Genomic DNA, 57,671 nt, shown 5'->3' on the forward strand with positions numbered 1-57,671 from the left:
ATGGATACACTGTCGTGAGTTCACAATCATCATTATTAAAAATTTGGTCTAGATGTCAGTCATTGCCAAAAGGTAACTGGCTGTTTAGTAAGGCTGTGTGTTTTAAAGCTCCTTATTTTGGCTCAATAAAGCCATTAATCACAGATTTAACAGCAGGGTATTGCAGTGCAACCGTCAAAAATCGCCGGGCAATCCATAATCACATAGGAACTATCCATGCAATCGCACAGTGTAATGTGGCTGAGCTATGCGCTGGCTTGATGGTTGATGCAACCGTACCTGCAAAAACGCATCGCTGGATACCAAAAGGGATGACGGTTAATTATTTAGCAAAAATTGACACCGATATGCGTGCTATCGCAAAGATAGATGTGCCAAGAGAATGGCTAGAAAAGCAAGATTTGATTGTACCGGTGAAGGTCTACAATAACCACGATGAATTAGTATTCACCGCGGATATCACAATGTATGTAACAGCTAAGAAGGGCTAGGATTTATCGGCGGCCTGTTTATTCACAAATGAGAGATCATTGTCATCATCTGCAAGGATTGAAGAGGGAGAGCCCTCTTCGCTTTCTGGCTTGATAGGCGCAATGTTATCTTCTTCGTGACGGTGCTTAAGGCTACCTTCAATAATTGCACCTGCTTCGATGCTCAATGTGTCGTGAAACACATCACCATGGACCTCAGCAGTACTTTCTATAACGACCTTATTTGCGATTAATGAGCCGATAATTTTACCTTTAACAACGACACTATCAGCTTCAACAACACCTTCAACCATACCTGAGCTGCCTATTACAAGATGCTTAACGCGCAGATCACCATCAATGCGACCATCAAGTTGTACTTCACCTTGGCTGGTGATAGAGCCAGTTAGACGCATGTCTTCTGCGATAATTGAAGGGGTAAGGTTTGTTCTTTTTAACGATGAGTTTGTTGAGCTAGTTGTTGTTTGTTTTTTTTTACCGAACACGAGTAAGCGCCTTTGTTATTTTTACAGGGTTGACATGTTTGCCATTAACTAGAACTTCGTAATGTAGATGCGTACTTGTGCTGCGACCAGTACTTCCCATCAAACCAATCACATCATCTTTAGTAACGGCTTGGCCCTTTTTTACTTTAATTTTATTTAAATGACCAAAGCGGGTTACGAAACCATTTTTATGTTGTAATTCAATAAAGTTACCGTAACCACCATTGCGGCCTGCACGAAGTACAGTACCATCTGCAGGGGCGAAAACCTCTGTTTTATGCCAGCCTGCTAAGTCGACACCTTTATGGAATGCACGACGACCGTTCATCGGGTCTTTACGAAGCCCGAAACTACTTGAAATATAGTAATCTGCTGCCGGAAGCGTTTGTGGTAACTCACTTAACAGGTTTTCTAGGTTATTTAGAGTGAGGAGTTTATCTGCAACGGCTAAAAACTCAGCGGGAATTTTTGATTCATCAAATAAATCGAGTGGTCCACCTTGTGCTGTATCTGCTTGCTCATGTAGCGCTTCTGAAGCAAACGTTTCGTTTAAACCAGCTCCTTCTAACATGGCGATAATTGCCGCATGGCGTTGTGTTATCTGTTCATCGAGTAAGGCAAAGCTGCGGTTGTAGTTAGCATCAAGACGCGCAAAGCGCTCTGCAACAGCGTTAAAACGATTGGCTTGATTTGGCTCATCTTCCAATGGTGCATGAAATTCTTCAGTATGCTGCTTGGTTGGCAATATAGGCGATGCTGAGTCATCCGTTGTTGTATCTGTGCTCATCGATTCAGGCAAAGATTCAAGCATACTTTGCAGTAAAGCTTGTTTTTGTTCAAGTACCGCTAGCTGCTCAAGCTGCTTAGTGTATTCGTTTTGTTGTTGTTGATGCTGTTTTTGCCATGCTTGCTGTTCGCTAAGCTGGCTTTGTTTTATATCTGTAATTTTATCGGCTTGGGAGATAATTTGCAGAGTAGAAACACTTAACCACGTCACAGCTGTTAATAAAGCAAGTAATGCAGTTAGTTGAACCCAAGGTGCTAATACTAGGTGTTTTACTTCGCCATTTTGACGGATCAGCAGCTGTCTAGCTGGAAAAAACGTACGATAAAAGGACTTAATATTAACAAACATGGCGTGCAAAAATTGGATAAATACCGAGCTAAGATAACAATCTGAACTAAAAAAGCCAGAAAAAAATTGTAACTCAAGAAAAAAAGCAGCAAAAAAGGGCACAAATGGCCCTTAACTATGCTGTTATACCGTTATTTTGCAGGCAGTACTGTTCCTTCAACAGAACCAAAACCGATGCGTGCAAAGCCTTCTTTCTCACACCAGCCACGCATAATTACGTTGTCGCCGTCTTCTAAGAAAGCACGTTGCTCGCCATTAGCAAGAGTGATTTTTTCTTTGCCGCCGCGCGATAGCTCTAGTAATGAACCAGCTTCTTCATGCTCAGGGCCTGATTGCGTACCCGAACCTAACATGTCGCCTGGTTGGAAGTTACAGCCGTTTACTGTGTGGTGAGTGACCATTTGCGCCACTGTCCAGTATGAATGTTTGAAGCTTGATTTAGATACCTGTGTTGGTGCTTCGCCAGCTGCACGCATCTTTTCAGTTTCTAGTTGCACATCCATTTTGATATCGAATGCACCAAACTCACGGTTATGCGCTGACTCTAAATAGTCCATTGGTTGTGGATCATTTTCGTCACGTGTCCAGTTTGTTCTAAATGGTGCCAGCGCTTCTGTCGTAACAATCCAAGGTGATACCGTCGATGCGAAGTTTTTCGCAAGGAATGGGCCAAGGGGCTGGTATTCCCACGCTTGTAAGTCACGTGCAGACCAGTCATTAAATACACAGAAACCAAATACATGGTTTTCCGCATTTTCAATGGCAATTGCATCGCCTAGTTCATTACCTTTACCAAGGTAAATACCTAACTCAAGTTCGTAGTCTAGGCGTTTACAAGGGCCGAATGATGGTACTTCTGCATCTGGCGCTTTGGTTTGACCGTTAGGGCGGTGGAACGTTTGACCTGAAACATCAATTGATGATGAACGACCGTGATAACCAATTGGTACCCATTTGTAGTTAGGTAGAAGTGGGTTATCAGGACGGAATAAACTACCTACCGCTGTTGCGTGGTAAATAGAGGTATAGAAATCAGTGTAATCACCAATACGGCACGGCAGCGCAAATTCGATGTCTGCTTGAGCGATAAGTGCTTCGCTTAATTGTGCTTGCTCACTAGCACCTTCACGAAGTGCTTTTGATAGCGCAAGACGAAGTGCAGACCAATACTGCTGACCAAGACCCATGAATTCATTTAATGTAGCTTGGCTTGCTGCTTTAACGGCAACCTGTGCATCACCAGAGAATAAACCAAGTTCGTTTACTTTTGCTAAATCGATAACTTGGTCACCGATTGCTACAGCGCCACGGAACGCTTCGTCTGAATTTTTACGACGTACTTCTGCAAAAGGAAGGTTTTGAATTGGGAAGTCACAGTTCGCTTCGTTAGCAGATGCAACCCAGCTTTTTAGATTAATATCGTGGGTTTCGTTAATTAGGCTCATACTCTTTCCTTATTTGTTCGCGCTGATTTATTAGTTATCTATATGGAGGCAATCAACGCAATTTAAACAGTTAGTTTAAAACAGAATTTAAAACGACAAAAAGCAGCGTGTGAATATACCCAAACCACACGCTGCTTTTTAGACATCAGGGTGCTTTAGATTACACCACGACGCTCTTGATCTCGTTCAATTGATTCGAAGAGTGCTTGGAAGTTACCTTCACCGAAACCGCCGTCATCTACACGTTGAATCATCTCGATAAAGATAGGACCAAATAGGTTCTTCGAGAAGATTTGCAGTAAGTAACAGTTTTCGCTTTGGCTATCTACCAAGATTTGGTGCTTACGGATCTTCTCTTTGTCTTCTTTAACCCAAGGCACACGGTCAAAAATGGTGTCATAGTACTCAGGGATGATATCAAGCGTTGCAATCGTTGATTGGTCAAGCTTATCAAGTGAGCTTACTAAGTCGTTAGTAAGGAATGCTAAATGCTGTACACCCGGACCATTGTACTCATTTAAGTACTCATCGATTTGGTTGTTGTTGTTATCTTTACCTTCATTGATTGGAATCGAGAAAGTACCGCACGGAGATTTAAGTGCGTAAGATAATAACGCTGTTTTTTGACCTTTAATATCGAAGTAACGAACTTCTGTAAAACCAAATACGTCTTTATAGAAGTTAGCCCATGTTTCCATCGTGCCTTTATATACGTTATTGGTTAAATGGTCGATACGGATGAAGCCTTTGTCTTCAACAATGTTTTGCTCGCTTAAGTCTTCGAAATCTGACTCATAGATAGAGCCTTTATCACCAAACTGTTCGATGAAGTAGATTAAGCTATCACCGATACCGTAGATAGCAGGGTATGGTAAATTTTTATGTGTTGAGTCTGTTGCTGGTTTTGCACCGCGCTCAACAGCAACTTCGAATGCTTTTTGTGCATTCTCTACACGCCAACCCATAGAACAGATTGCTGGGCCGTGGCTTTTAGCAAATTCAGCAGAAAAACCTTCACGCTCATTGTTTAGTAAGAAATGAATGTCATGTTGGTTGTAGTAAACAATGTCTTTACCCTTGAATTTTTTTAGCTTAGAAAAGCCAAAATCAGTAAACACTTTGTCCATGTAATCTGCATCAGGTGTTGCATATTCAGTGAATTCAATGCCCATTAGGCCTAACGGATTATTTACTTCGCTCATTGTCATTACTCCCGCAATTATAAGCACTGCGCTAAAAAAGAATTATTGTTCTGTAATGAGCGGATGATTAACCAGAAAACCGATAAGGGGAAGATCTCGGCGTTATTTAGCTAACGCCCCCTTTGTAAATTAAATGGGACAATGATTTTAATTTTAGCTATTGCACTATCTGAGGCGGTGAATGGGTCACCATTTAGGCAAGTGTTTGGTATGTTGTTTTTAATTTATCTATATGTATTTAAAGGTAAAGTAATAGATTTTTCAGGCGTAAAAAAAGGCCTTGGACGGCCTTTTTTATTAAGTTGAATGTATAGATTAGTTTACAGTTTGGCGTGCTTTGTTAAAAAACTTACTGCGCTGTTGTAACCAAGGGTTATTCATAATTTGAGGTGCAGCTTGATAATGTCGCTCAACTACTTGGTTTAAGGTGCGAGTAGACTGCGTGAAGTTGAGTTGCTGCTGCGCACTACCCATGTTTGCAATTTCGGCGTCTGTCATAGCGCGACCTGCAAAGAGGAGTGCATTTAAATACCCTGGTTTAGTTTCGTAGTCATTATCGGTTAAAAGTAACGCTGCACTGTTGATTGCCCAGCGCTCATTGACTTCGCCTTCGTCTTTAATACCAATGAGCTCGCCATCAAGGTAAATTTTTAGTGCGCCATTGTTTGGGGCAGCATAAAACACAAAGGCAATACGGTGCCAGCTGTTTGCCAAAAGCTCGCCAAAATAACCGCTGTCACGCGTGGCGATACCGATGGCATTATCTCGGTTAACGTAAAGGTCTGCATCATTGCTATTAGTGAGATCTGTTTGTAGTAATGCACGCCATTCATTGGTGCTTTGCTCTGGCCAAAGCACATCCATCACCAGCGTGTAATCTGAAATAAACCCGTCAGTTTGGTAGTCACCATTTGCAGGGCTATTGGCTGTAAGTGTTAAGCCTTGGCTTGGGCTGTGGCGAGAAAACGCCAATACACCTGAGGCACCACTTGGTAAATCAGCAACTGCAAGCTCAGTAGTGGTTGCAAATTGGCTATTCTCTGGCCCCCAATTTTTTTCTTCAGGGTCATAAAAGCTAAGTGTTGCAGGGCCAAAGTCACTGCTAAAACCTTGCTCAGGATTATTAAAATTCCATACTGTCACTGCATCGTCAGTTTTGCAGGCGTTAAGTGTGTTATCAGTGTCGATGTATAAACATTGGCTAGTGCGTGCTCGTGCGTAGTTATCAAGCAGCCACCAACTTTCAGCGACTAATTGCGCGTCTAAGTTTGGCAGAGCAGGGAAGAATAATTCGCTATTGAGCGCAGGGCCTTTAAATAGAGCAACTTGGTATGTGGTTGCATCACTGATGTTATCAGGCGTTAAAGCGACCCATTCAGGCTGGCTTTCAAGCATGGTTTTTAATTGGCTGCCAGTCACCGCGACTTGATACATTGAATTAAAGCCTGGGGTATTCGATGGCTGACGTTCAACCTTAAACGCCGCATGAAAGTCTTCTTGAGTTAAGGTGCCTGGAAGCCAGCGATCTTGCACTTGGCTTGCATCTAGCAGTGCGGCATCAATAGCAGGGAATTGCTGCATCGTGGCTTTGGCTGTAATAGTAATGAGTTCTTCTGCACTTGGGTAATTTTCTGAAACGGCAATTTCGGTATTTGCATCAGGGGCGTAGCGGCCCATGATTTCATCGATGGCGGCTTTCGTGCGCTCATCTAAATTGGTAATGCTGGTTGTTGGTACGGTATTGTAATCAACATCAGCGAGCGTATTGTCTTCAAGGTTAAAGGTTAACGTGAGATCAGTTAGGCCTTGTGCAAAAAAGTTTGGCTGAATAACAATACTGCCATTATCTAAGGTTTGATAGCTTTCACCACCATGGGTGTGGCCACCCAGTACTAAATCAATTCCCGCCACGTTTTGCGCAATGCGAGTGTCTGTGCCTTCACCTAAATGACTCACCATGACCATGTAATCAACATCTTGGCGGTACTGGTTAACAATTTGCTCAGCCACTTCTTGCCATTGCCAATTCATTTTGAAATTAGCGATAAAATCAGGAATTGGCTCGTCTTCAATAGGTTCATCAAGTTCATTCCAAGGCACGGAAGTCATGCCAAAAAAACCGATGCGAAGGCAACCTACTTGCACAACTGAAAAATCGACACCGGCAAACGGCGTATCACTGTTACCCTCATAGTCAGTATTGCTTGAAAGCACGATGGCATTATCGTCATCAGCAAAATCAAGTAATTGCTCTGGTCCCCATGCATAGTCGTGGTTACCAATCACGCGTACGTCAAAGGCCATGGCTTTTATTGCCTCGACCGTGGCTAAGCCTTGTGAAGTTTGCTCGGCTACGGTGCCTTTTTCATAATCATCGCCACCATTGGTGAACAAAGTGTTTGGGTTTTCCAGTTTGGCATTATCGTAGTAACTACGAATACGGCTGAATAAGTGCTCTTTAAAGCCAAAGCGCGCGTGTAAATCAGCAACATGAATAAAGCGCACTGTTTGTGAACTTGCTGTATCAACACATTGTTCGCCAATTGTTTTACTGATTGCAGGAATGCTGCGCGACATTAATGCGTAGGTACCAAAGCTGGTAATTTCACTTTCCGCAAAGCCCTCTTCGTTGAAATTGGTTGTCAGAGGTTGCCACTGCTCATCTTGTAGCATAACAATACTAAATGCGAGGTTGGTTTGTTGCTGGGGGAGTTTTATAGAAAGGGTTAATGATTTAGAGAATACTAAATTATTCGGTCTGAAAGTATGTCTTGCAGAGACAATGTTTTGCTCAATATCTGCTGTGGTTGCTGCTGTTTCAGTATAGGTAAAAGTCGTATCGGTAGAGACGGTGTTACTATCTGCATTCAGGCGTACACTACCATTAGCAAATTGCTCGGAAAAACCTGAACTGACTGAAATAATTAAACCAGACTGGCTTGGGGTGGTGGCAACCTCTTTCGTTGTTTTATCGCCGCCACAGGCTACAAGCAGTAATGTGGTAAAAAAAATGATTAAGAGTTGATTGAAAAAGCGCACTGTATCACTTCCAAACCTATACAAACTATTATCAAATTATAGTATCAGTATTGCGGACAGCGATATAGCATTAATAAAGAAAAAACCCCACAGCGGGCGCTGTGGGGGAATATTTTTTACTGCTTTTCGGCAGTTACTTCTAGCTCTTCAGCTAGAATGTGTTCAGTTGTTTGCGGCTCATGATGGCCTTCGGCACCATGCATCCACTTAACTAGCTTGTCGCTCAGTAAGTACATAATGACAGCAGATAGGATTGCTGTAGCACCTAAGCCGATGAAAATACCCATTGCATTATCAACAGCTTCTTCGCCTTCACCTAAGAATGAACCTACGAAACCTGCAATCTTGTTAGCAACAGCTGTACATAAGAACCAAATACCCATAAGCATTGATGCTAAACGTAATGGCGCAAGTTTACTCACCATTGATAAACCAATGGGTGATAAACATAACTCACCTAAGGTATGGAAAAGGTAGAAAAGAACCAGCCACATCATGCTAATTTGCAGGTTGTCACCTTGACCTTGTGTCATTAGAGCAAAAATCATTGTGATGAAACCAAGTGCTAAGAAAATAAGTGCAATAGCGAACTTAACAGGTGAGTTAGGCTCACGCTTATCTAGCTTCAACCAAACGATAGCAACTAACGGTGCAAAAACGATGATGAAAATTGAGTTTAATGATTGGAACCATGAAGCAGGTACTTCAAAGCCTAATAGCATACGGTCAGTGTAATCGTTAGCGAACAGGTTCATTAAACCACCTGCTTGCTCAAAGCCCATCCAGAAAATGATACTGAATACACTCATGGTGAAAATAACTTTAATGCGGTCAGTTTCAACTTTAGTAAGTGGCTCTTTAGTGTTTGATTCAGACTGAGCTTGTGAAAGCTTAGCTGATGGAACAACACCAATATCGCCTAAGTATTTGTTACTTAATGCAAGTTGCATAAGTACAGAGATCACCATACCGATACCGGCTACGATGAAGCCCCATTGCCAACCCATTGCTGCGGCAGCATAGCCCGCAATAAGTGGGCCTAATGCACCACCTAGGTTGATACCCATGTAGAAGATAGTGAATGCGCCATCACGACGTTGATCACCCTCTTTATATAAGTCACCCACCATAGTAGAGATATTTGGCTTAAATAAACCATTACCTAAACAAAGTAAGGTTAAGCCAATATAAAAAACGTTCTCTTCTTGGCCTGCAAGGTAACCGTGTGGAATACCCATTGTGAAATGGCCGGCAGCCATTAGTAAACCACCAAGGATAATAGCTTTACGTTGTCCTAAAACGTTATCTGCTAACCAACCACCCAATAGTGGTGTGATATAAACAGCCATTGTAAAAGTACCGTAAAGACTCAAAGCATCAGCATTTGACCAGCCGAAACCACCTTCTTGAACAAGTGCAACTAAGTACAATACTAGAATAGCGCGCATGCCATAATAACCGAATCGTTCCCACATTTCTGTGCCGAACAACAGGAACAGCCCTTTAGGATGCCCTAAAAAGTCACCTGCTTTAGGTAATGAACTCATATTTACTTCCTAACTCTAAGTTTTTATTGAGGCCTTATTATTTTTGCTTTGGTCGTTCTAGTTTTTATTAAATGAACGGGTGGCCATGTTTTAGATGCAGCTAAGATAATGGTTTGTTGCTCAAGTTTTGAACTTGAAGGTAAGGGACACACCCTTATCCTAGCTACAAGTGCGCTACAGTATACATAGACCTTCTAGTCAGGGGAAGTGCTTGCGGTAGGTACAGGCCGGAGGTCTTGTATTTAGTAGCTTGCATAAGGTATGACAGGTTTTCCAGGGAAGATTAGCTCACTATAAACAGGCTTAAAGTAGTATCTAAAATAAAGTTGTGCATAATTTGGTTCGTAGAAATCAGCTCTATCAAGATTTAAATAGCCACCAAAAAACCAATGTGGCGTAAAACGATACTCAAAGCTGGCTCCTAGATTGTAAGAAATACCACGACTAGTGTCTTCTTCAAAATAAGGTACAAGCCCCGTTATCGCTGTTTGTGCTTCAGCTTGTGCTTGCAAAACAGGATCATTAGGGAAAAATTCAATTTCATCGGTGGTTGTAGTTGACCAAGATACGCCGCCACGTAAACGATAAACAAAATTATGGCCAATGCGTTGATCATAAATAACTGGCAGTGAAGCGCCTAAATAGCTTTGCGGGCTGTAATAGCCACCATGTCCCCAGGTTTCTTCACTTAAATTGTGTTTATATGACCAATGTAATAGGTTTAAACCCATGCTCAGCTCTTTATTTCTTTGTCGAATATACCGATAGTAACTGCCACCCATTAAACTGTAGCTTTGATTATCTTTGACGTTTTTACCGGTTAAAAGCTGGTAGTTGGTGCTTCCCCAAAAGCCCCAATCTAGTCCTAGATCATGAGATAAGCTCAGTTGCAATTGTGTTGCTCGAACGCCGCCCCACACTTGATTAGTAAAGACATCTTCAAGTCCTGCATAAGATAAAACAGAGCTAGTAATAGGGCGTTTATTGAAGGTGACTCCATAACCGAAATCGCCAAAGCTTCCTTTGTAACTCACACCCCATACGATATCTTCGACTAGAAAGCCAAGTGGAGTCGTGCCGACATCAAAGCGCCATTGCTCGTTCTGCCAAGCAAAGCCAATATCCACGCCTTGCTGTTCGGGTTCAATGCTTAACAGTGGACAGTCAAAGATACAGAGTGCCCCTTGACCATAGCGGCTACCCGCAAAGGTTTCATCAAAACGGGTTTCTTGACTCGATATTGTCATCGGGTCCAATTTTATAATTCCTGTACCGCCCCAAAGAGGAAAGCCTGCCTCGATAGGCGTTGCACCCGCGCCTAAGGTTGACTCATTTTGTGTGCTAGTTTGGCTGCTAAGGTTTATTGCCGCTGTAATATACGCTTGTTCTTGTTGTTCAATACGCTGTAATTGGCGTTTCGCATTATTGACATACCATGGAGCGTCATCATCAAGTGTATACAGGCTGTAATACTGCTCATTAGCTAAGCGACTATTGATGGTGTTTGCTGCGATTGCCGCTTGATACCAGTTTTTTGCAAGCTGTGTTTGTTGCTTAGTCTCTGCTACAGCTGCTGCCTGATAGTAAAGCTCTTGATTATTATTAGATTTTGCTAACAACTGTTTGGCTAGGTTAAGAGCCGTTGTTTGATCTTCAAATTGGCTAAGTGCCGCCATTAGCTGCTGTTGTCGATAGCTTTCTTGATACGTTACTTGGTTGATTTGCTCTGCAACAATACGATCAGCCAAGGTGTTATTTTGCATCTCACGGCTAAGTGCTGCAATCGTCAGTGCAGTATCGGTGGTGACTGTGTGTCCCATTGCGGTGTGTTGCTGGTAGCGAGAAATAGCGAAACGAGTCTCACCTTGCTCTATATAGGCATTAATCAGTGCTTCATTAAGTTGTGGGTTTTCACTGTACTGATTATCAAGCGCTGTTAATTTTGTTATTCGCGTTTGGCCTTGGTAAAAACGATTAATGTAGTTTATTTGTAGCGCAAGCCATTGCGATTGTTCTGAGTTTGTTGCATTGCTGGGCAGTTGGTAATGACTAAACCACGTATCTACACCTGCTTGATCATCGTTATTAATAAGCAGATCAGCATACGTCATATGCCAATATGGGCTGAGGCTAGAGTCGCGTTTAAGCGCTTTTTTAAGTTGCCTCATTGCATACTGTTGCTCATTAATTTGGAGCCATTGAGTGGCAAGCTCTGCTTGCATTAATGGTGTTAACGGTTGGGCTTCTAACTCTGTGAGTTTATAAATAATAGTTGCTTTATTGGTGGCAGTATTATTTTCTGCAAGCTTCTCGAGCTTGGTGTTAATACTCAGTTGCTCAGCAAGAACGTTAATTTCATCTGTGCGTGCGTTAGTTGGAATGTAATCCAGTGTCGCCAGCGCGCCTTGATAATCATTGAGCGAACGTAAAAATAACGCATGACTGTATCTGAGTTCTGCATCCAGTGGAAATTGCCACAAGGTTTTTTTATAGAGCGCTTTTGCGTGCTCAACCAACCCCTGTTGTTGGTATAAATTAGCGAGATCATAATATAACCAGCTTTGGCGAGGGCTTTGTTTTATTGCCATAAGTAGCATATCTACAGCTTCATCCAGCTTGCCTTTCGCTGTTAAATCATCGGCACTTGCCCGTAGTTGCTGGGTTTCTAAAAGCGTATAGTCAGCGGCAATCAGCGCTTGTTGCTGTTTACTTAAGCCATTATAAAATTGATGGCTACGTGCATAGTTACCATTTGCAGCGCTTAAAATAAGCATGGCTCTTAGGGTTGATTGCTGTAATGGATCACTTTTTAGCACATGTTTGTACAGCTTCATGGCCGTTTGGTAATCGTCGGTAGCTTCGGCAAGTTGCGCACGGTAAAACATGACCGTGTTCGGATCCTCATTGAGGGTATCAGCCAAATCGAGCTTTAATGTTGTACGTTTAAACTCTTTCATAGACATTGCTGATTTTGCTTCGTCTATGTATTGCCAAAAACGCGCCGTATTTGCTAGGCCTTTGAGTACTGTGATGCGATTTGTATCAATACTGTATTTTTCAGCTTTTTAAAAAAAATGATAGGCTTGAGCATTATTGCCTTGTCTAAGATTAAGTAGTCCTAGGCTGTTGTATATTTCAGGATCAGTGGGTCGGCCTTTTAGGGCTTTATTGAACAATGCTTCAGCTTTTACAAAACGGCGTTTTTCAAGCTCTACATTGCCTTTTAGCCATGTCTGGTAAGCAGGATCAGCCAGCTTTTCACGTTCAGCTTTATATGCTTTTTTAAAGTCGCTAAATTGCACGTGCCCTTTGCTGCTTTTAGGGTAAGCAGCAAAATATCGTTCATAAGCATGTTCGGTACTTTTGTTCAGAGGCATATCTTGAAGTGCATTTAACCATGTAAATTCAGCCTCAACACTGTATTGATTACTATGAGCATAATGGCTCAAAAGTGTCAGTGCTTCTTTATTTGCAGGATTTTGTTTTAACAGATGACGAGCATAAGCAAGCTCAAAACGACCGCTGTTTGGGTAGCGGTTCATTAATGAGTGGTATCCTCGTAAGGCCTGTTGGTATTGGTTTTCGTCTTGGGCAAGCCAGTTTATATGTTCAAGTTCAAACTCAATATTAGGGTAGTTTGATTTGAACAAGCGATTGTAAATTTTTACAGCATCATTGTATTGCCCTGCGCGTGCGCGTAAACGGGCCTGTGCAATCGTTGCTTTTTCTTCATTACTGACTTTTTCCAGCATTGTTAAGCTCTCCACACAAGGGTGTGCTTTTTGAGTTAGCTTTGCCAATAAGTTACGTGCTCGTTCAGTTTCTTTTCGTGCATACAAAACACGCACCTGTGCACACTGAACTTGGGTGTTTTGTGGGGCGATACTTAACAGTTTTTCTAAGCTGTCAGACATCAGCTGTGTATCTTGCTCAATTTCGCCTAATTGTACTTGGCTAATTAACCAATCAATCGACTGAGTATCAATATCGTTACTTGAAAGCGCAAAGACACTAGGGCTTGCGATAATGACAGCAAAGAGCCACTTTATTGGCATTCAGTGCTCCAATTCGTTATCAAGTTTCCTTCTTTATCAATCTTAAAGCGTTCGTTTAGACTGCTGGTGCCAAACAAGTACAGTACACTGTCATAGTAGCGAGTTGTTGTGAAACGGGTATCCATCATTAATTGTTGTTGCAGTGTGGTTATTAATTGTGATGCTTGCATGGTTTTGAGCATAGGGAGTAAAGCCCCAGTAAAACCACTCGGACCTGTGCCTGATGTTTTCCCTGAAAGAGCATCTGCTTCTAACGGTACTTTCCCCGATTCGATAATATATTCGGTCATAGGCGCGAATTGCTGGATAAGTTCTTTTTTGTAAGTGGCATCATCGGCCATCATACTTACCCAAAGATACACACGAATAGCATTGAAACTGCCTACAGCTGGGCTTCGTTTGTCATGGTAAAAGCCTTTTTCAACACTGTAATTGACCCAGTCGGGGCTAAAGCCTTTTGGTGCTGTATCAATCAGCATTTTAGCTGAGTTATCATGTAGCTGTTGCCAAGGTGAATGCGGATAAAGCTCAGCAAACTGCTTTAAAATAAATAACGGCGCATAGCTTGGGTTTAATTTCCATGAACTTTGCTTCTTAAAGCCACTAGGTCCTGGCAGAAGTGTTAAGCCTAAGTTAGGTATACGGGCAGTTTCTTCGCGAATAATTCGCTCCGCAAGTACTGAGCTTAAAACTGCATAGCGTCTTTCTTGCCATAGTTTTGCGGCTTGCGACAAGGTGTAAGCTATCCATAAATCGGAGTCAGCGGCAGGGTTAGAGTCTAATATTTTGCCTTCCCCTTTTTCAACCCCCCATTGCCATGCAGGTAGACGAGTGCTTAGATCGCCTTCAGAGAGGTGAATTTCTGTCCAATCTAACAGTGAGTCAAAGGTGCTTTTATCATTGGCGACTAAGGAAAAAAATAACGCATATGACTGACCTTCAGAGGTGGTGATATCGAACTGGCTGCCTAAATCAATAACGCGCCCCTGTGGTGAAATAAAGTGTGTTTTAAACGTATTCCATTGCGGCCACGCTGCACACGTTTGCGCTGCAAAAGCTTTACTTATTAGTAAGATACTAATCGCTAAATAAGCCATAAATTTCATTATGCTTTATCTCCTTCAGACAAACGCTTTTGTGTCAGTAACAGAAGTAGTCGCCACAACATGTACGAAATCAGCAGTAATGTAATAATCGATAATATGGCGAGTAAAATGGGTTGATCAGAAAAGTGAAACCAAATCAGCGTATGAATAGGGATATGGCCTACAAAGTATTGCTCATCAGTTTTTATGGTTTTGATTCCCTGACGGTTTATTATGGCTGAGCTACCCATGATTTGAGCTGTTTTCTCTGCGTTCATAAGTACGTCGCTCAATAAACTATATGCACTATTGTCTGAGACGATCATAGAGACGACTGAGCGTTCTGAGTCCAATGGAGATTGGAAACCAGAAATTATTGCTAAGCGGCCTAGACTACTGATATTTAGTTTAATTTTTTCAGAGTTTTGAGTGTCATATGCACCGTTATAGATGGCTTGATTAACAATACGCTGATTGTTATTGATCACAGCACTTAAAGAGCTGTTCTGTGAAAGCTCAGCTAAAAGTGAATCAGGCTTGCCAATGATGATAATGTCTTTATCGGTAAGTTCGTTTTTTGAATTAGGAAATTGAATATCTAAACGGTGGGCTGGATAGCCTGTCATTGCACCCAAACGGCCTGCAAAGTTGAGTAATAAGCTAATTGCCTCAACAGGGGCGTTGCTTTGCATTATTAACACGCTTTGATGAAGATCTGCGTATTTGGTATAAGGGAAACCGCTATTGGCAAAAGCACGTAAATTAGGCAATGAAATGTAATGATGAAAACCACTCACATCAATGCTAGAGCTGCCATCAATAACACCGAACTCACCGCCTGCTGGAATCGCACTACACTCTCCTGTTTTAACTAATGCAAAGTTAAAGTCATAAGTCAGTTGGTTGTTAGTTGTTAAATCAAGCCCCGTTAATTCGAAGTCTTGGTGCGTTTGACTTGGTGTACTTGTTGAAATTAATGGTAATAGAGTCTGTGTGGTTACATTCTCATTGTGTTTATTATTAAGCGTGAAACCGTCAACAAATTTGCCATTGATAAGCATGTTTAGACGCGACAGCATGCCCTGTTCTACAGGAGTATTGCGGTAATTTAACGTTAATGGGATGCCATTTTCACGCCACGTGAATAAATCGGGTGCAAAGCGAAGATCTAAATTAACAGGTTGACCTCGATAACCTGCTGATTGAAGCTGTGTCGGGTATTCAATAAATTCATCAAATGTAACAGCACGGTCAGAACGGACCCACAATGGCGCATCGTATGCTTTTCGAAGCGGTAAACTATCAATGGCATCAATGGTTGCACTACGTCCTGTCATCACTTTGTGGCCAAACATTAAACCGACCACAGCTTCTTTTAGTTGTGCAGCGTCTTTGCCTAGAATTAGTAACACTTTGGCGTATCTATGTGTTGGACTACTGATAATCTCAACCGTTGGTTTTTCAACATTAGGGTAATTTAATAAGAAGTCTGGTTTGTTTGTATTGGTTGCAAACACTACACTGTGCTCAACAGGCGTTGCATTTATTTGCACTGGAAATCCAGCATAACGCCACTTGGCTTGGGCACCAAAAAAGCTTGAAAGTGCAACGGCTGCCTCAAGCGTCTCTTCATTTGGCTGGGAAGCAAAAATAAAGGGTAAATTAAGCTGAGTGTAATCTCGTTTATCAAAAAAAGGTGCGGGAAAATATTCAAGTAAGCTTTCGAGTGCAAGTGATTGGCGGCCCAGTGTGATGGAACTGCTTTTATCTAATTCAGCCCAAATAGCTTTACTGAAATCATCTTGACATGCCAAGTCATAGTAACCAACTAGCTCAAAACGAATTTGATTAAAATCTTTAATCAGTTTTGGGTTGAGCGGCACGCTATGTTCGGTTTTTACCTTAATTGGATTAGTTTTATTATCAATGGGTAATACGGTTACGAGGTTTTCATTGAAGAAAACTTTTAAATGTGACACGCGGCTAATTAATGAAGGGGAGGGCGTGTATGAAAAGTTAAGCATTAACTGTTTACCTAGCTTGTCTAGTCGGTTTGTAAAGTCGATGCGAGTGCTTTGGCTAACACCGTCTAGCTTAAACTTTTTTAAGCCTAAACGTTCAAAACTTAAGGTTAGGCTCTCTACAGGTGCTTGTTCAGGGTAACCATCATCAAAAATAGCTTTATTAGACAGCGGCTCAGCACCCATAGCCCAGTGTGGCAGGCTCAGTGATATTGCAGCGAGTAATAGTGTTAGTAGTGGTTTTATCATGATGGTGTAAATACTTTTGTTGGTTTTTTAGGTAATAAAGACACGACAAAGTGTAGTACCTTCGTTATAAAATTAATTAAGGGTCTCAACTCACTTGGTGCGTGGAAAATCAAATTCTTAAAGCCTCTGAGACTAGTATAAAACACTTTCGAAAAACTGTATGAAGGTTTATCGTGTTTAAAGTTTTCTTGCCAATCAAGCCAAGCATCTGCGCGTGAGAATGTGCATTGAATAAATGCCTTTTGTTTTTCTAAATTTAAATCTCTAAGAGTTAAGCCGATTTGCTTATCACGGGTGTTACAGATGTAGGTCGCAAATGAAAACTGCTTAAAGCCACGACTCATAAGGAGTTCAACTTTATCGTTGACTCGACATAAGTGACTGTGTTCGGTTTCTAAACCGACTCCATTGTCTGAGTAATCCGTTATTTTAACTTTGATGGTGCGTCCGTTCGCAAGGCGAATTGCGGCAGGGAAGTTAGCTTTTATTCTATGCGAGCTACGTACTTGCTTTGCTTCGGCTGCTACCGCGACTGCTGCGCCTAAGATCACTATATTGTAGCTGGCCCACAACATACTAATTAGCAATACGCCTATATGAGACGTATCACCGAATAATAATCTGATGATGCCATACGTCATACCGACAACATTTACTAATAACAGTATTATATAGGGCTTTGAAATCATCCAGTCATAGTGGTCAGTACTATTTAATCCACCTTTTTCAGTAACATTAAACTTACCTTTATTGGGGTTTATAAGTGCAACTGTGGTTGGCTTTAAAATATACCAAGCTAAAACTGATTCATATACTTCCCCCCAGAATGAGTAACGGTATTTCCCTTGAACTCGTGAATTGGTTATTTTCACTTGCAGCAAGGTGGGTACAATATATAAGAAAATAGCGATAAAAGGAGCATAAATAATTTGTGCGTTTAGGTAGATCAGCGCCAAAGGTGCGGTTAAAAATACAATACGTGGTATTCCCGATAAAAAGTGCAGCATGGCATTGAGATAGCATAATCTTTGGGCAATATTTAAGCCTTTGCCGAGTAATGGGTTATCTAAACGAAAAATTTGTGCCATCCCTCGAGCCCAACGGATCCGTTGACCAACATGAGCCGATAAACTGTCAGTGGCAAGGCCGGCAGCTTGTGGAATATTAATATAGGTGGTTTTATATCCGGCACGCTGCATTCTCAGTGCTGTGTGCGCATCTTCGGTGACAGTTTCTACCGCAAACCCGCCAATTTCTTCAAGGGCACTGCGCTTTAATACTGCACAAGAGCCACAGAAAAAGGTGGCATCCCACATGTCATTACCGTCTTGGATCAGACCATAAAATAGCATGTTTTCGTTAGGAATTTTACGATGGTTTTTTAAATTACGTTCAAAGGGATCCGCAGAAAAAAAGTGGTGTGGTGTTTGTACTAAGCACACTTTGCTGTCATTAATAAATTGCCCCATGGTCATTTGTAAAAACGACCGCGCAGGAATATGGTCACAATCAAAAATCGCGATATATTGGCCATTTGTCACTTGCATAGCATGGTTCATATTGCCAGCTTTGGCGTGATTATTATCTGGCCGAGTTAAATAGCCAACGCCAATTTTTTCTGCAAAATCAGCAAACTCGGGGCGTTTACCGTCATCTAGAATATAGATGTTAAGTTTGTCAGCCGGCCAGTCAATACTTTGTGCAGCAATGGTTGTTGGTTTAACCACATTCAACGGTTCATTGTAGGTTGGAATATAGATATCAACAGTTGGCCATGTTGATGTATCTTCACTAAGTGGAATGGGTTTTCTACTTAATGGGTTAATTGTTTGAAAGAAGCCTAAAATTAGTACCAGCCAAGCGTAAGTTTCTGCTAATAAAAGTCCAAACCCTAATGCTAATGCAAGTGGATCTCCCCAGTTGAGTGTTTCTGTGTAACGCCACCATAAATAGCGAGTAGAGGTGGTGACAGACAGGGTGATCATTGCAATTGTTGCCATTTGTCCTTCAACACGACGCAAAGAGTAGGCAACCAACAAAATAAGACTAATAAACACGGCTTGTGCTTCTACACTAAAAGGCACAGTGACAAAAATGGCGACAGCGAATATTAAGAGTGTGAAAAATGTCACTTTTAAGGTGCTATTTTTCCATAGACTTGAAGTGCTTATTTGTTGATACACTTTTGATTTCTGCTGCTTCTTCGTTATGAGCCAAGCTCGCCTAAAAAAGCGCACTAGCTTACTGTCTATCACGCGAACGATACGTGCTGAGCGTATTATCTTACGCCATGTTTTACGCTGCTCTTGGGCAATGTGGGCCTGAGAAGTGGTAGTTGTGTTAAATAAAACCAAGTAACAGCTTTGTAGCACGATTCTAACGCAATTTGATGGCGTTAAAATTGGCTGTGTAACATGGGGATAGAAATATTTTATCGTCTTTTTTATGTTGTTTTTACGGTTTTTATCAAGCCTAAAAAATAGGGATAAAAATAACACTATAAAGGGCATCATGAATGCCCCAAGCAAACTCATCTTATGTTGATTGAAATAACCATGAAATTTAAAAAATACAAAGCGAACAATTCTCTTTGTAAAAATAAGTCCTAAGCATAATTTCATAATACGCTCAGTGTTACTTACCCGAACCTTATTAGTCATTATTACTCGCTCGACTTACCAACCAGCCCGCTAATGTTTCAAAGTCGTCATTGGCAACACTGTAAGGAGCACAATTAATGGCGACATTACGAAATGCTGTTGCTTCTTTTATCACTTCATCTTGGTTGATATACAATGGCGCGAGTAAAGGAAGTTCTGACTGCCATAATTGCAGCAGATCAGATTCAAGCTCAGAGGCAGAGTTAAATCGATTTATTAAAAAGTAATGTTGCCAACGGGAAGTAGCGTGTTTAAGTGCATTTAAGCGCTTATAGATAAAACTGTGACAAATAGCATCGCAGTTTACAATTTCTAGGAAAATATCTTCTTTTGTTGTGGGGTAATCAACCACATCAATATGAGCAGGGCAGTCAAATAAAAACCAGGCGTTTTCAGATTCTTTTAATTGCTTGCAGCTTTCTATGATTGAGGTAAAGTTTAAATTACTGAGGCTAGCACTGCCATAAGGTAAAAATTTAATACCATCATCATCTTGATGGAATTGGCAGCTGGCAGCACGAAAGCTTGAATAATCACTCCAACCTAATTGGTGTTCCCACGATAGACCTAGATGCAAGCCAATATCGCCTTTGGGATCAAGGTCAATAACGTATACGTTTTCGTTAGATTTTCTTAAGGCGCAAGCAAGATTAGCGACAACGGATGTTGTACCTGTTCCACCTTTAATACCTTTTACAAAAACTCTTTTCATTATTTAGTATGTACTTTTGTTAATATTTTTAACTTGTTGTGTATCTTTAACGGATAAAGCGATATCTTTAATTAAAGGATATTTTTCGATTGTTTGGCGATTTTTTTCTACATCAACTATTTCTATATATGTTTGGTTTTTTCCACCAAATTGATGGAGCAAATTGTCAATGTCATATTGAGTTAAAATAGTTGATTTTTTTACTGCATAATCATTCATTTAAAGTATCCGCTACGACAAAACTAGATTTGAAGTGTTTATAAAGCGTGGACATGGGCTGCATTATATATAGAATAGCGGCCAAAACTAGTACTAAAGTATCTTTTTCAAGGGTTTATTGGTGCCTTATTTAAATATTACAGGGTTAATGACAGCCTATTCGGTGTTAAAAAGCAGTGCAAATTATGCACTACTGGCACCTTTAGACAATCAGTTATTAGAGTTAGCTAGGCATATTCTTGCTAATAACAAAGGCTCTGTATTCTTGCTTTCGGAACACGTCGATATGTTCTTTAATAGTGAGCAAGGTGATGTTTTTTATCAGTTATTTGAGCAGGGTCGCTTATATCCATTTTGTTTACACTATGATCCAATTTTAGCAAAAAAATTACATTTTTCACGTCGGGTGATTAATGAGCTAAAACACTATGACGAACTTAAAGGTAGTACAGTTATTGTGCATTTACATAGTGAACGAATTTCAATGCTCAACGAAGCGCAGTTAATAAAAAAGGTAAGTTGTTATCGCGAACTAGCCATATCTCAAAGTGCAACTGTCATCTTTTTAATTTCGGGTGCTGATGTAAGTAGTGTGCGACGACAGTTTTTGGGTATGAATACACTTTTTGATGGCATGATTTTTATGAGTCAAGAAGCCTCAATTCGTACCTTAGAATATGATTTTTGGAGTCACAGCGAAGGGGTTATTGCAGCTAAAAGTATTAATTTACAGTTGCTTAATAAGCAATTATCGGTGTTTGAGAGTGGTGTAGATGCACACGCTGATAATCGTTCAATGCACCAGGAGCTCGATGAAGATGAAGTATGGGTAGTACGAAGTGCGGTACCACAAGGCACTAAGCTTCCTGCTCTTTACAAAGTTGTTGAAGATAACGACGCACTATATAAAACAGCGCTGACTCGAAAAGCTGCCACGCTGGTTTTTTCAGTAACACGCTACACTGATTTATCTGCTTTAGCACAAGAGTGTTTTTTGCTTCGTAAACAATGCGGGCGTAAATTAAAATTAGTTATTCAGAATGTGGATGGCATTATTCGCCATCAAGATGAGTGTTTGTTTTTAGCCTTGGGTGTAAACCTGATTTTGTATAGCTTTTCGGAGCCATCTAGACTGTTATCACAAATTCAGTCTATACAGGGGTTTCAATTCTCAAGGCCCTTACCCGATTCAATTGATGATGTATTAAAATATAGTGAAAGTGCATTAAGCAAAGGGTATTTACCTATTCTGCGTTTTGCAGAGCAAGTGTCAAAACACAGTGACTCAGCAGCTAACTTAGGTGTTAGTGGGGTGTTGGTCATGTTGCAGCTTTTACCGCGCATTGAAGCGATTCACCCCTTGCATTTATTCCACGTAAAACGAGAGGGGGATCTATTTAGTTATGCCGATGGCTATATCTATTTATATTTGCATGCGTGCCGTGAGCATGATGTCGAAAGTGCAATTAAACACTTGTTTAAATTACAAGTGAGTGATTTCTTTACATCGAAAAATATTATTGCTGATCATTTTTACATACAGCAAGAGTGTCGACGAATTCAACGTGACTACAATCAACAGGAAGTACCAGACTACACAGAGCAATTGAAAGAAAATGTTAGCTATATTTTTGATGCCAAAGTAGCTGATATTACTAATTTAAATACTGAAACCCCTGAATTTAAAAAAATCATTAGACCGCTATCAACACCTGTTTCAGTTGAATTTAAAAGTGATAAAACATGAGCTTAAACCAGTTTTTAATTACCTTTGTAATCGCGCTAATACTCGGTGTTTTACTCAGTAATGTAGGCAAGGTATTACTAAAAAAAATAGTGCATGTTTATCGAAAACTAACATTCAGGCATGTACTACTGACCCCGTATACTCCCAAAAAGCAGAAAAAGGATACCCAGTGAGGCTCTCAGGTTTAGGTGTTTGGAACTTATATTTCCTTATAAAGTTTTTTCTATATAGTCGTTCAGATATCTCATTTGACTTTTTAGCTAACTTAGCTTTCTTTGCTTTTTTGGCTGTATCTTTTCAGCAGCAATGGTTGACGCGTATTAAGCACATTGTAGGTGTTATCGTGGGCATCGCACTGTTTTATCATGATTCATGGCTGCCCCCGATATCACGATTAACCAAGCAAGCTGGGAATGTTCAAGATTTTAGTTTAGGTTACTTTTTTGAAATAGTCTCACGGGTGGTCAATATTGAGCTAGTTTTGGCATTATTTGTGCTGTGTATAGTGTACTGGTATAGCGCTAAGTGGCTCAGGTACACGAGCTTGTCTGTGCTTGGGTTTGCGTACGCTTATTGGCTGAGTATGTCAGTGCCTAGTGAAGGCTTAAGTACACCGATAGTTGTACAAAACCAGTCCCCTTTACTTGGAGAAAAGACAGCCGCATCAGATGCATCAATAGTTGAAACGCCAGATCAACAATTACAGGCTTTTTATCAGCAGCAAGCACAGTTAAAAACTCAGTTTCCAGCATCTTTCAATGGCCGTCCTTTTGATGTCGTGGTGCTTAATATATGCTCCCTCGCTACGGCTGATTTAAATGCTATTGGTGTTGAGCCGCGTAATCTCTTTAATGATTTTGATATATTGTTCAACGATTTCAATTCAGCTACGTCATACAGTGGCCCTGCTGCTATTCGGCTTTTACGAGCCAGTTGTGGCCAAACCAGCCAAGATAAGCTATTTGAACCTGTTGATAAACAATGTAAGTTGTTCAGTAATCTCGCTGAGTTAGGGTTTAAGACCTCTGTCGCTTTAAACCACGATGGTCATTTTGATGATTTTATTGGCTTAATTAGACAGTATGGGGGGGTCTCAGTTCCTAAACTCGATTTTAGTCAGTTTAGTCCCGCTCAGTATGGGTTTGATGGTAAGCCTATTTACTCTGATGGTGAGGTTTTGTCTGCTTGGTTAAATGAACAAGCAGCAGAACAGTCGCAGCCAAGAGCACTCTATTATAATTCGATTAGTTTACATGATGGTAATCAGTTAGCTGGACGTTCACGCATGAATAGTCTTGAAAGTTATCCTGCTAGGCAGCAAAGGTTGTTCTCAGATATTGCACAGTTTATTTCACGGCTTGAACGTGAAGGTCGAAATGTAATGTTAGTTGTTGTACCAGAGCATGGTGCGGCACTAAAAGGAGATAAGTTACAGTTTGCAGGGCTTCGAGAAATACCCAGCCCAGCGATTGTATCTGTACCGGCTGCTGTTAAGTTTATTGGCCCTGATATAAAGCACAGTGAATTACATGAAGTAGATAAAACAGTGAGTTACTTTGCGTTGTCTGAATTAATTAGTAATGCGATGAAATGGGATGTTTTTTCAGGTGTGGTGAGTGTTCAACGTTTAATTGCCAGCCTACCGAGCGCAGCCAAAGTTGCAGAGAATCAAGACACAGTAATGATGTATATCAAAGGGCAACCTTACATACAATTAGATGGTACTGAGTGGACTAAATACCCAAACAACTAATGCGTTTGGGTATATTTGTCCAAAAATCTTTACAATAGACTACCCTCGCATGGGGAGTTAGCGTATTATTCGCTTACTATAGGTTCCCGTTCTTTGAGGATGTATGCGTTTAGATATTCACTGTGCCGACCGAATTGGTATCGCCCAAGAGATTCTCAATATTTTGGTTAGTTATCAGGTTGATTTAAAAGGTATCGAAGTAGATTCGGTTAATTGCCGAATGTATGTCAGTTTCCCGCCAATAGAGTTTGAGCAATTTCAAAAGATTATGCCATCAATTCGATTAATTGATGGTGTGAAGGATGTCCGAACAACCGCATTTTTACCTTCTGAGCGTGAGCATAATGAGCTAAATACATTATTAAGAGCCCTGCCAGATGGCGTCATTTCGATTGATGCGAAAGGGTGGGTGCGTTTATGTAATGATGCTGCGTGTCGCGACTTACAGTTATCTGAAAATGAAGTGATTGGCGCAAACATCAATAATTTATTGAAAGGATTTAACTTTACGCGTTGGCTTGAGGGCAAAGAAGTACTTGGCCAAACAACCCGTGTAGAAGTGGCAGGTGAAGATTTCATTGCTGACATACTACCTATTTCTGTTCCACAAGGAGCTGAGGGAGATGTACTCGCCGGTGCGGTTATAAATATCAAATCACAAAGTCGCTTAGGCCAGCAAGTGAGCGCGTTTCGACGTTATGGTCAAGAAAGTTTCGCGACTATTCATAACTTTAGTACTGCTATGCGTCGTGTGGTTAGAGAAGCGCGCAAGATGGCACAACTTGAAGCGCCGATATTAATTACCGGTGAAACAGGCACTGGTAAAGAGTTGCTGGCACGTGCTTGTCACTATGCATCTAATCGCTCGGTTAAACCTTTTATTGCTTTATCGTGTGCATCTTTACCGGATGACGTCGCTGAATCTGAGCTGTTTGGTTACGCTGGCTATGAAGAAAATGCCGCCCCTAAACGTGGTGTTTTAGAGCAGGCTGATGGCGGTACGGTATTCTTAGATGAAGTTGGCGAGATGTCGACGCAACTACAAACGAAATTACTGCGCTTTTTACAAGACGGTACTTTTCGCAAGGTTGGAGATGAAAACGAAGTAAAAGTGAACGTGCGTATTATTGCAGCGACACAAAAAGATTTACCAGCCATGGTGCAAGAGGGCACATTTAGAGAAGATCTTTATTATCGAATCAATGTGCTAACCCTTGAGATAGCACCACTTCGTGATAGAAAGGCGGATGTAGGCCCATTGGCTGAGCACTTTATCCAAAAATATGCACAGCAGAATGGCCACTCAGTGCCTGTTTTATCGGATGATTGTTTAAGCTTTTTGCAAGACTATCCATGGCCTGGCAATGTGCGTCAGTTAGAAAATGCGATTTACCGTGCCGTCTCATTGTTAGATGACAACGAACTTAGAATTGAGCACTTGCAGCTGCCTACATTCACTCATGATCTAGGTTATCTGGAGTCAGACTTTGAAGGAACGTTAGATCAAGCGGTTAAACGCTTTGAGGCCACATTATTGCGAAAATTGTACCCTGCTTATCCAAGCTCCCGACAGTTGGCTAAACGTTTAGGTCTAAGTCATACTGCGGTTGCTAATAAGCTAAGAGATTACGGTATAAATCGTAAAACCGTAAAGGTCTAATACCAATTTCAATATTATCTAATAAACTGGTATATAGAGAAAATCAGCAAGCTGCATTTATTGCGGCTTGCTTTTAAGCCTTATTGTTTTGTGCCCATATCCTTGGTTACACCATCAAGAACAAGGTTACTGATGCCATTATCGTCAAATTTAATGACAATGCTGATGTTATTACGGGCGAAGAAATAATCGCGGTTGTCTAAACTAATAACATAGTTTCCTTTCACTGAATCAGTAAAGTCACGTTTTTTAAGTGTCAGTATGTGTTCACCAATTTGCCAATTAAACCCTTCAAAAAAGCCGTTATTAAACTCTTGAACCCATATCTGTTTTTCATCTTTACTTAATGTAATCGCTACCGAGTAAGATTCAGGGAGTGGCATATCATAAGTTTTGTTGCCAATAGTGAACTTTTCAGCATCTTGTTGCCATGCAAAGCCAAATTTAAACGCTTTTTCTACGCCGGTTGGATAGCTTAATGCGCCTTGCCCTTGGTAGCTAAAATCTGCAAAAGCTGAGTGAGAGAATAAGCTTGCCGCCATTAGGAACACTAAATTTAACAATTTCATTAGATTATTCTTTTTTTATACTGATTTATGCACAGATTAGAGCAGAATATTCGCCATAGCAATATGCTGTGATACACTTTGGTTATTATCAACTGGTTAGACCTTTACCGTGAATCTCTACTTTCGACTTATCTTATTATTTTTTAAAATTAAACGTAATCGTGATTATCAACAGTTACTCGATACAATTGATATTGATTTCAAAGCCTTACCGAGCGATTGTGATATCAATTTTCACCTAACTAATTCACGTTATTTGGCAATGATGGATATAGCTCGCACTTGGATGACCGAGCGTGTGGGTTTATTAAAACACATAATGAAACGCCGTTGGTTCCCGATCGTTAATGCCACAGCTATCACATACATTCGTGATATCAAGCCAATGCAAAAATACACTGTAAGTACTCGCTTAGTTGGCTGGGATCACAAATACTTTTATATTGAACAAAAGTTTCATTCGGATAGAGGTTTGCACGCAATTGCTTATGTACGCGGCGTTTTTAAACGAAAAAAAGGTGTTGTCAGTGTTGAAGAAATGCTTGAAGTTGCTGGCTTTAAAGGGGTTGCACCTATTTTGCCTGCCGAGGTTATGCACTGGAAAGAAATGCTAGAACAGAAAAAATTAACCAATAAATAAAAAAAGGCCGTAAAGGCGCTTTTTAGTGCGTATGGGCTTTCACTAAGTGAAAGAAGTTAGAATTTATATTTAACGCCAAACATAGCTACAACAGGGTCGATTTCGACAGTTGATGTAAGTGCTTTTGTGCCATTAGCGTAAACAGTTGCATCTGTATCAATATCAATTAATGCAACCATGCCGTGTAGACCCCAGTTCTCGTTCATCATGTAGTTGAAGCCCGCTTGCGCTGCAAAACCAAATGAGTCGTCTAGTTTCACTTCAACATCATCAGTACCTAGCGTTGCTTTTAAAGCTGCTGATGGTTGCTCATCAAAGAAAGTCGTATAGTTAATACCTACGCCAATAAATGGGCGGAACTTATAAGTTGAGTCTAAAAAGTGGTACTGCGCAATTAAAGAAGGTGGTAGCTGCTTGATGTCTGCAATTTTGTTACCAGCAAGACCGCCAGTACCTTGGATGTCGTGACTAAATGGTGTCGCAGCAACTAATTCAAGTACCCAATTATCATCAAATGCATAGTCGATGGTAAGACCTAATTGTGTATTATCATCGCCACGTAAACCTAATGTCGGTGCTTCGTTTATTTTTGAGCTGTCGTTATTTGGGTTTACATTAATCGCACCCACGTTAACGCTTAAATTTGCGTTTGCAACAGGAGAGAGTGCTAATAATGAAGTCAGTAATGCAATGCTTAATTTAGTTTTCATGCTGTTCTCCACGAACTACTTGTCTTGTTTGGTTGAGGCTATTATTACCGAGCTTGCTAAGACAAAACCTGTTCTAGATCAAAGTTTCAAAAATGTTTGAATAAAGTGAAGCTATTTTTTGATTTAGATTAAGTTTTTAATTAGGTACATAGAAAAAAGGTTGACTCGAGTTCACTTTAAACTCAGGCAGGTCTGATACAATAAGCTGTTTTTAAAATTTTAGGTGTGTTTAATGACAGATACTCAACATTTATTTCTTCATGGTTCGATAGCAAAAGCACTGTTGAAATTGGGTATCCCGATCATCTTAATCAATATTTTGCAATCTGCTTATCAGCTTACTGATGCCTTTTGGGTTGGCCGACTTGGCGCCGATCAAGTCGCTGCTGTGTCTGTGAGCATGCCTGTCACATTTTTAGTGATAGCCATCGGTTCAGGTCTTGCAATGGCAGGGGCTATTTTATCCGCTCAGTATATGGGAGCAGGCTTACAGGATAAGGTGAACCACGTTGCTGCACAAACAATGTTGATGGTCACAGTCACTGCAACAGTGTTAGGTTTGATTGGTTATTTTCTGTCCCCATATTTTTTAGTTTTACTTGGTGTTGAACAGGCTGTTTATGGCGACGCTTTGAAGTTTATGCATGTCTCTTTTATAGGGGTTGTTTTTGTATTCATTTACGCAATGTTTCAAGCGTTAATGCGCGGAATTGGCCAAACTAAAATTCCGCTTATTATTGTTAGTGGCACTGTATTACTTAATTTTGCCCTTGACCCATTGTTGATTTTTGGCTGGGGCCGTTTTTCAGGATTTGGGGTGATGGGGGCTGCATTAGCAACACTTATTACTCAGAGTCTTGCGGCACTAATTGGCGTATGGGTCTTTTTGCGGGGCCGTCATGGTATTCAATTAAAACTGTCGAGCTTTAAGCCTGACTGGCAATATATGAAACAAGCCTTCTTGTTAGGAGCACCAGGCTCCGTTGAGTTATCAGCACGGGCATTTGGGCTGATAATCATGTCATTTTTGGTTGCCAGCTTTGGCACCTACACATTGGCCTCTTATGGGGTAGGTTCGAATATTTTGCAAATGGTGATGATCCCTGCAATGGGGTTGTCGATGGCGGTGTCTACTTTGGTAGGTCAAAACATGGGAGCTGGAAATCCAAAGCGAGCAGCACAAATAACGCGACTTGCTTGTATATGGGGCTTAACTGGGTTGTCGCTGGTGGGAGGAATTGCTTATTTATTTGCTGAATATTTAGTTGCCTTTTTCATTCCTGATGATCCGTCTGTCATTAAAGGTGGTGCTGAGTTCATTCGTAAAATGTGTTTAACTTGGGGCGGGATCGGTGTGCAACTTTGTGTTGTTGCAACCTTTAGAGCATCAGGAAATATGCTCAATGCAATGATCGTTTCTTTGTTAGCGCAGTGTGTTATTCAGTTCCCAGCTGCGTATATTTTATCAAAACATACGGCGCTTGGTCCGCAAGGGATCTGGTACTCGTTTGCTCTAACGAATGTACTTGTGGCACTCATAACCTATGCATGGTTCTCAACAGGACGTTGGCAACGTACAAAATTAACGGAAGAAGACAAAGATATTGCTAAAGTGACGCAAGAGACCTTAATAGAAGAAGGAAATCATTAATTTAATCTTCACACAGCAGTCATAATTTCGAGTTGTAATAACCCTACATAGTGAAAAAACTGGGGTTATTATGAGTATAGAGCTCGCGCCAAAGTTACAGCCACACAGCGATGTGGTTAAAGCATTACAAACATTAATCCAATTTAAGTCAGTCACTCCCCAACAGGCGGGGGCGATTGATTGGCTTGCGACAAAGCTGACTCAACTTGGGTTCGAGTGTGAGGTGTTTACTTTCAACCAAGTCACTAACTTAATTGCTAAAGTTTCATTTGGTAGCGGCCCTGTGGTGGCGTTTTCTGGGCATATTGATGTGGTGCCCGCAGCCGAAGGGGATTGGCGAGTTGATCCTTTTTCTGGTCACGTTGTTGATGGTGCTGTGTATGGTCGTGGCGCTGCTGATATGAAAGGCGGTGTGGCGGCTATGTTATGCGCTACAGAAAAGCTTGTTACTCAAAGCGAGGATAAGCAAGGAACTTTCTATTGGCTAATTACGTCGGATGAAGAAGGGGAAGCTGAATATGGATCGTTGCTTATCGCTGAGCGATTAGCAAAACAAGGCATTGTGCTCGATGGTTGCTTAGTGGGTGAGCCAACAAGCCACCTTCATGTTGGGGATACGATTAAGAATGGTCGTCGTGGTGCTTTATCGGCACGTTTATCAATCCAAGGTAAAGCAGGGCATGTCGCTTACCCAGATAATACAGTCAATGCTGCACACTTAAGCGCCGAAGTCGTCAAACGATTAACTGCAATATGCTGGCACAAAGATGAAGCTAGCTCAGCGACTACTCTCCAAGTCACCGGTATTAATATTGCGAACGTAGTCGATAATTTAGTTCCCGCCAGATGCGAGTTGACTTTTAATGTACGCTATAGTCATGGCTATAAAAGTACTGATGTGAAAAAAGAAATTCAATTTGCACTTACAGATCTTGCCGATACGATAAAAATTCAATGGGAACGTCCTTGTGAGTCTTATTACACTGCTTATCAATCACAAGATTGCTTGTTGAATAAACTGGAACAAGCTGTGCTTGAAGTGACAGGTAACTTTCCATTACTCAGTACCAGTGGGGGGACTTCGGATGGGCGATTTTTTGCCAATGAGCACACCCAAGTTATAGAGTGTGGGGTTTGTAACAACACGATCCACCAAGTCAATGAACATGTTCCCATTACTGATTTACTGTGTATTGAAAAAATTTATTACGCAGCACTTCGCAATATTTTTAGCTGAAGACTCATTTTTAAAACAAAGAAGCCGCCAATAAATGCCGACTTCTTTGTTTTTATAATATGGTAGGAATTATTTTTAGCGTGACTGACCTAAGTATCGCTTGGCCTTACTCGGTTTAACTTTATCTAAATCAACAAGCACTAAACCATCAATACAATTGTTAAATTCAGGGTCGATACTAAAGCTTAAAAACTGCACACCACCTGGCTCACAAAGCTCGGTATATTGTTTGAACAAGGTCGGGACTTGTGCGCCAATATTGGCGAGTACATGTTTTAACTCAACAAAGTCCTCTTTAATATCATTACCCATAAATAGCTGAGCACATTGCTCTTTTTGTTGTTCGGTATGACGAAATTCATTATTAGGAATCGCCAATAGTTGCTCTGCCCCATAATAATGTTGGTAATAATGAACCAGTAGCGACTTTGCTTGCTCGGGGAGTGCGTTTGACACACTCACTGCACCAAATAAATAACGGTATTGTGGGTAGCGATTCACAAATGCACCAATGCCGAACCATAAATAATCAAGGCTCTTTCTACCCCAGTATTTTGGTTGCACGAAGCTACGGCCAAGTTCAATGCCTTTTTCAAAATAAGGTGCCATGTCATCGCTGTAGTTAAATAGGCTGTCAGTGTATAGCCCTTTGCGGCCATGTTTCTCAATGATGTCTTGTGCACAGGCGAGTCTATATGCACCCACTAATTCAAGCTGCTTTGCATCCCATAAAACAAGATGCTGATAATCCATGTCGTATTTATCTATATCTCGACGTTTACCACTGCCTTCCCCGACTGCCCGAAACGCAATTTCGCGCAGTCGTCCTAGCTCACGGAAAATCGGCGAGCTACCGCAGTATTGATATAAGTAGATTTTCATACCATCTGATGTTTCACCCAATAGTTCACACTCTTCAATGGCCTTTTTTAGATCTTTAGTTGCTTCTGGGCTTGCTATAGGTGTTTGAGTTTTCAAAGGCAGCGGTTTTTTAGTGACAAGTCGATATAATTGCTTTCTTATGAGCTGCGCGATTTCTTTATCTTTTAAATTTTCAATTAAGTATGATTCAGGTGGAATTGAAGCACCAATTTCAAACTCTAATGATTTTTGACGTTGTTTGAACATTTCTTTTACTAACAACAAACTCGCTAACGGTTTATAAATCATGGAAGTGCCGTAAAACAAAGGACTATTTTTCGCTTTAATGTAAATCGGTAAAATAGGGGCGTTGGCTTTTTTGGCCATGCGTAAAAAGCCACTGTTCCACTTACAGTCCTTAATTCCTGTGGGGCTTAAGCGAGATACTTCGCCTGCTGGGAAAATTAATAGCGCACCATCCGACTTTAAATGCTGTTGGATATTAGCCAGTTCTTTCTTTTTACTGGTGCCAGAAAGGTTATCAACAGGGAGTAGTAAAGAGTGCATAGGGGTGATAGACATCAGCATGCGGTTGGCAACCACTTTTAAATCTGGTCGCACGCTTGATAAAACCTTAACTAATGCTAATGCATCGAGTGAGCCGATAGGGTGATTTGCCACAATAACGACGTTACCCTCACTGGGAATGTGTTCTATTTGCTTTGGCTTGTAGCGTGTGTCAAAGTCTAGCTCATCAAGAACCTGCTCAACAAATTCAAGCCCTTGTAAATGTGGGTATGCATCACCAAAGGCAACAAATTCCTGCTCGTGTAGCAAGTAACCGAGGCCTTTTTTAACTAAGCCTTTTACTTTTGGTGAATTTTCTAACTGTGGTAAATTTGCTTCTATTACTTTATCGACACTGATCATACAAACCTCAACATAAACGCATTCAGCGATGAGGTTAGAGTAAGAGTTCGCTGTGACAGTTAGGTTGCAGTTGTGTGACTTTTTAAAGAGCGCTTTGAGAGCGGTTCAAAATATGGAGAATACAATGATTTTACTTGTAGCTGTAACAGGTCGAGATTGCAGCCAATTAATTGCTCGATTACAAGCGTTATTACCTGAGGTTGACGTGCAGCTTTGGTCTGAGTGTTCCAACTATGAAGCAGTAGAGTTTGTGCTTGCCTGGAATGCACCGGCTGATTTATGGCCTAAGCTGGTAAATTTAAAAGCCGTGTCTTCATTTGGGGCTGGTGTCGATAGCATCGATTTGTCAGCGATAGCAGCGCATGTTCCCGTTGTTAGAATTGTTGATGATAATCTTGCAAATGATATGGCAGAGTATGTGTTGACCCATGTATTGGCACACAAGCTTAGGCTCAAAGAATATTATTTAAAACAATCAGCCAGCACTTGGAAGCCAAAGCGCGCGTATGCACATCAACATGTGGGTATTTTAGGCTTCGGCGAGTTAGGCAAGGCGGCAGCGATGAAGTTAGTAGCAAATGGCTTTAAAGTGAGTGCATGGTCAAACAGTGAAAAGCAGCATCCAGAGGTTAGTTGCTATCACACACAGCAAGGGCTTAATGAGATGCTTCCTTTGGTTGACTATCTAGTATGTTTATTACCATTGAATCAGCATACAGCGGGTATTATTAATGAAGATCTATTAGCGATGTTGCCTCCTCATGCGGTTGTCATTAATGTGGCAAGAGGTAAGCATGTTATTGATACAGATTTAATTTCGGCGCTAGATAGTAATAAAATACGTGCAGCCACATTGGATGTATTCACTCAGGAGCCTCTAGATAAAAAGCATTCATACTGGTCTCATGACAAGATTACATTAACGCCTCATTGCGCTGCTTTATCTGATATTAACAGTGTAGTTAAACAAATCGAGACTAATGTTAAAAGATTAATTTGCGGGGGAGAGCTAATTAATAAGGTTGATAGAGCAAAAGGTTATTGACAAAGTGTGAATTAATTTATCAAACGTCTTGTTAACATCTGTAACTTTGTTATGCTGGGTAAGTACAATAAACAATAATAAGAAGAGGCGTTATGAAATCTAACCAAAATGGGGCGAAATTTAGTCTAGTCATTGTGTCAGTCATCGTTTTAGGTGTCTCTGCATGGTTTAATCAAGCGAATGCAAGTGAAACGCATGTTCAACCAGTAGTAAGTAACCAAAAATAATCGTGTTATTGGTGCACAAAGTGGATGTGCACCAACTGCCTAGCTTCTTTTAGAGTGGATCTCTCTGTTTTCGTGCTTTTTTTCATCCGACTTTTTCAGCAACACATAAGTTGCGCCATTCCCTCCATGGTGTTTGAGTGCGCTATGAAAGGCGAGTACAGATGGAATTTCTTGTAGCCATTTATTTGTGTAACTTTTTAATATTCCTGGTTTAGATTTGTTTTTAATGCCAATACCATGGCGAACTAACACTACCCGTATGTTGCGTTTATGACAGTCATCAATAAATGTAAGAAGCGTCGTTCTTGCGCGTTGAAGAGGTTGGCCATGTAAATCTAGAGTCGCATCTAGCTGGTATTTAGCTAATCGCAGGTTTTTAAAAACTTGTGCTTGCACACCTTCATTTTTAAAGCTTAAAACGGCATGGGGGTCTAATAGCTCCACATACTCGCTCTGTAGATAATTCTCATCTACAGATAAATCGCACTCAGCAGCTTTGCGTTTTTCTTGCTGAGCAAGTGACGGGCCTTGCTTAGTGCTTTTGAGTTTTACAGTGTCATGTTTAAGAGGTTTAACATCTTCCATTGACATAAGAAATAAGTCGAAGTCGTCTAATGACATAAGGTACCCCCAAATTATCTATACCCAAACCACCTTAAGGTGCGAGTTTCAGTTGGAATTAAAAGCGATTTAGGCAAGGCATTGATTGCAAGTAATAGTGGTTCTATTGTTAAAATCAATAACGCAGTATAAATCGCTTTTAACCCAACCCTCTGGGCGTTTCACAGGCACTTACTCTCATCGTTGTTACTTCTTAAAAGGGACCACCATTCTTGCAAAGTAACGCCTTGATATTAAGCACCTGTGAAACGCTGAATTCTGCATCTTGAGGTGGCTTGGGTATATATACGCTGCATATGGTATATCAGTTCAGCTATTTTGTAAGTAAAAAAAAGCCCAAACAGATGGCTGTTTGGGCATAAACAATGATAGGTAGGATAACCTGTTCTATCAATTTATCTTAGGAGAAGTTTAACCTTGGTTGATATTCAATTGGCCAAATGTGTAAACCTTGAATAAATAAAATGTGTTGATCAACACTAAACTCATATTTGAGATCACACTCGATGACATCAGATCTAGACTAAACGATAAAAATAATAAACTACACGCGCTAATCGCTGCAAAACGCAGTAAATTTAACTGATTAATAAAGAAAGCACCTAATCCTAGTGCAAGTAACGTTAAGTTTAAAAGCCAATCTAGCTCGTTTAGCATGGTCGTATCTAATAGTGTCTGTGTTGAAAAAGGAGCGCCATTATGGTGATCTTTTGCACAGTTTTCAACCAAGTAATTTTATTGTTTTCGGATTAGATTTTTTAATCCATGGCTAGCTTTTTTATTACAGCAAAAAAGCCACTTTGATCGGTAATGCGGTATTTCTGACAGCTGTTAGGGTTGCGTTTGTCTTGGCACAAATAAATAGTATTACGGCTAAGGTCTGCACGTGGGATTAGTGTAGAGTCAAACACGTTGGCTCCGTAGCCAAATATGCCAGGCCAGAAGACACTTTGCGATACCATGCCTAGTTTCTCGTAGGTGATAAGAATTGGTTTAGGAGTGATAAGCAAAATTAATAATACGACTGCTAAAATGTACCAACGGGCCGGACTTTTCTTTACAGTAGGCTCTGCTACGGTTTGTTGTATTGGCTGCGTGGGTGTCTGAGGCTTGCTTATTGTTTTTGGTCGTTTGCTAGGGACTGGTTTCTTGCGAGCGGGTTGCTGCCCAAGTAAAGATTGTTTTTTTACATTTTTAGACATAAAGCTTATCTGGCCTTTTATTTATAGGTCTCTATAATGAGATTATAACGAAGTTTTTGATATAATAGTTAAATTCAGATCATATAACATTGATTGTCCTAATTTGCGTAAAAGGTGCATTTCAACATGCAATTAGTGTTTATCTTTAAATATTAAGAGGAATAGTATGGATACGCAGCTTTCAATTTTAATTGTGGACGATGTGGGGACTGTCCGCAGTTTTTTAAGTCAAACGCTAATGCACTTAGGTATTGATAATGTGCGAGAGGCTTCAACAGCTGCACAGTGCTTAAGTGTATGTAGAGAAAAAGAGTTCAATATTATTTTCTTAGATATAGAGCTACCCGATGGTGATGGTAAGGAGATTATTTCACAAATTAATGAAATATCGCCAGAGGCGAATGTGGTGATGGTGTCAGCTCACTCTACGGTTGAAAATGTAAAAGAAGCAATTGAAAAAGGCGCTAAGGGTTTTGTTGTTAAGCCATTTACACCTAAAAAGATTGCGGCTATGTTGAAAAAATTCTACCCAGATCTAGAGATCGTTTAGCCGAGGAACACTTCTACTTAGGCTATTAAAAGTAAGGTAAAAAAAAACCGGCATAGGCCGGTTTTTTATATTCATCAAAAACAAATTATAGCGCTTTGATTTTAGCTGCTAAACGGCTCTTATGACGAGCTGCTTTGTTCTTGTGGATTAGACCTTTAGTTGCGTAACGGTCTAGGATAGGTGTTGCAACAGCGAATGCCGCTTGTGCAGCTTCTTTGTCGCCCGCTTCAATTGCAGCAACTACTTTTTTGAAGTAAGTGCGCATCATTGAACGACGGCTTGCGTTATGTTGACGATTTTTTTCGCTCGTAATAGCGCGTTTTTTTGCAGACTTGATGTTAGCCAAGGTTTGCTCCTAACAATCTTAAAATAAGCTTAATTTAAAGGCCGTGGAATATGCCTGTTTTTATCATGAATGTCAACGAAATTTTGACATCTCAAGAAAAACTGCTCCTTATAACGAACATCAATTTGCCGCTTTAGCAGTTAATATCGCCATTGTAACAAAGGGTCGAGTTCGAGCCTAGTGCTTTAAAGATATTTTAGGCATAATCGCCCATCTTAGAAGTTTTTATTCGTAGGTTTAGGGTGGCAAAAGGATTATTTCGTTCTGGGATGATTGTCAGTGCAATGACGATGATCTCGCGTATTTTAGGACTAGTACGTGATGCAGTTGTAGCCAATTTATTGGGGGCAAGTGCAGCTGCTGATGTGTTTTTATTTGCTAACCGAATTCCTAACTTTTTGCGCCGTTTATTTGCTGAAGGGGCGTTTGCACAAGCGTTTGTACCTGTTTTGTCTGATATTAAAGAGCAGCAAGGTGACGATAAAGTAAGATTATTTGTCGCTCAAGCTGCTGGCACCCTAGGGACAATTTTGCTCGTTGTAACTTTATTTGGTGTGATTGCCTCGCCAGTGATTGCCGCACTGTTTGGCACCGGTTGGTTTATAGATTGGTGGCAAGGAGGAGAAGATGCTGGAAAGTTCGAGCTGGCAAGCGCGCTTTTAAAACTCACTTTTCCGTATTTATTTTTTGTTAGTTTAGTTGCTTTAAGCGGTGCTGTGATGAATGTATACAATCGTTTTGCAGTGGCGGCGTTTACCCCAGTACTTTTAAATATATCCATTATCACTTGCGCTATTTTTCTGCATGATCAGTTTTCAGTGGGTGCATATGCACTTGCGATAGGCGTGTTTGTTGGTGGTTTAGTGCAGCTACTGTTTCAGTTACCGTTTTTGTATCGTGCCCGTATGCTGAGCCGTCCTCAATGGGCTTGGCAAGATGAAAACGTTAAAAAAGTACGAAAACTAATGCTGCCAGCGTTATTTGGCGTCTCTATTAGTCAAATAAACTTGTTGCTCGATACCATGATAGCTTCAATGTTAATGACGGGTTCTATTGCGTGGCTCTACTATTCTGACAGGTTGATTGAGTTTCCTCTTGGTCTATTCGGCATTGGTATTGCGACGGTGATTTTACCCGCACTATCTAAACTTCATAGCACGAAAAGCACACGTGATTTTCAGCACACGCTAGATTGGGGAGTGCGCTTTGTAATCTTTTTAGGCTTACCTGCCATGTTTGGCTTGATGGTGATAAGCCCTTTAATCATCACCGTACTTTTCGATCATGGGGCATTTCAAAATGGAGAGATAGATCATGTTCAAGCGGTAAGTTATGGCGTAATGGCTTATTCGGTTGGCTTAGTTAGTTTCATGCTGATTAAGGTGTTAGCACCTGGTTTCTATTCACGTCAGGACACGAAAACGCCTGTTAAAATTGGCATTAAAACGTTAGTGCTTAATATGCTTTTTAATATTATGCTAGCCCCGTTTATTGGTTATTTAGGGTTGGCGCTGGCCACGTCTATGTCGGCAAGCTGTAACGCGTATTTGCTGTATCGCCAGTTGCACAAAGAAGGGGTTTATCAGTTTTCAGGTATGAGCCTTAGATTTAGTTTTAAGTGTTTGTTTTCTAGTGTATTTATGGCGGCTGTAGTATGGTATGTCGGGCAGCGCTTTGCTTGGCAGACTTGGCACTTTATGGAGCAAGTTTCGTTACTTGCAGGGTTACTCGTGTTAGCCGCATTGGTGTACTTTTCTTCTCTGTTTGTAATGGGAATTCGACTAAATACGATAAAAAGTGTTGCAACTACTGAATCAAACTAAAAAAAAGATTATAATCGGCGTTTCACGCCCGATACCTGTGTTTGGGCTCGCTGATAAAGGCAAAAAGGTGGCATGGAGTTAATTAGAGGTATTCACAATATACGCGCGCAGCATTACGGCTGTGTGTTGACCATTGGTAACTTTGATGGTGTGCATTTAGGTCATGCAGAAGTGATAAAAGGCTTGCTACAAGACGCACAGAAACATCAACTACCAAGTACTGTGATGTTATTTGAGCCTCAGCCGCAAGAGTTTTTTGCCAAGGATAATGCGCCAGCGCGTTTAACCCGACTTCGTGATAAGCTAAGTTTACTTGCAAAGTTAGGTGTTGAGCGAGTGATTTGCATTAGTTTTAATCAGCAGTTTGCAAATATGGAAGCGGAACAGTTTGTAAGCCAAGTTTTGGTTGAAAAGTTGGGTGTCAAAGCACTGACCGTGGGCGATGATTTTTGTTTTGGTAAGCGTCGCCGCGGTGACTTTTCACTACTAAAAAGCATGGGCACTGAGTTAAATATGGATGTGAAAAGTACCGCCAGTTTTCGCCGACTCAATGATAGAGTAAGCAGTACCCTTATTCGCCAAGCACTTGCTGCAGGGCAATTAGAAGATGCAAAAACCATGTTAGGTCATGGCTATGCGATATCTGGACGTGTTATTCATGGCTGGGCAAAAGGCCGTGAACTAGGGTTTAGAACAGCAAACATTGCTTTAAAACGCCAAGTATGTCCTGTAAATGGCGTGTTTGCGGTACGAACAACTGTTGGCAATAAAGAACTATTTGGGGTTGCAAATATTGGCAACAAACCCACATTTAATGGAACACGCGCATTGTTAGAAGTACACCTTTTTGACTTTGCGCAAGATATTTACGGACAATTTATGCACGTGGAGCTGATTAAGAAGCTTCGCGATGAGAAAAAATTCGAGACATTAACACAACTGACGGCGCAGATTGCAGATGATGTAACCGCCGCGAAGCAGTGTTTTGGTTTAAATTAGGTAGCCGATACGGAAAGTAGGATTAATGAGCGACTACAAACATACTTTGAATTTACCGGAAACAGCGTTTCCAATGCGCGGCAATTTGGCACAACGTGAACCAAAAATGCTTAAGACATGGTATGAAGACGATCTTTATGGTCAAATTCGCAGCGCTAAAAAAGGTAAAAAAACCTTCATTTTGCATGACGGCCCTCCGTATGCAAACGGTGATATCCATTTAGGCCACTCGGTAAACAAAATTCTTAAAGATATTATTGTTAAGTCAAAAACCTTGTCTGACTTTGATGCGCCTTATGTGCCAGGTTGGGATTGTCACGGTTTACCAATTGAATTAATGGTTGAAAAGAAAGTAGGCAAGCCAGGCGTGAAAGTGTCGGCTGCTGAGTTCCGTGAAAAATGTCGCGAATATGCTAAAAAGCAAGTTGAAGGTCAAAAAACAGACTTTAAACGCTTAGGTGTATTTGGTGATTGGGATAAGCCTTACTTAACAATGAATTTCGACTTTGAAGCGAATGCAATTCGTGTACTTGGTCGCATTATTAAAAATGGTCACTTACACAAAGGTGCTAAGCCTGTTCACTGGTGTACAGATTGTGGTTCAGCGCTTGCTGAAGCAGAGGTTGAATACCAAGATAAACAGTCGCCAGCAATTGATGTACGTTTTGAATTTGCTGACCAAGATGCTGTTATTAACGCATTTGAACTAGCAGATGGCCATAAAGGCACGGGTACTGTTAGCACCGCAATCTGGACTACAACACCATGGACATTACCTGCTAACCGTGCAGTAGCTGTTCATGAAAAACTTGAGTATGCCCTTGTTCAAATTGACGATGAAGGTGCACAGCAGCGTCTAATTTTAGGTTCTGAGCTAGTTAAAGATGCTATGGATCGTTATGGCTTTAAGCATTATCACGTACTAGGTTATGTAAAAGGTGCTGCACTTGAGAATTTACAGGTTGCTCACCCATTCTATGACTTCACAGTGCCAGTTATTGTTGCTGATCACGTAACGACTGATTCTGGTACCGGTGTTGTTCATACTGCGCCTGGCCACGGTCAAGAAGATTTCGCAGCGGGTCTTGCTTATGGTTTAGAAGTAGCTAACCCGGTTGGTGCTAACGGTGTTTACTTACCTGACACACCAATGTTTGCTGGTCAGCACGTATTTAAAGCAAATGCGAGCGTCATTGACGTATTAACTGAAAACAATGCGCTATTACACCACCATGCATTAACACATAGCTACCCACATTGCTGGCGTCATAAAACGCCAATCATCTTCCGTGCTACGCCGCAGTGGTTCGTCAGTATGGATCAAGCTAACCTTCGTCAAGATTCATTAAACGAAATCAAAAAGACTGAGTGGTTACCGGAGTGGGGCGAAAGCCGCATTGCCAACATGGTTGAAGGCCGTCCTGATTGGTGTATTTCACGTCAACGTACATGGGGTGTGCCAATTGCACTATTCGTTGATAAAGACACCGGTGCGCTTCACCCAAATACCCAAGAGTTAATCGAAGAAGCGGCAAAACTGGTTGAAAAATCAGGTATTCAAGCTTGGTATGATTTAGACCCTGCAACATTACTTGGCGATGACGCTGAGCAGTACATGAAAGTACAAGATACGCTAGATGTATGGTTTGATTCAGGCGTGACTCATGCCTGTGTGGTTGATGCGCGTGATGATTTAACAGGTCCTGCTGATCTTTACTTAGAAGGTTCTGATCAACACCGTGGTTGGTTTATGTCGTCTATGATGACATCGGTTGCTATCAATGGCCATGCGCCGTATAAGCAAGTCTTAACACATGGTTTCACGGTTGATGAAAACGGCCGTAAGATGTCCAAGTCATTAGGGAACGTTATTTCACCACAAAACGTGATGAACAAACTAGGCGCTGACATCTTACGTTTATGGGTTGCCTCAACTGACTTTACAGCAGAAATGACTGTATCTGACGAAATTTTTAAACGTTCAGCTGACCGTTACCGTCGTATCCGTAACACCAGCCGTTACTTACTTGCCAATCTAAATGGCTTTGATCCAAAAACCGATCAAGTTGCCATTGAAGACATGGTTGAGCTTGACCGTTGGATTGTTGGCCGTGCAGCCGAGCTTCAAGATGAAATCTTAGCAGCTTACGACAAGTACCAAATGCTGCTGGTAACGCAAAAGCTTATGAACTTCTGTACTGGTGAGCTTGGTTCGTTCTACCTAGATGTAATCAAAGACCGTCAGTACACAGCGAAAAGCGATAGCCATGCACGTCGTTCATGTCAAACAGCGCTTTACCATATTGCTGAAGCAATGACGCGTTGGATGGCACCAATCTTAAGCTTCACAGCACAAGAGATTTGGGAAGCACTACCAGGCGAGCGTGATAACTTTGTGTTCACTTCGGTGTGGTACGATGGCTTAAAAGCCTCTTCGCAAGGTAAGTTCAGCAACGACGATTGGTTAACAATTTTAAATGTGCGTGATGAAGTAAACCGTGTACTAGAAGCGGCTCGTAAAGAAGACGTTATTGGTGCAACTTTACAAGCAAACGTAAGCATCTACGCAAGTGAAGAGTTAAGCGCGAAATTAGCTGCGTTAGGTGATGAACTACGCTTTGTATTATTAACGTCAGGCGTCACCGTTGAAACTGTAACAGCGCAGCCTGAAGGTACTCAGGCGACTGAGATTGATGGCCTATTCATTAAAGTCGCTGCAACAACCGCTGAAAAATGTGAGCGTTGTTGGCATTACTGTGATGATGTAGGTGCTAACCCTGCTCATCCTGAAATCTGTGGCCGTTGTGTAAGCAATGTTGACGGCGATGGTGAACAGCGTCAGTTCGCATAGGAGTTGTTTGTGAGCAAACTAGCCGGAAAAAGTGGCTTGGTTTGGTTATGGCTGAGTCTACTACTTTTAGTAGTAGACCATGCGACAAAAACACTTGTCGTTAATACCATGGCCTACAAAGAGTCAATCGATATTCTGCCTTTTTTTAATTTCACTTATGTACATAACTATGGTGCCGCTTTTAGCTTTTTAAGTGACTCTGGAGGTTGGCAACGCTGGTTTTTTAGTCTGATTGCTGTGTCGATCAGTGTACTTTTAGTATGGTGGCTTAAACGCTTACCAGCAACAAACAAGGTACTGTGCTCAGCATATGCATTAGTGTTAGCAGGGGCTATTGGCAATTTATACGACCGTATTGCTTATGGTTATGTCATTGACTTCTTGCACGTCTATTATGAAAACTGGCACTTCCCTGTTTTTAATATTGCCGATTGTGCCATTTGTATTGGTGCCGCATTACTTTTATTTGATGCCTTCACAGGCGAAAGTCCTAAGGAGCAAAAAGCATGAGCCAAGCAGTAATTGGTAATAACTCTGAAGTGATCTTTCATTTCTCGATTAAGTTAGAAGATGGCTCAGCAGCCGATTCTACTAAAGTTCATAATAAACCAGCTAAATTGCGAATGGGTGACGGAAGCCTAACAGAGAACTTTGAAAAATGTTTGTTAGGTTTAGCGGCAGGTGACAATAAATCTTTTGAACTTGAGCCAGAGGATGCATTTGGTCAACCTAATCCTGATAACATTTATTATGTTGACCGCAGCAAGTTTGGTGCCGATACCCCAGCTGAAGTTGGCAATATAATCGCGTTTACTCAACCAGACGGTACTGAATTACCTGGTCTTGTTCGTGAAGTACAAGGTGAGTCTGTAACGATTGATTTTAACCATCCTTTGGCAGGTCAACGTTTGACTTTTGAAGTTGAGATTTTAGAGGTAGCGGGCTGATGGATATTTTATTAGCCAATCCGCGTGGTTTTTGTGCCGGAGTGGATCGTGCAATTAGTATTGTTGAGCGTGCACTCGATATCTTCGAAAAGCCTATCTATGTACGCCATGAAGTTGTGCATAATCGTTATGTGGTTGATGGTTTAAAAAATCGTGGTGCTGTTTTTGTTGAAGAGCTTGACCAAGTGCCTGACGATAGCATTGTTATTTTTAGTGCCCATGGTGTATCGCAAGCTGTTCGTAACGAAGCAAAACGCCGTGAATTAAAAGTGTTTGATGCAACCTGTCCGCTGGTCACTAAAGTTCATATGGAAGTAACGCGTGCGAGTAAAAAAGGCATAGAGTGTGTGTTGATTGGCCACCACGGGCATCCTGAAGTTGAAGGCACCATGGGTCAGTACGACAACGAAGCGGGTGGTATTTACTTAGTAGAAACCCCTGAAGATGTCGAAAAGCTGAGCGTTAAAAACCCTGAAAACCTATTCTACTGTAGCCAAACGACATTATCAGTGGATGATACGGCAGATGTGATTGATGCACTACGTGCTAAGTTTCCAGCCATTGATGGCCCACGCAAAGATGATATTTGTTACGCAACGCAAAACCGTCAAGACGCAGTCCGTGATCTAGCGGATAAAGTGGATGTATTACTTGTTGTGGGAGCAAAAAATAGCTCTAACTCAAATCGTCTACGCGAGCTTGCTGATAAAATGGGCACTAAGGCGCATTTGATTGATGATGCAAGTAACGTTGAAGCGGATTGGTTCAACAATGTAAATGCGGTGGGTGTTACTGCCGGCGCATCTGCACCCGAGGTTTTGGTTCAGCAAGTTATTGCGCGCCTGAAAGAATTAGGCGGTAATCAAGTTGTTGAAAACCCTGGTGAAGAAGAAAATATAGTATTTGCCGTTCCTGTTGAGCTACGCTAATCTAAGCGGATAACTGTGAACAAAAAATAGGAGAGCCCATGAGCAAACAGCCAACTAAAAACGGTTTGCTGATTGAGGCTCTTTTTCAATCCAGAGGGGTACTCGCAACCCTCGTCGTCAGTCAAACCATTGCTGTTTTATTGGCTTTTTCGCCTGCAAGCTATGGTGATGTGTGGCTTCGCCTAGCTGTTTTTAGTTTCTTTTTACACCTTGTTTTTCTGACTAGCGTTGCCGTGCTTTATGTTTCTAGAGAGCCGCTTGCTAGATTATCAAATACATGGCAAGTCATTGCCTTAAGTTCCTTACTTCTTTTATTAACATGCTTGTACAGCTTTTTTGTGCTCAGTCTTTTTGATGAACTTTATCAGGTTGACTCCCTAACTCATTTTTTAGCAAGCAATATGCTGATTATCTTTTTAGTGACAGTGCTTTTTGTACAGTTTATTTCTATTCATAATCAAAAAGAGCAGCAGACAAAAGCGTTAATCCAAGCAGAACTGGATGCTTTACAAGCACGTATTAGACCGCATTTTTTATTTAACAGTTTAAATACCGCAGCAGAACTGACTCACCATGATGCTAATGCGGCTGAGCAGGCTATTTTAGCTTTAGCCGCTTTGTCGCAGGCAGCAATGAGAAGCGGTAAGGCAATTAGTTTAAGTGATGAAATAAGCTTATGTCAGCAATATATTAGCTTAGAAAAATGGCGTTATGGTGAGCGCTTAGTGGTGTGTTGGCAATTACCTGATGACATACCAGAATTAGAGATCCCCTGTTTATCAATACAGCCACTGATTGAAAATGCTGTTTGCTATGGTGTCGAGCCGGCAGATAAGGGAGCGAGGATTAATATTTCTATGCATGTTTCAGATAAAAGTTACACGTTTATAATTACTAATCCGCTATACAAAAATAAGGGTGCTTCGCCGAGTGGTAATGGTATGGCACTTGAAAATATTCGCCAGCGTTTAGAGCTTTTTTATAACTATAAAGCCCAGTTACTGACCACTCAAAGAGAGGGGGAGTTTAGAGTGAAACTTGTGCTACCAAGGCTAAAAATACAATGATAAGTACATTAATTGTTGATGATGAACCGCTAGCACGGGCCCGTATAAAACGCTTACTCGCAGCGCACCCTCAATATGAGGTGATAGCCGATGCTGAGGATGGCGAGTTGGCAGTTAAGTTATGCCAACAGTTACAACCTGATTTAGTCCTTTTAGATATTAACATGCCAAAGTGCTCAGGGATGGACGTTGCAGCCGTGTTGAAACAGCTGACTATTCCACCTGCCGTAGTGTTTTTAACAGCACACCCAGAGCACGCGCTCGAAGCTTTTGAGCTTGCTGTTGACGGTTATTTAGTTAAACCCGTTACAGCGGATGCATTATCGAAAACGCTGTCTCAACTGAGAAGATTAAATCGTGCTCAAGTGAGTAAAAGTGATGACCTTTATATTAGCTATCAACTTGCAGGGGTCATTAAGCGAGTGCATATTGAAGATATAATTTGTTGTACAGCTGAGCAAAAATATACGCGTTTAATCTTTGACGGTGGCGAAGCTTTAGTCGAGCAAAGTTTAAAACAGCTTGAACATCAGTACCCAGCGCAATTAATGCGCATTCACCGTAATACATTGGTTAATAAAAACCGAATTTATAGTATGACCCATGATGATGGTGTGCACTCGTTGATGTTAGATGGTGTGTCGACAAAATTTGTTATAAGTCGACGAGAAGTAAAGTCTGTTAAGGCTATTATGGGTAAATAGCGTGGCTTAATGTACCGTTTATCAATAAAAATGACCGCTCATCCATTCTTATATTGCTATTTATTGACCCCACCTTATGCTTAATCTATGGAAAAGTATCAATTGAATTCATTATGTTAAACAAATCACAAGTCCAAGGCTTTACGCTAATCGAAGTGCTTATAGCTTTTGTGATCTTAAGCTTTGGCTTGCTCGGTGCTGTGGCACTTCAAGCAAAGGCAAAGCAAGCGAGTTTTGACTCAATGCAGCGTGCAGCGGCTATTGCTTTGGGTAACGATATTATCCAGCGAATGCGTGCGAATGACACGGCAGGGTTTGCAGGTCGTTATAACGGAACATTAACCAGTGACACACCATTAAATACAAATTTACAGTGCTTTAATAACGCTTGCTCTGCAGAGCAAGTGGCGGCACTTGATAAACAGCAGTGGGTGAGAGCTATTCAAGCGCGTGAGAATACGGGGGCTTTAGATGATGCAACCGTGTGTATAAATGCAGCGTCGCTGGGCACAGCAAATGAATTTAATATTGAAGTGGTTATCAGTTGGCAAGGCCGTCAAAAGATTAAAGCAAACAGTGATACAGCAGCAGTTGATTGTGGCGCATCAAATGATAAACGACGCTTAATTGTACTCGAAAGTTATATATATCTAAGGTCTTGATATGAAAAAGCATATTGGCTTTACATTGGTCGAAATGATGGTTGCACTGTTTATAGGTGGCCTGGTGTTGGGCGGAGTCATGTTCACTTACTTGAGTATGAAAATCACAACCCGAGACACGATGACAATAGGCGAGCTTCAAGAAACGGGCCGACTTGCAATGAATATAATGCAGCGTGACATTGAGCAAATAGGTTTTTGGGGAACATATTACGAAAAATCAATGACATCTGAAAATACGGATACTTTAACCAATCCTGGTAACGATTGTTTTGGGGGACTCAATAACGGCAGTTTCCCTGACGCGGCATCCGTTACTAACTTTCGCTCTGTTTATGCGGTAAATACAACCGATAATACCGCACTAAGCTGTATTAATAATGTAAAAAAAGATACCGATGTTCTGCAAGTAAAGTTTTTAGAGGGCTTAGAGATAGCACCTGCTGAAACAAACAATAATTTTTACTATTTTATCGCTGAACAAGATAGGGGAGAGTTTCGCAGGGGGCCTGTTGATGCTGCCAGCATAAGTGGCAATGCGACTGTATGGCGTTATCGTCATCATGTTTACTATATTTCTGAGCAAACATTCACTATTAATGAGCAACAAATTTCTGTACCTGTACTGATGCGCAAACGACTAAGACCAGGCTCTGGCATGGTGACCGAAACCATTATGGAAGGGGTCGAAGACATACGCTTTGTATTTGGCCTAGATACAACAAATAACAGCCGTGTTGATACCTATAAAAGTATTGAAAATATGACTAATTCTGATTGGGAAAGCCGTCAAAGTATTTTAACTGTTCAGGTCTTTTTACTCACAAGGTCGTTAATGCCTGATGCAAATCTGAAGTTGCAAAATCAAACCTATACGTTGGGCGAAGATGCAAATAAGCGAGAGCTCACATTTAATGATAACTTCAGGCGTGCGTTGTTCACTACGACTATCCGCTTAAATAACGTAGGAGCAAACCTATGGCGCATTTAGTTTCGGTAAAAAAACAACAAGGTGTTGTGCTGATAGTCGCCTTGATTATGGTTGTGGCTGTAACTGGAATAGCGGTTACCTTAATGAGTAGCAGTAGCATTGATATAAAAATTACGAATGCGGCTCAAGAGCGGGATGCCGCCGAGAACAAACTAATCGGTATTGTTCAAGAGGTCATTGCAAAAGAAGCACTCGAAGACGGTAAAAGTGCATTTTTATTGAAACCCGCAAAAATACCTGCTGAGGGTTTTAAAATGAACAAAGTTGATAATGAGACAAGCACACTTAAAAATATGAACAAAGGGCCATCAGCATTACTTTGCCCACGCAAGTTTGATCCGACCCCAGGTATTGTTTGTAATATGGTGCAAATTGACTCAAGCCTTACTTATGGTTCTAAGAGTAAGCACACATTAACCGTTGTCACAGGTGTTGCCCAAGAGATGGCAAACGTGAATTCGGGTAGTTAACTGGAGATTTATGATGAAAATTAAACGTTTAACTCGCAGTATACTGCTCGGTTTCATAACGCTATCTGGTATGTCGGTGCAAGCAGAAGATATTGAGCTCTATGTTAACCATAATGTAGATTTAGATGAGAGACCACGCGTTCTGATTGTGTTTGATACGTCAGGAAGTATGGCATTTTCAACAGCCACAGGTAACAGTTGTGGCTATAACTATTATACCGGCTACGTAGTATGTCCTGATAGTCGCTTGGGGGTTGCACAGGGTGCAATTACCAGCTTGGTTGATGACAATGACGATATTGATTTTGGCCTGATGAGATTTAATGGTACAGAAGGGGGCTATGTACTCGCAGGTATTGGCTCATCGACATCACTTTTAAAGCAAACTCTTTCAGCTCTCCCTGCTGATGGTGGTACGCCCTTAACGGAGACATTATGGGAGGCATATCTCTATATTACAGGGCAAAGCGTATTTTATGGACAAAACGTCAGTGAAGCCCAGCGTGACACAACTATAGAAACGAGGGTTCGATCAGGACCGTGGTGGCGACCTAGTTATAGTTATACTTATAATTCACCTTTTGATACTACAGAAGAAGCCAAACGTTGTGATAATTCAGTTAACGTTATTTATATGACCGATGGGGATCCTTCTGCTGACCAAGATGGCGAGCAAAATAGCAATATTAGCTCTTTGTATTACACTCATTTTAATCAATATCTATCTAGTACAGACAAAATAGCCGGTGTATACCTACACAAGCTTGCTCAGATAATTCACGGTACTGAGGATGTTGACGTGGATTTATTTCCTTCAACACCGGATATTCATGAAACAGGGCGAGTATACACAATCGGCTTTGGTAGCGGTATGAGTAATAATGGTAAACGCTTACTATCGGAAACGGCTAAGCTAGGTGGCGGCCAATACCTCCACGCGAATACCTCTGAGCAATTATCGCAGGCACTTAAAAATACCATTACTCAAATCCGTGAAGTAAACGATAGTTTTACCTCACCGTCCATCGCGAGTAATAACGTTGATCAAACACGTAGTCGTGAAGATATTTACTATGCAATGTTTTATCCAGAAACAGGTGCTCGTTGGCGAGGTAATCTAAAAAAACTAAAAGTGTCTGGTGAACAAATTGTTGATTCGACAGGTAAACCAGCTTTAAATGAAGATGGGCTTATATCAAACAAAGCGCGTACATATTGGTTACCAGATAACGAGGAAGCTGATGGTAATACAGTGCAACGCGGCGGTGTTAACCTGCTGTTGAGTAGCCTTGCAAGTCGAAAACTTTATACTGATGCAGGCTCGTCAGCTTTAATCAGCTTTACGAAAAGTAATGTATCTAATGCGCTTGGCGGAGATGATAAAGCGGCAGCTGCGTTTGGAGTGGACAAGTCTCAATTACAAAAAACGATTGATTGGGCAAGGGGAATCGATGTTGATAATGAGGATGAAGATGCATCTTCAATTGATCAACGCCAAGATATTTTCGGTGATCCGTTGCACTCAAAGCCTGTGACAATAGATTATGGTAATGACGATATACGTATTCTAATTGGCACCAATGCGGGTTTTTTGCATCTTTTTCAAGATAAAAATGACGTGCTAAAAGAAAGCTGGGCATTTATGCCAAGTAGCTTATATAAAATAGTGAAACCGTTAAGAGACAATCAGTCCAACACAAAAGTGTACGGCGTCGATGGTCCTATTTCAGTGTTCTTTGATGATAAAAACGGTGATGGGATTGTTAACGGTAGTGACCGCGTGTGGGCTTTCTTTGGCTTTAGACGTGGCGGTAGTTACTATTATGGTCTTGATATTACTAACCCTGATTCACCAAGCCTGATGTGGAATGGGCCTATTGTGGGGGGGTCTGCTGACTTTAAAGAGCTTGGTCAATCTTGGTCTAAACCGACGGTGACCTATATAAATCTAGAAGGGTATGAAGACCGTCCACTGCTGGTTTTTGGAGCAGGTTATGATACCAATAAAGATAATGTTATTCGTACTGCTGATAGTAAAGGGCGAGGCATTTATATTGTCGATGCACAAACGGGTAAAAAGGTATGGGCACTCACGCCAACTGAAAATGGTTTTCAAGGCAATCACAGCATAGCCTCAGACATAACAACACTGGATTCTGACTATGATGGCTACGTTGACCGTTTATACGCCACAGATACCGGCGGCAATGTTTGGCGCGTAGATATGCCTTCAAACACTCCTAACGACGCGAAGCAGCCATGGACACATTTTAAGCTAGCGAGTTTAGGCAATACTCTATCGACGCAAGACCGACGTTTCTTTTATAAACCGTCGGTGGCCAGAACTGTGTTCAGCAAAGTGACAAAAACAACGGTGAATGGCCAATCGACAATTGCCCGACTAGACACACCGTATGATGCGGTATTAATTGGTAGCGGCAATCGCTCAAAGCCTACAGCCACCACGACTAACGATCAGCTTTATATGATTCGTGATATCAATACAACTACACAATCATTCCAAGGTAGTGACGTCCCCGTCGCCATTACGCAATCAGACTTAATGAATATGGATTCAGACCCATTTGGTAATGCATTAGACGATGTTGAGGAGTTTACAGAGCTTGAAGTTGAGTTATCTGAGTATTACGGTTGGTACTACAACTTACCTGCTGCTGGTGAGAAATCACTGGCTGCTAGTACGGTGATTGGTGGTGTGGCTTATTTTACAAGTTATACCCCATCTTCTGCCACTGAAACGGTAAACCAGTGTTCTTTAACTGGTGGGGCAGGTGGCCTGTATGCATTTCATTTGCATTATGGCACCAAGGTTTATGACGAATTAAAATTTACTACATCAAATGATGTACCAGATACGCCACAGTTATACTTTGGTGTTGGTGATAGTTGTGTTGACAAAAACAACAATGGTTTTTGTGATGATTTATCTGATACTGAAAACCCTGACGTAATTAAAGATACAAACATAAAAGTGGAAGAAAAAAGCCAATTTATGACCATAGGGCCGGGTCTCAAAGGGCAGCAGAATCCGTTTAAAGTTAAAAAAATAGTTGGGCCAAATCTCACTCAAGAAGATGGTAAAATTAAGCTCGTAAGCGATACTGATCCTGTTGGCTTTGGCTTTGAGACACAACAAACCTATATTTATAAGCGAGAAGTAAATGATAAAAGTCAATAAAGCGAACGCTGGCTTTACACTGATAGAGCTCATGATAACAGTGGCTATTTTGGGAATTATTGCCAGTATTGCCTTGCCTAGTTATTTTCAGCATGTCAAACGTACTGCCAGAACAGAAGCAATAACGGCATTATTAGATGCTGCCAATAAGCAGGAACAATTCTTTGTTGATAATAGAGAGTATACAACTGTGCTGGCTGATTTAGGTGTCGCAAGTAAAACAGAGAATAACTTCTATACGATATCTGTGACTGTTGATAATGATGCGGGGACATTTGAGTTTACCGCCACACCTGCATCGGGACCTGTATTACAAGATACCGAATGCACCTCTTTATCAATCTCAGATACCGGATTAAAGACATCGAAAGGCTCAGCTAATGCAAAAGAATGCTGGGGCCGATAAAAAGAGCCTATAACTGGCACTTATCAGTATCTTTTAAACGAGTACGGCCGGTAAAACTTAGCGAAATAGCAAGCCCTTTTAGGCTTGCTTTTTTGTACTCAGGGCAATAGATAAAAGTGCCGTTATTAAAGCCCATAGGGGTGCCATTAGGCCTAAAAGTAATAGCATGTCGAGGGTAGGTGAGTTGATCTAGCCTGTTAATTGCCTCTAGCTCAAGGATGACTGTATCACTACTATCAAGCACACCAATTTCATTATTGTCTACAAATACGGTGAGTGATTTGTGCCAGTAGTCCTTGTTACAGTGATTATCTTTTAGAGCACAAAATGTTATGAATGCATCGTTGGTTTGTGCATTATGACGGCTTATCCCCAGCGCACGCCTAATCTCTTGCATTTTGTTTTCTAGGCGATTTTTGGCAAGCAAAGGGGTATATTCAAACAACGCTATATTAAGAAGAATAGCTAAAACAGACAACACAACTAAGCTTTCTATAAGTGTTGTGCCTTTTAATTTCCACCAATACGTTTTTGTCTCCATCCGTGAAGATCTCATTTATTATAGTTTCTTCAACTATATTCATGTCCCTTTATTGGTGTCAAATAAGTTGCTTAATTACAGCTTTTAGTCGTATTCCCATTATATAAAGCAGTCCCAGATTTGAATACTGTAAGCTCTTTATTGTTATCTCCGTCTGCTTTTGAAGGGCAATAGATAAAAGCGCCAGCAGTTGTTGTGATCATCCCGCTTGTATCAAAGATTAATGAACTGCCACCTGAAAATTGGAGCCTACTGCTAGTTGGAAGCTCTTTCATTACTCTGAGAATTTTATCGTTTTGAGCAGGGTTGTAGACACCGTTTTGATTAGCATCATAAAATACAAATACAGTGCCTTCCTGCCAGTTATTTGAACAAGTAACGCGACTATTATTTTCAATGTTAGTGGTACTTCCTGCGCACACAACAACTAAAGAGTCAGAGCTGGTGGCTTTGGCTCTTGCGAAACTAATATTACGTTTTAATTCTTGAAGATAGCTTTCAGCACGATCTTTTTCGAGTAGGTCAGAACTATCCCACAATGCGATGACAGCGATAATACCCACTATTGTGATAGTGACCATGAGCTCTAAAAGCGTAAAACCTTGTTGTGATGATTTCATTGTTGTCTCTATTATCAAACGCCTCATTTAATAATATCATGATTGCTGGTTTAATCACCGAAATTCATAGCTTTGTTTGCCATCAGAGTCGGTATTGTCTAAAATCGAGGCAATTAAGAAATAAAAAGTAACCCAAAAAATGAAAAAAATTGAAGCAATCATAAAACCATTTAAGCTTGATGATGTTCGTGAAGCATTATCAGAAGTGGGTATCACAGGGATGACAGTAAGCGAAGTTAAAGGCTTTGGTCGTCAGAAGGGGCATACAGAGCTTTATCGTGGTGCTGAGTACATGGTTGATTTTTTACCGAAAGTAAAACTAGATATCGTGCTCGCCGATGAAGATGTTGATAGAGCAATTGATGTTATCGTTAAAACGTCACAAACAGGTAAAATTGGCGATGGTAAAATTTTTGTTACTGACGTTGAGCGTGTAGTTCGTATTCGTACTGCTGAAGAAGATGAAGACGCGATTTAATATAAAACTCGCAAATATTAAAAAAGGCGCCAAAGGGCGCCTTTTTAGTTTTCAATCAATTTGAACGATTATTCGCTTCTCGCGTTGCTTTAGCGTGTTCACTTAGCTCAGGTAAGCCAAGTTTGTCGTAGCTTTTTACCATGATCTCAAGCGCTTGATCTAAGTAGCTACTTTGTGAGTAATGCTCGACCACATATTTACCACGGTTTGCAGCCGCAAGGTACGCCTCACGTTCATAATAGTATTGCGCTACTTTTAATTCGTAACGTGCCATTTTATTTAACAACCATACCAAACGTTTTTTAGCTTCAGGGGCATATGCGCTATTAGGGAAACGCTTTAGTAATGTTGATAAGTCAGTAAATGCAACACGCGTACGATTTGCGTCTCTGTCAGCGCGGTCTACACCAAAATATTCCTGAAATGCATTTTCATCCGCTTTAATATTAACTAAGCCACGCATGTAATACATGTAATCTAAGTCTTTGTGGTTTGGATTAAGGCGAATAAAGCGGTCAATAGTTGCCAGTGCCTGCTCGGTATTACCTGATTGATAATGTGCATACACTAAGTCCATTTGCACTTGTTTTGACAAAGGGCCAAATGGATAGCGTGAATCAATTGCACTTAAAAGTTCAATTGCACGGGCATAAAGACCCGAGTCTAATGTTTCTTTTGCATCTTCGTATAAAGCTTGCGCAGATTTATTAGGAACCCGTTGTATATCTTCTTGATCAGGTGCTGATGAACAGGCACCTAAACCAAGTAATGAAACTGAAAAAACTATGGCGAACGCACGTTTCCCTATTTTATTTATCATTTTATTTATTACCTTTGATGTCTTCGGCTAGGCCAAGTGAGGAAAACCGAGTAAACTATACGTATTAAAGCGATTCTAACCCAGTCGAGCAAAGCTTGCACTGGTAAATTGGGTAAAGTTACTAATGTCAGAGCAAATTTCTCTCCAAGCCGAGGTTCCAATAGACCTTGGCGGTAAACGTCTAGACCAAGTATTGGCACAATTGTTCCCTGATTATTCTCGTTCACGTATAAAAACGTGGATTTTAGATGATAAAATAACCGTTAACGGTGAAATATTAAACACACCGCGTGAGAAACTACTCGGTGGCGAAATGGTCAGTGTTGAAACAACCATCGAAGCTCCGCGCGAGTACGAAGCACAAAATATCAAATTAAACATCGTTTATGAAGACGATGATATTTTAGTGATTAATAAACCAATGGGTTTAGTTGTTCACCCTGGTGCAGGTAATCCTGATGGCACCGTATTGAATGCATTGTTACACCATTACCCTGATATCATTAATGTGCCTCGTGCTGGTATTGTGCACCGTTTAGATAAAGACACCACAGGTTTAATGGTGGTAGCAAAGACAATTCCTGCGCAAACACATTTGGTATCTGCTTTACAAAAGCGTGAAAACTTCACCCGTGAATATGAAGCAATTTGTAATGGTTCAATGACAGCAGGTGGCATGGTTGAAAAACCAATTGGCCGTCATGCAACTAAACGAACTCATATGGCCGTGCATGAAATGGGTAAACCCGCGGTTACTCACTATCGGGTTGCAGAAAAATTTAGAGCACATACACGCTTACGTTTACGCTTAGAAACCGGTCGTACTCACCAAATCCGTGTACACATGGCTTATTTGAATCACCCGCTAGTGGGCGATCAACTATACGGAGGCCGTCCACGTCCACCTAAAGGGGCAACACCTGAGCTATTTCAAATGCTTCGTGAGTTTAAGCGCCAAGCCTTGCATGCAGTTAAGCTGTCAATTGCTCACCCGATCACTGGCGAGATGATGACATGGCAGGCACCGATTCCTGATGATATGGCTGCGATGACAGAAGCTTTACGCGCAGACACCAAAGCAAACCCAAATATCGAGTTTTAATCGTTATGATCACACCAGCATGGACTGCCCCAATAACAATTAGCGCACTGAGTACTACTCGCAAGGGCGGTGTTTCTGTTGCACCTTTTGATAGTTTTAATGTGGGGTTACATGTTGGTGATGATGAGCAGGCCGTGCTTGCAAATCGAGAGCTGCTAACAAATCAGTTGCCAAATCCTGCTGTGTGGTTAAATCAAATTCATAGCAGTGACGTCGTGGTGATTGATGAAGGCAGTGACTTAAACCAAGTCCGCTCTGCTGACGCGCTTTATACTCGTGTAGCAAAACAGCCGCTTGCGATAATGACCGCGGATTGCTTACCCGTATTACTTTGCTCAACCACCGGTGATGAAATAGCAGCAGTGCATGGTGGTTGGCGTGGTTTAGCCCAAGGTATATTGGCAAACACTATTGCACATTTTAAAGCTAAACCAAGCGATATTATTGCTTGGTTTGGTCCTGCCATTGGCCCTTCAGAATTTGAAGTAGGGCAAGAAGTAAAAGCATGCTTTTGTGAGCTAAATGCTAACCATCAACATGCATTTACGCCTAGAGGTGATAAATATTTAGCTGATATTTATTTACTTGCTCGCCAGCAATTAGCGCAATTAGGCGTGGTAAATATTTTTGGTGGCGAGCACTGTACTGTTAGTGATAAGTCACAGTTTTTCTCATATCGCCGCGATGGCGAAACAGGGCGTATGGCAAGTTTGATCTGGCGCAATTAATACCACTTTTTTGCGATTAAATTATCGTCTCTTACTTGAACAAATCATTAAGCATACCCATTAATTAAGCAATTAGATTTTTTAATAGGTAAACCCTTATGCGTTTAGATAGATTTACAAGTAAATTTCAATCTGCGCTTTCAGATGCGCAGTCATTAGCACTTGGGCGCGATCATCAATTTATTGAGCCAGTACACTTGATGTATTCTTTGCTTCAGCAAAATGGCTCGAGTGTGCGTGCGCTGTTAGCCCAAGCAGGCGTGAGTGCTGATGAATTAAACACCAAGTTATCGCAAGAAATCGAAAAACTATTTAAAGTTGAAGGCATTGGCGGCGATGTTCAACTATCAAATAACATGGTTTCGTTGATAAACCTGTGTGATAAATACGCGCAAAAACGTAAAGATAAATTTATCTCAAGTGAGCTATTTGTTCTTGCAGCATGCGAAGACAAAGGTCCTCTAGGTGATATTTTTAAAGCACTTAATATTACTTCGAGTAAGATTGAAGCAGCAATCGAGGCTATTCGTGGTGGCCAAAAAGTCGATGACCCTAATGCTGAAGAAACTCGTCAGGCATTAAAAAAATTCACAATCGATCTCACTGAGCGCGCAGAGCAAGGCAAGCTAGACCCTGTTATTGGCCGCGATGATGAGATACGCCGCACGATTCAGGTATTACAACGTCGTACCAAAAATAATCCTGTACTCATTGGTGAGCCAGGTGTGGGTAAAACTGCGATTGCCGAAGGCTTAGCGCAACGCATCATTAATGGTGAAGTGCCTGAGGGGCTAAAGAGCAAACGCGTTTTATCGCTTGATTTAGGTGCCTTGGTCGCAGGCGCTAAATACCGTGGTGAATTTGAAGAGCGTTTAAAATCAGTACTGAATGAACTTGCCAAAGAAGAAGGCCAAGTGATCCTCTTTATTGATGAAATTCATACCATGGTGGGCGCAGGTAAAACAGATGGTGCCATGGATGCAGGTAACATGTTAAAACCTGCTCTTGCACGTGGTGAGCTTCACTGTGTGGGTGCGACGACCCTCGATGAGTATCGTCAATACATCGAAAAAGATGCAGCACTTGAGCGTCGTTTTCAAAAAGTGTTTGTTGATGAGCCATCAGTTGAAGATACCATCGCGATTTTACGTGGCTTAAAAGAGCGTTATGAGTTACATCACTCAGTTGATATTACCGATCCGGCCATCGTTGCTGCAGCGCAGTTATCACATCGTTACATTAGCGATCGTCAATTGCCTGATAAAGCGATTGACCTCATTGATGAAGCAGGCTCGTCGATTCGTTTGCAAATTGACTCAAAGCCAGAATCTTTAGATAAGCTAGAGCGTCGTATTATTCAGTTAAAGTTGGAAGATAATGCCCTTGCGAAAGAAAAAGATGAAGCGAGCCAAAAACGCCGCACAGAAATGCAAGAGCTGATCACTGAGCTTGAAGCACAATACCGCGAACTAGACGAAGTGTGGAATGCCGAGAAAGCGTCGTTACAAGGCACGCAAGTGATTAAAGCTGAGCTTGAACAGGCACGCCTTGATTTAGATGTGGCACGTCGTGCCAGCGATTTACAGCGCATGTCAGAACTTCAATATGGCCGTATTCCTGAACTTGAGCGTAAACTGGACCTTGCATCGCAAGCGGAAATGCAAGAAATGAGCTTACTCAAAAACCAAGTTGGTGAAGATGAAATCGCGGAGATTTTATCGCGTTGGACAGGTATTCCTGTATCGAAAATGCTGCAAGGTGAGCGCGAAAAGCTACTGCAAATGGAAGATCAATTGCATCATAAAGTAATTGGTCAAGATGAAGCGGTTGTAGCTGTGGCGAATGCCATTCGCCGTTCTCGCGCAGGGCTTGCTGATCCAAATCGTCCAATTGGTTCATTCTTATTTTTAGGCCCAACAGGGGTGGGTAAAACTGAGCTGACTAAAGCGTTGGCTAGTTTTATGTTTGATACTGAAGATGCCATGGTGCGCATCGATATGTCAGAGTTTATGGAAAAACACTCTGTTGCACGTTTAGTGGGGGCGCCTCCAGGCTATGTAGGTTATGAAGAGGGGGGCTATTTAACCGAAGCCGTGCGCCGTCGTCCGTATTCAGTTATTTTACTGGATGAGGTTGAAAAAGCGCACCCTGATGTATTTAACATCTTACTACAAGTTCTTGATGATGGCCGCTTAACGGATGGTCAGGGTCGTACCGTTGACTTTAAAAATACAGTTATC

50 protein-coding genes (1 of these 50 cut by a window edge) are annotated in these 57,671 nt (G+C 41.2%); 27 read left to right on the forward strand and 23 right to left on the reverse strand.

What is annotated here, in order from left to right:
* Nucleotides 1–14 precede the first annotated feature (14 nt).
* Nucleotides 15–491, forward strand: coding sequence for a hotdog fold domain-containing protein (locus tag L0Z67_RS05495; protein ID WP_062570488.1), 477 nt, complete (start codon nt 15–17; stop codon nt 489–491).
* On the opposite strand, the gene L0Z67_RS05500 is transcribed toward L0Z67_RS05495, so the two are convergent.
* The 13 genes from L0Z67_RS05500 to bcsR form a co-directional block, all read right to left on the reverse strand.
* On the reverse strand, nt 488–976 hold the full coding sequence (locus L0Z67_RS05500; RefSeq protein WP_062570489.1) for a polymer-forming cytoskeletal protein: 489 nt from the start codon (nt 974–976) through the stop codon (nt 488–490). The two genes, L0Z67_RS05495 and L0Z67_RS05500, sit on opposite strands and share 4 nt — an antisense overlap.
* A complete protein-coding gene (locus L0Z67_RS05505; RefSeq protein WP_405128554.1) occupies nt 966–2,111 on the reverse strand; it encodes a M23 family metallopeptidase in 1,146 nt (381 codons plus the stop codon). Before L0Z67_RS05505 ends, L0Z67_RS05500 begins: the two co-directional genes overlap by 11 nt.
* Before the next feature lie 131 nt (nt 2,112–2,242).
* A complete protein-coding gene (fahA, locus tag L0Z67_RS05510) occupies nt 2,243–3,556 on the reverse strand; it encodes a fumarylacetoacetase (RefSeq protein WP_237119480.1) in 1,314 nt (437 codons plus the stop codon).
* A 155-nt stretch (nt 3,557–3,711) separates the two neighbouring features.
* The gene (gene hppD / locus L0Z67_RS05515) at nt 3,712–4,758 is read right to left on the reverse strand and encodes a 4-hydroxyphenylpyruvate dioxygenase (RefSeq protein WP_055021474.1); all 1,047 of its coding nucleotides are present in this window, start codon (nt 4,756–4,758) and stop codon (nt 3,712–3,714) included.
* A gap of 315 nt (nt 4,759–5,073) precedes the next feature.
* Entirely contained in the window at nt 5,074–7,797 is a 2,724-nt protein-coding gene (locus L0Z67_RS05520) for a metallophosphoesterase (protein WP_237127667.1), read from the reverse strand.
* Nucleotides 7,798–7,913: 116 nt separating this feature from the next.
* The gene (locus L0Z67_RS05525; RefSeq protein WP_062570492.1) at nt 7,914–9,344 is read right to left on the reverse strand and encodes a peptide MFS transporter; all 1,431 of its coding nucleotides are present in this window, start codon (nt 9,342–9,344) and stop codon (nt 7,914–7,916) included.
* Nucleotides 9,345–9,586: 242 nt separating this feature from the next.
* Nucleotides 9,587–12,301 (reverse strand): cellulose synthase subunit BcsC-related outer membrane protein, encoded by a 2,715-nt coding sequence (locus tag L0Z67_RS05530; protein ID WP_405128555.1) that lies wholly within the window; start codon nt 12,299–12,301, stop codon nt 9,587–9,589.
* Nucleotides 12,302–12,409: 108 nt separating this feature from the next.
* Nucleotides 12,410–13,399 (reverse strand): tetratricopeptide repeat protein, encoded by a 990-nt coding sequence (locus tag L0Z67_RS05535; RefSeq protein ID WP_405128556.1) that lies wholly within the window; start codon nt 13,397–13,399, stop codon nt 12,410–12,412.
* Nucleotides 13,390–14,505, reverse strand: a complete 1,116-nt coding sequence (gene bcsZ / locus L0Z67_RS05540; RefSeq protein WP_405128557.1) for a cellulose synthase complex periplasmic endoglucanase BcsZ — start codon at nt 14,503–14,505, stop codon at nt 13,390–13,392. Before bcsZ ends, L0Z67_RS05535 begins: the two co-directional genes overlap by 10 nt.
* On the reverse strand, nt 14,505–16,754 hold the full coding sequence (bcsB, locus tag L0Z67_RS05545) for a cellulose biosynthesis cyclic di-GMP-binding regulatory protein BcsB (RefSeq protein ID WP_405128558.1): 2,250 nt from the start codon (nt 16,752–16,754) through the stop codon (nt 14,505–14,507). Before bcsB ends, bcsZ begins: the two co-directional genes overlap by 1 nt.
* Nucleotides 16,751–19,414, reverse strand: a complete 2,664-nt coding sequence (bcsA, locus tag L0Z67_RS05550; protein WP_405128559.1) for a UDP-forming cellulose synthase catalytic subunit — start codon at nt 19,412–19,414, stop codon at nt 16,751–16,753. The genes bcsB and bcsA overlap by 4 nt, the downstream gene beginning before the upstream one ends.
* Complete coding sequence (gene bcsQ / locus L0Z67_RS05555) at nt 19,407–20,126, reverse strand: cellulose biosynthesis protein BcsQ (RefSeq protein WP_405128560.1); 720 nt, start codon at nt 20,124–20,126, stop codon at nt 19,407–19,409. Before bcsQ ends, bcsA begins: the two co-directional genes overlap by 8 nt.
* A gap of 3 nt (nt 20,127–20,129) precedes the next feature.
* The gene (gene bcsR / locus L0Z67_RS05560) at nt 20,130–20,345 is read right to left on the reverse strand and encodes a BcsR/BcsP family cellulose biosynthesis protein (protein ID WP_062570498.1); all 216 of its coding nucleotides are present in this window, start codon (nt 20,343–20,345) and stop codon (nt 20,130–20,132) included.
* A 121-nt stretch (nt 20,346–20,466) separates the two neighbouring features.
* On the opposite strand from bcsR, the gene bcsE reads away from it, so the two are divergent.
* The 3 genes from bcsE (at nt 20,467) to tyrR (ending at nt 25,505) form a co-directional block, all read left to right on the forward strand.
* Nucleotides 20,467–22,092, forward strand: a complete 1,626-nt coding sequence (bcsE, locus tag L0Z67_RS05565) for a cellulose biosynthesis protein BcsE (RefSeq protein ID WP_405128561.1) — start codon at nt 20,467–20,469, stop codon at nt 22,090–22,092.
* Nucleotides 22,093–22,261: 169 nt separating this feature from the next.
* Nucleotides 22,262–23,845 carry a cellulose biosynthesis protein BcsG gene (gene bcsG / locus L0Z67_RS05570; protein ID WP_405128562.1) on the forward strand — a complete coding sequence of 528 codons (1,584 nt, stop codon included), beginning with the start codon at nt 22,262–22,264 and terminating at the stop codon, nt 23,843–23,845.
* A 103-nt stretch (nt 23,846–23,948) separates the two neighbouring features.
* Nucleotides 23,949–25,505 carry a transcriptional regulator TyrR gene (gene tyrR, locus L0Z67_RS05575; protein WP_062570500.1) on the forward strand — a complete coding sequence of 519 codons (1,557 nt, stop codon included), beginning with the start codon at nt 23,949–23,951 and terminating at the stop codon, nt 25,503–25,505.
* 80 nt (nt 25,506–25,585) lie between these two features.
* On the opposite strand, the gene L0Z67_RS05580 is transcribed toward tyrR, so the two are convergent.
* Nucleotides 25,586–26,074, reverse strand: a complete 489-nt coding sequence (locus tag L0Z67_RS05580; protein WP_405128563.1) for a hypothetical protein — start codon at nt 26,072–26,074, stop codon at nt 25,586–25,588.
* A gap of 109 nt (nt 26,075–26,183) precedes the next feature.
* On the opposite strand from L0Z67_RS05580, the gene L0Z67_RS05585 reads away from it, so the two are divergent.
* Nucleotides 26,184–26,714: a thioesterase family protein gene (locus L0Z67_RS05585; protein ID WP_062570502.1), complete on the forward strand. Its 531-nt coding sequence runs from the start codon at nt 26,184–26,186 to the stop codon at nt 26,712–26,714.
* A 56-nt stretch (nt 26,715–26,770) separates the two neighbouring features.
* Here L0Z67_RS05585 and L0Z67_RS05590 read toward each other — a convergent pair whose 3' ends face one another.
* Nucleotides 26,771–27,424 (reverse strand): OmpW/AlkL family protein, encoded by a 654-nt coding sequence (locus L0Z67_RS05590; protein ID WP_405128564.1) that lies wholly within the window; start codon nt 27,422–27,424, stop codon nt 26,771–26,773.
* 232 nt (nt 27,425–27,656) lie between these two features.
* Between L0Z67_RS05590 and L0Z67_RS05595 the strand changes: the two genes are divergently transcribed.
* Nucleotides 27,657–29,075 (forward strand): MATE family efflux transporter, encoded by a 1,419-nt coding sequence (locus L0Z67_RS05595; RefSeq protein WP_237115032.1) that lies wholly within the window; start codon nt 27,657–27,659, stop codon nt 29,073–29,075.
* A gap of 70 nt (nt 29,076–29,145) precedes the next feature.
* On the forward strand, nt 29,146–30,312 hold the full coding sequence (gene dapE / locus L0Z67_RS05600) for a succinyl-diaminopimelate desuccinylase (protein ID WP_193988571.1): 1,167 nt from the start codon (nt 29,146–29,148) through the stop codon (nt 30,310–30,312).
* 75 nt (nt 30,313–30,387) lie between these two features.
* Here dapE and L0Z67_RS05605 read toward each other — a convergent pair whose 3' ends face one another.
* Nucleotides 30,388–32,103 (reverse strand): lysophospholipid acyltransferase family protein, encoded by a 1,716-nt coding sequence (locus L0Z67_RS05605; protein WP_193988572.1) that lies wholly within the window; start codon nt 32,101–32,103, stop codon nt 30,388–30,390.
* Between the two features lie 124 nt (nt 32,104–32,227).
* On the opposite strand from L0Z67_RS05605, the gene L0Z67_RS05610 reads away from it, so the two are divergent.
* Nucleotides 32,228–33,148: a 2-hydroxyacid dehydrogenase gene (locus tag L0Z67_RS05610; RefSeq protein ID WP_405128565.1), complete on the forward strand. Its 921-nt coding sequence runs from the start codon at nt 32,228–32,230 to the stop codon at nt 33,146–33,148.
* Nucleotides 33,149–33,240: 92 nt separating this feature from the next.
* Nucleotides 33,241–33,375 (forward strand): hypothetical protein, encoded by a 135-nt coding sequence (locus L0Z67_RS05615; protein ID WP_267135597.1) that lies wholly within the window; start codon nt 33,241–33,243, stop codon nt 33,373–33,375.
* Between the two features lie 39 nt (nt 33,376–33,414).
* Here the strand turns inward: L0Z67_RS05615 and smrA are convergent, their stop codons facing one another.
* The 3 genes from smrA to L0Z67_RS05630 form a co-directional block, all read right to left on the reverse strand.
* The gene (smrA, locus tag L0Z67_RS05620) at nt 33,415–33,996 is read right to left on the reverse strand and encodes a DNA endonuclease SmrA (RefSeq protein ID WP_130151240.1); all 582 of its coding nucleotides are present in this window, start codon (nt 33,994–33,996) and stop codon (nt 33,415–33,417) included.
* A gap of 411 nt (nt 33,997–34,407) precedes the next feature.
* A complete protein-coding gene (locus L0Z67_RS05625; RefSeq protein WP_062570799.1) occupies nt 34,408–34,653 on the reverse strand; it encodes a hypothetical protein in 246 nt (81 codons plus the stop codon).
* A 101-nt stretch (nt 34,654–34,754) separates the two neighbouring features.
* The gene (locus L0Z67_RS05630; protein ID WP_405128566.1) at nt 34,755–35,198 is read right to left on the reverse strand and encodes a hypothetical protein; all 444 of its coding nucleotides are present in this window, start codon (nt 35,196–35,198) and stop codon (nt 34,755–34,757) included.
* Nucleotides 35,199–35,364: 166 nt separating this feature from the next.
* Between L0Z67_RS05630 and L0Z67_RS05635 the strand changes: the two genes are divergently transcribed.
* Nucleotides 35,365–35,748 (forward strand): response regulator, encoded by a 384-nt coding sequence (locus L0Z67_RS05635; RefSeq protein ID WP_062570510.1) that lies wholly within the window; start codon nt 35,365–35,367, stop codon nt 35,746–35,748.
* Nucleotides 35,749–35,833: 85 nt separating this feature from the next.
* Here the strand turns inward: L0Z67_RS05635 and rpsT are convergent, their stop codons facing one another.
* Nucleotides 35,834–36,094, reverse strand: a complete 261-nt coding sequence (gene rpsT, locus L0Z67_RS05640) for a 30S ribosomal protein S20 (protein WP_036967030.1) — start codon at nt 36,092–36,094, stop codon at nt 35,834–35,836.
* A 242-nt stretch (nt 36,095–36,336) separates the two neighbouring features.
* On the opposite strand from rpsT, the gene murJ reads away from it, so the two are divergent.
* The 13 genes from murJ (at nt 36,337) to L0Z67_RS05705 (ending at nt 51,142) form a co-directional block, all read left to right on the forward strand.
* Complete coding sequence (gene murJ, locus L0Z67_RS05645) at nt 36,337–37,917, forward strand: murein biosynthesis integral membrane protein MurJ (protein ID WP_267145286.1); 1,581 nt, start codon at nt 36,337–36,339, stop codon at nt 37,915–37,917.
* Between the two features lie 72 nt (nt 37,918–37,989).
* Nucleotides 37,990–38,916 carry a bifunctional riboflavin kinase/FAD synthetase gene (gene ribF / locus L0Z67_RS05650; protein WP_062570511.1) on the forward strand — a complete coding sequence of 309 codons (927 nt, stop codon included), beginning with the start codon at nt 37,990–37,992 and terminating at the stop codon, nt 38,914–38,916.
* Nucleotides 38,917–38,941: 25 nt separating this feature from the next.
* Entirely contained in the window at nt 38,942–41,767 is a 2,826-nt protein-coding gene (ileS, locus tag L0Z67_RS05655; protein WP_062570512.1) for an isoleucine--tRNA ligase, read from the forward strand.
* Nucleotides 41,768–41,776: 9 nt separating this feature from the next.
* Nucleotides 41,777–42,277: a signal peptidase II gene (lspA, locus tag L0Z67_RS05660; RefSeq protein ID WP_062570513.1), complete on the forward strand. Its 501-nt coding sequence runs from the start codon at nt 41,777–41,779 to the stop codon at nt 42,275–42,277.
* Nucleotides 42,274–42,714, forward strand: coding sequence for an FKBP-type peptidyl-prolyl cis-trans isomerase (gene fkpB, locus L0Z67_RS05665; RefSeq protein ID WP_062570514.1), 441 nt, complete (start codon nt 42,274–42,276; stop codon nt 42,712–42,714). Before lspA ends, fkpB begins: the two co-directional genes overlap by 4 nt.
* Complete coding sequence (ispH, locus tag L0Z67_RS05670) at nt 42,714–43,643, forward strand: 4-hydroxy-3-methylbut-2-enyl diphosphate reductase (protein ID WP_062570515.1); 930 nt, start codon at nt 42,714–42,716, stop codon at nt 43,641–43,643. The genes fkpB and ispH overlap by 1 nt, the downstream gene beginning before the upstream one ends.
* 38 nt (nt 43,644–43,681) lie before the next feature.
* A complete protein-coding gene (locus tag L0Z67_RS05675; RefSeq protein ID WP_405128567.1) occupies nt 43,682–44,710 on the forward strand; it encodes a sensor histidine kinase in 1,029 nt (342 codons plus the stop codon).
* Nucleotides 44,707–45,414, forward strand: a complete 708-nt coding sequence (locus L0Z67_RS05680) for a LytTR family DNA-binding domain-containing protein (RefSeq protein WP_267135596.1) — start codon at nt 44,707–44,709, stop codon at nt 45,412–45,414. Before L0Z67_RS05675 ends, L0Z67_RS05680 begins: the two co-directional genes overlap by 4 nt.
* Before the next feature lie 113 nt (nt 45,415–45,527).
* The gene (gene pilV / locus L0Z67_RS05685) at nt 45,528–46,076 is read left to right on the forward strand and encodes a type IV pilus modification protein PilV (protein WP_062570517.1); all 549 of its coding nucleotides are present in this window, start codon (nt 45,528–45,530) and stop codon (nt 46,074–46,076) included.
* A 1-nt stretch (nt 46,077) separates the two neighbouring features.
* On the forward strand, nt 46,078–47,067 hold the full coding sequence (locus L0Z67_RS05690) for a PilW family protein (protein ID WP_405128568.1): 990 nt from the start codon (nt 46,078–46,080) through the stop codon (nt 47,065–47,067).
* Nucleotides 47,055–47,537 carry a pilus assembly protein PilX gene (locus tag L0Z67_RS05695; RefSeq protein WP_193988576.1) on the forward strand — a complete coding sequence of 161 codons (483 nt, stop codon included), beginning with the start codon at nt 47,055–47,057 and terminating at the stop codon, nt 47,535–47,537. Before L0Z67_RS05690 ends, L0Z67_RS05695 begins: the two co-directional genes overlap by 13 nt.
* Nucleotides 47,538–47,550: 13 nt before the next feature.
* Nucleotides 47,551–50,736, forward strand: coding sequence for a pilus assembly protein (locus tag L0Z67_RS05700; RefSeq protein ID WP_405128708.1), 3,186 nt, complete (start codon nt 47,551–47,553; stop codon nt 50,734–50,736).
* On the forward strand, nt 50,720–51,142 hold the full coding sequence (locus L0Z67_RS05705) for a type IV pilin protein (protein WP_062570521.1): 423 nt from the start codon (nt 50,720–50,722) through the stop codon (nt 51,140–51,142). The genes L0Z67_RS05700 and L0Z67_RS05705 overlap by 17 nt, the downstream gene beginning before the upstream one ends.
* A 7-nt stretch (nt 51,143–51,149) precedes the next feature.
* Here the strand turns inward: L0Z67_RS05705 and L0Z67_RS05710 are convergent, their stop codons facing one another.
* Both L0Z67_RS05710 and L0Z67_RS05715 read right to left on the reverse strand, forming a co-directional pair.
* A complete protein-coding gene (locus tag L0Z67_RS05710) occupies nt 51,150–51,683 on the reverse strand; it encodes a GspH/FimT family pseudopilin (protein WP_062570522.1) in 534 nt (177 codons plus the stop codon).
* Between the two features lie 71 nt (nt 51,684–51,754).
* Nucleotides 51,755–52,303 (reverse strand): GspH/FimT family pseudopilin, encoded by a 549-nt coding sequence (locus tag L0Z67_RS05715; RefSeq protein WP_062570523.1) that lies wholly within the window; start codon nt 52,301–52,303, stop codon nt 51,755–51,757.
* A 139-nt stretch (nt 52,304–52,442) separates the two neighbouring features.
* Here L0Z67_RS05715 and glnB point away from each other — a divergent pair, with 139 nt between their 5' ends.
* Nucleotides 52,443–52,781, forward strand: coding sequence for a nitrogen regulatory protein P-II (glnB, locus tag L0Z67_RS05720; RefSeq protein WP_062570524.1), 339 nt, complete (start codon nt 52,443–52,445; stop codon nt 52,779–52,781).
* Between the two features lie 55 nt (nt 52,782–52,836).
* Here the strand turns inward: glnB and L0Z67_RS05725 are convergent, their stop codons facing one another.
* Nucleotides 52,837–53,601, reverse strand: a complete 765-nt coding sequence (locus tag L0Z67_RS05725; RefSeq protein WP_405128569.1) for an outer membrane protein assembly factor BamD — start codon at nt 53,599–53,601, stop codon at nt 52,837–52,839.
* A 124-nt stretch (nt 53,602–53,725) separates the two neighbouring features.
* Here L0Z67_RS05725 and rluD point away from each other — a divergent pair, with 124 nt between their 5' ends.
* The 3 genes from rluD to clpB form a co-directional block, all read left to right on the forward strand.
* Nucleotides 53,726–54,703 (forward strand): 23S rRNA pseudouridine(1911/1915/1917) synthase RluD, encoded by a 978-nt coding sequence (gene rluD, locus L0Z67_RS05730; RefSeq protein ID WP_062570526.1) that lies wholly within the window; start codon nt 53,726–53,728, stop codon nt 54,701–54,703.
* A complete protein-coding gene (gene pgeF / locus L0Z67_RS05735) occupies nt 54,703–55,431 on the forward strand; it encodes a peptidoglycan editing factor PgeF (protein WP_405128709.1) in 729 nt (242 codons plus the stop codon). The genes rluD and pgeF overlap by 1 nt, the downstream gene beginning before the upstream one ends.
* A 98-nt stretch (nt 55,432–55,529) precedes the next feature.
* Nucleotides 55,530–57,671, forward strand: partial view of an ATP-dependent chaperone ClpB gene (gene clpB / locus L0Z67_RS05740; protein ID WP_130151258.1) — the 5' portion only. The gene runs 435 nt beyond the window's last position; only the first 2,142 of its 2,577 coding nucleotides appear in the window; the start codon lies at nt 55,530–55,532; its stop codon lies off the right edge, out of view.

This window comes from Pseudoalteromonas sp. PB2-1 (assembly GCF_045040605.1).
GTDB lineage: Bacteria > Pseudomonadota > Gammaproteobacteria > Enterobacterales > Alteromonadaceae > Pseudoalteromonas > Pseudoalteromonas arabiensis.

Coding starts and splice junctions, on each gene's coding strand:
- L0Z67_RS05690 (WP_405128568.1), top strand. CDS start 46,078: ATGAAAAAGCATATTGGCTTTACATTGGTCGAAATGATGGTTGCACTG.
- L0Z67_RS05635 (WP_062570510.1), top strand. CDS start 35,365: ATGGATACGCAGCTTTCAATTTTAATTGTGGACGATGTGGGGACTGTC.
- L0Z67_RS05695 (WP_193988576.1), top strand. CDS start 47,055: ATGGCGCATTTAGTTTCGGTAAAAAAACAACAAGGTGTTGTGCTGATA.
- L0Z67_RS05505 (WP_405128554.1), bottom strand. CDS start 2,111: ATGTTTGTTAATATTAAGTCCTTTTATCGTACGTTTTTTCCAGCTAGA.
- ribF (WP_062570511.1), top strand. CDS start 37,990: ATGGAGTTAATTAGAGGTATTCACAATATACGCGCGCAGCATTACGGC.
- pilV (WP_062570517.1), top strand. CDS start 45,528: ATGTTAAACAAATCACAAGTCCAAGGCTTTACGCTAATCGAAGTGCTT.
- tyrR (WP_062570500.1), top strand. CDS start 23,949: ATGCGTTTAGATATTCACTGTGCCGACCGAATTGGTATCGCCCAAGAG.
- ileS (WP_062570512.1), top strand. CDS start 38,942: ATGAGCGACTACAAACATACTTTGAATTTACCGGAAACAGCGTTTCCA.
- hppD (WP_055021474.1), bottom strand. CDS start 4,758: ATGAGCGAAGTAAATAATCCGTTAGGCCTAATGGGCATTGAATTCACT.
- dapE (WP_193988571.1), top strand. CDS start 29,146: ATGAGTATAGAGCTCGCGCCAAAGTTACAGCCACACAGCGATGTGGTT.
- L0Z67_RS05590 (WP_405128564.1), bottom strand. CDS start 27,424: ATGAAAACTAAATTAAGCATTGCATTACTGACTTCATTATTAGCACTC.
- L0Z67_RS05530 (WP_405128555.1), bottom strand. CDS start 12,301: ATGAAAGAGTTTAAACGTACAACATTAAAGCTCGATTTGGCTGATACC.
- L0Z67_RS05615 (WP_267135597.1), top strand. CDS start 33,241: ATGAAATCTAACCAAAATGGGGCGAAATTTAGTCTAGTCATTGTGTCA.
- L0Z67_RS05705 (WP_062570521.1), top strand. CDS start 50,720: ATGATAAAAGTCAATAAAGCGAACGCTGGCTTTACACTGATAGAGCTC.
- bcsB (WP_405128558.1), bottom strand. CDS start 16,754: ATGATAAAACCACTACTAACACTATTACTCGCTGCAATATCACTGAGC.
- bcsR (WP_062570498.1), bottom strand. CDS start 20,345: ATGAATGATTATGCAGTAAAAAAATCAACTATTTTAACTCAATATGAC.
- L0Z67_RS05715 (WP_062570523.1), bottom strand. CDS start 52,303: ATGAAATCATCACAACAAGGTTTTACGCTTTTAGAGCTCATGGTCACT.
- L0Z67_RS05625 (WP_062570799.1), bottom strand. CDS start 34,653: ATGCTAAACGAGCTAGATTGGCTTTTAAACTTAACGTTACTTGCACTA.
- L0Z67_RS05605 (WP_193988572.1), bottom strand. CDS start 32,103: ATGATCAGTGTCGATAAAGTAATAGAAGCAAATTTACCACAGTTAGAA.
- fkpB (WP_062570514.1), top strand. CDS start 42,274: ATGAGCCAAGCAGTAATTGGTAATAACTCTGAAGTGATCTTTCATTTC.
- L0Z67_RS05525 (WP_062570492.1), bottom strand. CDS start 9,344: ATGAGTTCATTACCTAAAGCAGGTGACTTTTTAGGGCATCCTAAAGGG.
- glnB (WP_062570524.1), top strand. CDS start 52,443: ATGAAAAAAATTGAAGCAATCATAAAACCATTTAAGCTTGATGATGTT.
- fahA (WP_237119480.1), bottom strand. CDS start 3,556: ATGAGCCTAATTAACGAAACCCACGATATTAATCTAAAAAGCTGGGTT.
- L0Z67_RS05535 (WP_405128556.1), bottom strand. CDS start 13,399: ATGCCAATAAAGTGGCTCTTTGCTGTCATTATCGCAAGCCCTAGTGTC.
- smrA (WP_130151240.1), bottom strand. CDS start 33,996: ATGTCATTAGACGACTTCGACTTATTTCTTATGTCAATGGAAGATGTT.
- rluD (WP_062570526.1), top strand. CDS start 53,726: ATGTCAGAGCAAATTTCTCTCCAAGCCGAGGTTCCAATAGACCTTGGC.
- bcsA (WP_405128559.1), bottom strand. CDS start 19,414: ATGACTAATAAGGTTCGGGTAAGTAACACTGAGCGTATTATGAAATTA.
- L0Z67_RS05610 (WP_405128565.1), top strand. CDS start 32,228: ATGATTTTACTTGTAGCTGTAACAGGTCGAGATTGCAGCCAATTAATT.
- bcsZ (WP_405128557.1), bottom strand. CDS start 14,505: ATGAAATTTATGGCTTATTTAGCGATTAGTATCTTACTAATAAGTAAA.
- L0Z67_RS05675 (WP_405128567.1), top strand. CDS start 43,682: ATGAGCAAACAGCCAACTAAAAACGGTTTGCTGATTGAGGCTCTTTTT.
- L0Z67_RS05700 (WP_405128708.1), top strand. CDS start 47,551: ATGAAAATTAAACGTTTAACTCGCAGTATACTGCTCGGTTTCATAACG.
- L0Z67_RS05595 (WP_237115032.1), top strand. CDS start 27,657: ATGACAGATACTCAACATTTATTTCTTCATGGTTCGATAGCAAAAGCA.
- ispH (WP_062570515.1), top strand. CDS start 42,714: ATGGATATTTTATTAGCCAATCCGCGTGGTTTTTGTGCCGGAGTGGAT.
- L0Z67_RS05580 (WP_405128563.1), bottom strand. CDS start 26,074: ATGAAATTGTTAAATTTAGTGTTCCTAATGGCGGCAAGCTTATTCTCT.
- L0Z67_RS05630 (WP_405128566.1), bottom strand. CDS start 35,198: ATGTCTAAAAATGTAAAAAAACAATCTTTACTTGGGCAGCAACCCGCT.
- L0Z67_RS05725 (WP_405128569.1), bottom strand. CDS start 53,601: ATGATAAATAAAATAGGGAAACGTGCGTTCGCCATAGTTTTTTCAGTT.
- bcsQ (WP_405128560.1), bottom strand. CDS start 20,126: ATGAAAAGAGTTTTTGTAAAAGGTATTAAAGGTGGAACAGGTACAACA.
- L0Z67_RS05680 (WP_267135596.1), top strand. CDS start 44,707: ATGATAAGTACATTAATTGTTGATGATGAACCGCTAGCACGGGCCCGT.
- L0Z67_RS05710 (WP_062570522.1), bottom strand. CDS start 51,683: ATGGAGACAAAAACGTATTGGTGGAAATTAAAAGGCACAACACTTATA.